We start from the raw sequence: 57,671 nt of genomic DNA, 5'->3' as shown, positions 1-57,671 counted from the left end.
TGGATGAGCCCGTCGTAACCATCCTCGGCCACCACCAGACGGACCGGCAATCCCCAGTTGGCCACGACGGCCTTGGTGATTTCGCGCAGGTTCTCGTCGTCCTCGACCAGCAGCAGGGTCAGCTCGGGCAATTCGGGATCCTGGAGCTGTTCGCGGCGTTTGGCCAACAGGAGATTGATGGAACTCATGGGGATGCGGCAATGGCCCCCCGCGGTTTTCCAGGATTTGATGATCCCCCTTTCCATCCAGTAATGGATGGTGCGCTGGGATACACCCAGGATCTGCGCCGCCTTGGAGGTGGTTACCACGGGATCGGTGGTTTCCGGAATGCGTGACACGGGCATGGCGATTCCAAACGCATGATTCTGAGGGATGAAACGACAGACTGCAAGATTTGCCTGGTTTTCCTTTAAGATGGAAAAATTTCAGCATTGAATATGGATCATACCCGAATCACCCCTCCCAGGCAAGGAAAAAGTTCTCCATAAGACGGATCAATACATACTCACGGACAGCCCCTGAGCAAGGTGACACCCGTAAAAACAATACGAAAAAAACGCAAAACGGGAAAGAATTAATCTTGCAATGCAAGAAAAACAGGAAAATAATACATACGAACGCTTATCAGAACCGCTTGAAAGCCGAGCACGACCACACCGGCGCGCCGGCCAAAGGGGAAACGACCATGCTTGACGACTCCTTTCGACAGATGGGGCGCACCTATCAGCCCGGTGAAATCATCTATCGGCAGGGGGATCCGGCGGAACACTTCCATGTGATCCAGCGCGGCAGCGTGATCATCACCCGGGAGACCGCCACGGGGCAGACCCTGCTGGTCGAATCCGGCGACGGGGAGGTGTTCGGCATCGTCTCGTTGTTTCTGGCCGGACGCCGGCGCTTCTCCACCGCCCGCGCCGCGGTCGAATCGGTGATCATGAGCGTGGACGCGAAGATCTTCATGGCCCGGCTCCATCAGGATCCGTCGATCGCCTTTCGCGTCATCCGTCACCTCTCCCAACGGATCCACGATCTCGATCTCGCCCTGCCCGCCACCCAACGCGGACGCCTGAACGTCCACGACTTCTCGGTGGGGCACCATTTCCTGGTGGTGGAGGACGAAATCGAGTTCTTCAGCCTGATCACCGCCTGGCTGAAACACGATGACAAAACCCACGACTCCCCCTGTCAACTGGGATCCTGCAAACTCACCCACGCCTGGAACCGGCACGAGGCCGAAACGCTGCTCGGCTTGGAAAAATTCGACCTGATCCTGCTCGATCTCAATCTGCCGGACAGTCACGGATACGCGGAAACATTCGTCCAGATTCATGAAAGAGCGCTGGACACCCCCATCATCGTCTTCACCGGCATGGATGACGACCAACAGGCGGTTCAGGCCGTGAACGCGGGCGCCCAGGACTATCTGATCAAGGGCGAGGTGAGCCGTCGGGCGTTCCATCGCGCCATACTCCACGCCCTGTCCCGACACGACCAGTACCGGAAAACCTTGACCGAAGCGGAGGTAAAGACCGAAAATCATGTGGAAAGATTTTCTTTCAACCTCTTCGACTGGTCGGTGAAGGCCGAACATCGATTACGGGCCTGACAATCACATCCATCGGACCCTTGAACGCGGAGAACCCAACCAAATGGAAACCAACACCGGAATCGGCAGTGTCGTCAAGTCAGGGCTTTTCACGGAGTCCGAGAAAGAGGATGAGGTCGTCACCCGGCATCCGATCGTCGTGAGCGTATCGCGCAACTTCGGATCCAACGGCGGAAAAATCTCGGAACTCCTCGCCGAACGGCTCGGCGTGACCTGCTACGGTCACTCGATGATCGACGAGATGATGAACAAAACCCATACCACCAAGAAACTGATGACGCTCATGGACGAAAAACTCCCGCGCGCCATCGACAGTTTCCTCTACTCGCTGTTCGTCAAGCCGGACAACTCGGTGGCCGGGTACTACAAAAACCTCATCAAGACCGTGCTCAACATCTCCAAACTCGGCGGCGTGATCGTCGGACGCGGCGCGCGACTGATCCTCGCCCACGATCCGCTGGTCTTCCGGGTGAGCATCGAAGGATCGCGGGATGTCTGCATCAAGCGGGTCGCCGAACGGGAGGGGATCAGCGACGAGGCGGCCAAACGCAAGATCATCAGCACCGAAAAGGATCGCTCGGCCTTCATGAAAGGGCTGTTCAAACGCTATCCGAACACCCGCACCTACTACGATCTGGTGATCAACTCCGACCGCATCGACCCGATGCATGCCGTGGACATCATCGTCCACGCCATGGAACGGATGGGCTACATCACCGCCGAACAGGCCAATGCCCCGCAACATCGCGCCGCGCCCATCGAGGTCCGTCCTCTGCCGCCGGTCCATCTCGGTCTGCACTTCCTGATCGTCGAGGACGAAACCGAGTTCTACTCCCTGATCAAAGGGTGGCTCGAAACCTGGCCAGGCACCGGCGACAAGGGCGACAAGGGCGACAAGGAGACCACCCGCCTGACCACCCCGTCGGTGAATCTGACCAACGCCAAGAGCTTCCAGGATGCCGAAACGTACCTGGAGAACAACCACTACGACCTGATCCTGCTCGATCTGAACCTCTCCGACAGCCGCGGGCTGGAAGAGACCTTCGGACGCATCAACCAGAAGATCCGCGACACCCCGATCATCGTTTTCACGGGCATCGACGATGAACAAAAAGCCGACCAGGCGGTCGCCCAGGGGGCCCAGGACTATCTGGTGAAAGGGCAAGTGAACAAAAAAATCCTGGTGCGTTCGATCAAGCATGCCCTATCCCGTTACCGGATCATGCGCTCTGGAAAGAAGTAAGCATGAGACGTATGCTCGAAGGAGTGAGCTGAAAATGGCCAGAATCCTGATCATCGACGACGACGAACCCTTTCGTGTCCATCTGGGCACCCTGTTGCGCAACGCGGGACATGTGGTTCTGGAGGTCGAGTGCGCCCTGAACGCCCTGGACAAAATCGCCCTCGACCCCTTCGACCTGTTGATCACGGACATTTTCATGCCACGGATGGATGGATTCGAACTGCTCTCCGCCCTGCTCCGGCATCACCCGCGCATCCGGGTGATCGCCATGAGCGGTGGCGGGATGACCATGAGCCCGAACCTGGCCTTGAGCGTGGCCAAAAAACTGGGGGCCACGGAGTTGATCAGCAAACCGTTTCAGCCCGGAGATGTGCTCCGGGCCGTTGATCATGCCCTGGCCTCACTGACGTGAAGCGTGGCTGGATGATGGGGATCGGGTTTCAATGCTAAGGAAACGACATGGCAAACATTCTGGTGGTTGATGACGACGAGATATTCCGGATCTACCTCGTCACGGTATTGCAGAAGGCCGGATACACCGTGCTGGAAGCAGAGAACGGGCAGGCGGCCCTCGATCTGGTGGGCACGATGAAGATCGATCTGATCATCACCGATATCTTCATGCCCAAGATGGATGGGATCGATCTGCTGGCCGCAGTGCTCGCCGAGCACCCGAATGCCAGAATGATCGCCATTTCCGGCGGGTACAAGGCGATGAACTCCAAACTCACCCTGGAGATGGCGCAATCCTTCGGGGCCTTGGAGATCATCACCAAACCATTCCACGCCGAAACCGTGTTGCAGAAAGTCCAGTCGGCACTGGCCACGCTTACTTAGGAAAAAAGGCGACGATCATGAACACCGGGCATGAGAACCACGAACTTCTGGATATTTACAAACTCAACGAGATGCGCGAAGAGTTGGAAGAGGGATTCCCCACCGTGATCCGCCACTATCAGGCGGGGATCCTGCACCGTCCGGAACGGATCCGTCAGGCCATCCGCGACCGCGACGCCGAACAGGTCGCCCTGGAGAGCCACTCCTTGAAAAGCGTCTGCCGTCAGGTGGGGCTCGTGCGCATGGGCGAGATGTCCGCCCAGCTCGAGGTCATGGGCGCCTCCAACGAACTGGATGCCGCAGAGTCCCTGGTAGAACAACTGATCGCCGCGAGCATCGTCGCCAACCAGGAACTCATCCGCTATTGCCAGGGCACGGAACCACCCAAACCGTTCTTTGCCAAGGAGGACGCATAGACCAGAGAGACGCCTGACCCGATTCGAACCATGACGGCAATCTCTCATGAGGTGACGATGCAAGCCGCGGAGCGTGACAAGCAGAGTCTGATTCTCGTCGCCGAGGATGATGCGGCGATGCGTGCAGCGTTGCAACAGTTCCTCATCCGGCAGGGCTACGCGGTGGTGCTGGCCGGTGACGGCCAGGAGGCCATCGACATGTGCGCCTCGGCCATGCCGGATCTGATCCTGCTGGATGTGCGCATGCCCAACGTCGATGGGTTGGCCGCCTGCCGGACCTTGCGCAAGGATACCATCGGACCTCGCATCCCGATCATCATGCTCACCGCGCTCTTCGACGCCGGTTCGGTGGATCGGGCCTTCGAAGCCGGGGCCGACGATTACGTCACCAAACCGGTCCATTGGGCGATCCTGCGTCAGCGGATCCGCGTGCTGCTGGAACGGCACGGGACCGAGGCGCGCATCCACCATCAGGCCACCTTCGACGCGCTCACCGATCTGCCCAACCGCACCCTGTTCCTCGACCGACTCAACCACGCCATGCAACTGGCCACCCGCAACCAATCGCGTCTGGCCCTGCTGTTCATCGATCTGGACGGCTTCAAGCAGATCAACGACACCTTCGGTCACGCCGCCGGCGACGCCCTGCTGCGCCAACTCGGCCAGCGGCTCAAGGATCTCATCCGCCACTCCGACACCCTGGCCCGTCTCGGCGGAGACGAATTCACCGCCATCATCGCCCCGATCGGCACCCCCCACGATCCCCAGGTGGTCGCGGACAAAATCCTTGTCACCGTCGCCGAACCGTTCGATCTGGATGGTCAACAGGCCACCATCTCGGCGAGCATCGGCATCACCCTCTTTCCGGATGACGCGAACACCACCGCCGATCTGCTGCAAAACGCGGATCAGGCCATGTACCAGGCCAAGAAGTTCGGCAAGAATCGTTATCACTTCTATCGTCCCGAATCAACGCCATGACCCCTTCCCGCACCCAAAATCACGGGAAGGGTGAAGATCAAAGATTGCATTTGTACACCAGAACAAACGATAATAAAATTTCAGAATGAATCCGGATCCCCAAAAACAAGCATCCACGGGGATCCCGCCACGCCAACACCATGGATGCACAAACCCTGGACGCATTTCGGGGGAGATGCGATGAAAACGATCTTTCGAGGAGTCTGGGAAGAGCACATCACGCCGATACGTTTCGTGCTCGGCCTGGTGTTGCTCACCTTGGGAGAAATCGTGGTCTTCTCCCCGTCAGGCACGGATCCGTCCGGCAACGGATTCCTCGGGGTTCCCCCGTCCCACATGGCCGGGATCCTGTTCTGGAATCTTCTCATCATTCTGATCTTCTTTCATCTGCCGCTGCGCCATGAGCTGAGTTACCGGGTGTGGATCCATGCCACGCATTTCTCCTTAAGCAACCGCATGCGGCATGTCACCACCCTGAACTCCCTGGGCGCGATCACCCTGCAATTCTTGACCGAACGGCTCGACGCCCTGAACGGCGTCCTCTACCTGCTCGACGAAGAACAACGTCTGCAATGGCTCTCCAGCCTCGGCGCCCCGCCGCACAAGGAGATCGCCAAAACCCTCGAACCCGGCGAGGGGATCCTCGGACAGGTGGCCATCACCCGCAAACCGGCGCATGTGACGGGTCAGGCCTGCGCGCCGTTGCATGTGCGCGCGGTGCTCGTCGAGAGCTGTCCCAGCGAGGTGATCGTCATTCCCTTGCTCCACGACGATCAACTCCAGGGAGTGCTGGCCCTGGGCACGAAATCCCCGTTCCAGCCGCGTCAGCTCGATTTCCTCAACCGCGCCGGCGAAACCATCGCCCGCGCCATCACCGGCGTGCGCGACTCCTCGGCCCGCCAGAAACTGTTGGAGGAGAGCCGCCGCAAAACCGAGGAGCTGGCCATCAACCAGCAGGTGCTGCGCGACACCATCCAGCTGCTGGAACAGAGCAGCGGCTTCAAGTCGCGCTTTCTGGCCAACATGTCCCACGAGTTGCGCTCGCCGCTCAACAGCCTGCTGATCCTGGCGCAACTGCTCAAGGAGAACCGGTCCGGCAACCTCACCCCCAAGCAGGTGGAGTTCGCCTCGACCATCCACGCCGCCGGATCGGATCTGCTGACCCTCATCGACGAGATCCTCGATCTGGCGCGCATTGAGGCCGGTCGAATCCGCATCTTCAAGGATCCGGTCAAACTCTCGGAGCTGGCCACCAGTCTGGAACGGCTCTTCACCCAGACCGCCCGTCAAAAGGGGCTGGAGTTCCATGTGCTCATGAAGGGACAGCTCCCCCTGGCGATCCGCGCCGACCGGATCCGGGTGGAACAGATCCTGAAAAACCTCATCACCAACGCCATCAAGTTCACCCACGCCGGTTCGGTGACCGTGACCTTCCGCATGGTGAACGAGGCGGGCAAGGATTGCGTCTGCATGTCCGTGGCCGACACCGGAGTGGGGATTCCCCGCGACCAGCACGCGCTGGTCTTCGAGCCGTTCCGGCAACTCGACGACGGGGCCAATCGCAAATACGGCGGCACCGGCCTGGGTCTGGCGATCTGCAAGGAGCTGGCCCAACTCCTGAACGGTCGCATCGAGCTGATCAGCGAAGAGGGCAAGGGGAGTCTGTTTTCGCTCATTCTGCCGTTCGAGGCCGTGGAGAGCATCCCGCTCATCCTTCCCGACGCCCAGATCGACATGCGCAACCGTCAGGTGGATGCCATTCCGGACGACCGGCGCCATCTGACCCCCGAGGATCGGGCCATTCTGCTCGTGGGCATGGATTACCACCGCATCCGCGCCCTGGGAGATACGGCACGCGCCCTGGGATTGGGGGTGATCGTGGCCGGGGATCAGAGCGCCGCGCTCTTTCTGGCCAACTTCCTGCGTCCCACCGGTCTGGTGATGGTGGGGGATCTGCCGGGCGTGGCCACGGTGCCGTTGATCCGCCGCCTGCGCACCACCGCCGATCACGATGCCATGCCGGCCCTCTATCTCCATCCGGCCAATGCCCCACCCCTCGAGGATCTCTCCACCGAGCGCATCGTCGTCACCCCCCTGCTGCGCGAGAACGAACTCACCGACACGGAGAGCCTGCAATTCTTGAAGTCGATCTACGCCTCCCCTCTGGCGCCCAGCGAACCGTCGCCGCCGCCCACCCTGCAAGAACCCCACACCGCGACGGACGACACCGGAGTCGCCCCCACCGCCACCCGCGCCGCGATGCGCGACCTGGCCGGACGCCGCATCCTTCTGGTGGACGACGACATCCGCAACGTCTTCGCCCTCACCAGCCTGCTCGAGGATCAAGGCGCCCAGGTGATCATGGCCGAAAACGGTCGCGTCGCCCTGGAATTGCTGCGCGAGCATCTGCGCATCGACATGCTGCTCCTGGACATCATGATGCCGGACATGAACGGCTATGACCTGCTCGGCGAGATCCGCCGTCAGCCGGAGTGGCGCGAACTGCCCATGCTGGTGCTCACCGCCAAGGCCATGCAAGGCGAACGACAACGGTGTCTGGAGGCCGGCGCCTCGGATTATCTCTCCAAACCCGTGGATACCCAAAAACTTCTGTCGATGATGCAACCCTGGCTCGCCACGAACCGGTGACACCATGAAACCCCATATCCTCATCGTCGATGATCTCGACAACAACCTCACCGCCACCGCCGGTCTGCTCGCCGACCTGGACGCGGAGATGGTCCTGGCGCGCAACGGTCGCGAAGCGCTGTTGCAGATGACCAAGCAGGAGTTCGCCGTGGTGCTGCTCGATGCCCACATGCCGGACATGGACGGCTTCGAGGTGGTCAAGCTGATGTCGAGCGTCAACCGCACCAAAACCATCCCGATCATCTTCATGTCCGCGGTCTTCAAGGACGACCAACACGCCCTGACCGGCTATGATCTGGGCGCCGTGGACTATCTGGTCAAACCCTTTCCGCCGGAGTTCCTGCGCGCCAAGGTCAAGGTCTTTCTGGAAATATACCGGCAGAAGGAGCAGATCCGCTCCCAGGAACGGGCCATCCGGCTGTTTCACAACCTGCTCGACGAATCCAGCGACGAGATCCTGATCTTCGATACCCGCACCGGACTTCTGATCGAGGCGAATGCCACCGCCTTCCAACGTCTTGGTCTGCCCAGGGATGATCTGATCGGGGAGTTCCACCTGGAGGATTGTCATCTGCTCATCGGCGAGGACCGGGATCTGGAATTTTTTCTCGACCGGTTGCGCTCCGTCGGTCATCTGGTCGTCGAAGGCTCCTACCTCGATTCCCAACGGCGGCTGCACCATACCGAAACCAATGTGCAACTGCTGAATCAGGGGGATCAACCGCTGATTCTGGCCATGCTGCGCGACGTGACGGAGCGCAAGCAGACCGAACTGGCCTTGGGTCGCGCCCAGGCCGAAGCCAACCAGGCCAACCAGGCCAAGAGCGATTTTCTGGCCGCCATGAGCCACGAGATCCGCACGCCGATGAACATCATCATCGGCATGGGGGACGTACTCATGGAGACCTCCCTGACCACCCAGCAACGCTACTATCTTTCGATGCTGCGCAACGCGGGATCGAATCTGCTGATGCTCATCAACGACATCCTCGATTTGAGCAAGGTGGAGGCAAACATGTTGCGCATCCACGAGGAGCCGGTTCGGTTGCGGGAGCTGGCCCGCGAGGTGGTGGAAATGTCTCGGGTGCTGGCCAACACCAAGGGACTCGCCCTGGAGGCGCGCATCGACTCTTCCTTGCCGGAGTGGATCGTCGCCGATGCGCTGCGGTTGCGGCAGTGTTTCTACAACCTGTTGAGCAACGGAGTGAAATTCACCGACACGGGTTGGGTGGTGCTGGATATCGGACTGAATCCGGAGAACGCCGGTGAGTTGCTGGTCGTGGTTTCGGACAGCGGCATCGGCATCCAGTCGAATCAGCTGGAGCTGATCTTCGAGAGTTTCACCCAATCCGACTCCGGCATTTCGCGCCGTTACGGCGGCACCGGACTCGGTCTCTCCCTGACCCGGCGGCTCCTGGAACGCATGGGGGGACGGATCTGGGTGGAGAGTCAGGTCGGCAAGGGGAGTCAATTCCATTTTGTGATTCCCCTCGTGGTCGCCACTCAGCCGCTCCAGTCGGACGATTGCGGGGCTCTCCCCTGTCCGCCCGCGGAGACGGTGCGACCGTTGAAGATCCTGCTGGTCGAGGATGTGGAGGAGAACTGCGAGTTGATCCGCATCTATCTGGAGGAGACCCCGCACCAACTGCAAGTGGTCGGCAACGGCGCCGAGGCGGTGGAGCGGGTGAAGCGCGAGCCGTTCGACATCGTGCTCATGGACATCGAGATGCCGGTGATGAACGGTCTGATCGCCACCTCCCGCATCCGCGCCTGGGAGGCCAAACACAAAAACCAACCCCCGTTGATCATCCTGGCGCTCTCCGCCCACTCCATGGAGGGCGAGGCCAGACAGTGCCGCGACGCCGGATGTGACGACCATCTGGGCAAGCCGATCAGCAAAAAGATCCTCCTGGCCGCGTTGAAACGGCATGCCCAGGGCGACGCCGCCCCACGCCCATGACCGATACGCCGGAACGGGTCACGGTCCGGGTCGGTGCAACGACCTGGCAGCTCACCCCCACGCCGGGACAATCGGTACGGGCGTGGCTGGACACCACCCGGCTGCGGGTACGCGCCTCATGTGGCGGGACTGGCGGTTGCGGGGCCTGCGTGATCCGTCTGGTTTCCGGCTCCGCCAACCCCCTGACCCGCGCGGAGCGGGAGAAGCTCACCTCCGAGCAGCAGCGACAGGGATACCGCCTGGCCTGTCAGGTGCGACCGGTCGGATCGTGCCTGCTGGAACTCGACGATCCCGCCCCCCTCTCCCCCTGGCGGAGCCTCCCAGCCGACGAACTGCATCCGCTCGATCCCCATCCCTCCGGAGGAATCCCCCCCCAGCCGTTGGGCGTGGCGCCAGACTCCGAAGGGGGCGGGCGCGGCGGTCGGCCAGACCCCCACCCGTTGGGCGTGGCCGTGGATCTGGGCACCACCCACCTGCGCGTCTCGCTGTGGAATCGCCGCCACCGTCTGGCCAGCCGCCGGGGGCTCAATCCCCAGTCGATCCACGGGGCGGACATCCTCAACCGGCTGCACGAAGCCAGTCGCGATCCCGTCCGTGCCGAAGAGTTGTCCGATCTGGCCCGCCAGGCAATCCTGGGCGCGATCACCGACATGATCGCCCGGGATCTGGGCGAGGGAACCTCCATGCTCAACAGGATCGGTCGCATGCGGATCGTGGGCAACACCGCCATGTTGATCCTTCTGGCAGGCGCTGGAGCCGCCACCCTTTTGGATCCGGATGGCTGGGATACCTCTCTCCCCTGTCAACCCGATGATCCGGAGCGCTGGCAGACCCTCTGGGGACTGCCCAACGCCCGGATCCGCCTGGTCGCGCCGGTGGCGGGTTTCATCGGCTCGGATTTACTGGCCTGTCTGCTGGCCACCCGCCTGATCGAACAGCCCCCCGGCTCCCTGCTGTTGGATCTGGGCACCAACATCGAGATGGCTTTGTGGGATGGTCGATCCCTGCACGTCGCCTCGACCCCCGGCGGACCCGCCTTCGAGATGAGCGGCATCCGCCACGGTCTGCCAGGCGACGCGGCAGGGGCCGTGACCCATATTGACGAGGTGGACGGAGGCCCGGTTTTCTCGACCATCGGCCATGGCCCACCCCAGGGGTATTGTGGGACCGGTCTGCTGGACGCCGTGGCCCTGCTCTGCCGGCGGCAGTGGGTCAAACCCTCGGGACGCTTCGCCATGCCGGTGACCGAAACCGGCCTCCCCCTGGACCCGGACCAACCGGCCACCGCCATCACCAGCCGGGATATCGATCAGTTCCAGCGCGGCAAGGCCGCCTGCGCGGCGGCCATCGAAACCCTGCTCGGGCGGGCGGGATTCGATTGGCACCACACCACCGGCCTGTGGCTGTGCGGAGCCTTTGGCGCGGGGTTGAACATCGCCAACGCCCAACGGCTCGGCCTGCTCCCTCCATTGGAGGGGGAGCGCATCCACAAGATGGCCGGAGCGGCCCTGGCCGGATGTGAAACCGCGCTCCTGACCCCCGAGGAGTCCGACCCCTTTTCCGCAACCCGCGCCGCCATTCTTCCGGTCTCCCTGGCCACGGACGAAGGCTTCGCGGATACATTTTTCCGGCATTTAAGGTTGACAAGCTCTCCCGACGGATCTATAAGATAGCATAATGATTATATTCTTATATTTTCAGTAAAAAAACCATCATGAACAGCGCCTTGACCCCTTTCGTCGCCGCCTACCAGGATGCGGTCTTCGACACCGATCGCGATGCTGCCTTCGCGGTGGTGCATGACGCCCTCAACCACGGCGTTGCCCCCGAGGAGATCGTGTTCCGGGTGGTGGTCCCGGCCAGCGAAGAGATGATGTCGCGCATCTCCAGGGATCCGGACGCCAACCTGGCCCAGCACTTCATGACCGCCCAGATCTCGGCGGAGATCACCGAGGAGATGCTCAAACGGTTCAGCCGTTCCCCCAAGGCGATCGGACGGGTGGTGATCGGCACGGCGCGCGGGGATCTGCACTCCCTGGGAAAACGGATCGTCTCCGGATGCCTGAAGGCGTTGATGGTCGAGGTGATCGATCTGGGGGTGAATGTCCCGGCGGAACGGTTCGTCGAGGAGGCGGTGCGGCTTGATGCCCAGATCATCGCCATCTCCGCGATGATGGTCCACACCGCCACCGGACCGGAGGGGGCGCGCAAGGTGCGCGAACTGCTTCGGGAACGGGGACTGGACCAACAAATCAAACTCGTGGTGGGGGGCGCCCCCTACCGCTTCGACGACCACCTGTTCGCCCATGTGGGCGCGGACGGTTGGGCCCCGGACGGGGTTTCCGCCGGCAAGGTCATCATCGATCTGCTGCCCAGGCCCGAATCCACGCCGCTCCCGCCCCTCGAGACCTCCCCTCCCGTCGCTCCACCATCCGAACCCAAAACGCCCACCAACTCCCCGGCATCGCGCGCCACGCCGGAGGTCTCCCCCATGGAGATCCTGGTGGCGGCCATCTCGGGACGTCCCGCCCCACGCATCCCGATCTTCTGCAACCTCCTGGATCAGGGCGCCGGAGCGCTGGGACTCTCCTTGCGGGAGTACTATGCCAGCGGCGAGAACGTGGCCCTGGGACAGCTGGCCATGCGCGAACGCTATGGCCACGACAACCTCTGGAGCCTCTTCTACGTCGGCAAGGAGGCGGAACTGCTCGGCTGCGAAGAGATCATCTTTGCCGAGGATGGTCCGCCGAACGTGGGTGATTTCGTCATTAAGCGTCCGGACGACATCCACAAGCTGACCGTGCCCGACGACATCACCGCCCATCCGGCCTGGAGGGAGACCGCCACCTGCCTCAAGATCCTCACCCGCGAATCCGCGGGACGCTTCCCGATCTGCGCCTATCTGACCGCCTCCACCACCCTGCCCGCCCTGCTCATGGGGATGGACCAATGGATGGAGCTGCTGACCTCCGGTCCGGTCGAGCTGCGTGACGAACTGCTGGCCAAATGTTCCGAGCTGTTTCAAAAACAGGTGGCCGCCTATCGGGCCGCCGGGGCCCAGGTGTTGATCTACTCCACCCCGTTCGGTTCCCCCTCCTTCGTGGGCATGAAACGGTTCGAGCAGTTTTCACTCCCCTGGATGCAGCGGGATCTGGAACCGGGAGGGGTGGGAGGCATCGTCTACTATTGCGGCATGGCCCCTTTCATCCGGGCGATCCGTCCGGTGATGGAAACCTTGAAAATCAACATCCATTACATCAGCCCACTCGACAACCTGGAGGAGGCCAAAGCCCTCGTCGGCACCCAGGGGCTCACCTGCGGCGTGATCGACGACATCAAGATGATCTCCTGGAGCCCGGAAGAGACACGGGAGGAGGTGCGTCGTCTGTGCGCCATCGGCATGCCGGGGGAACATTTTCTGCTCGGAACCGGCGTGATGCCCCTGGCGGTGCCCGAAGCCAACATCCGCGCCTTCATCGAGGCGGGTCTGGAGTGGGGCCGGTACGCATGAACACCCCCTCTCGATCCGCTCCCCCGCCCCTGCAATTGGTCGGCTGCGGCATCCTGCACAAGGAGGTCGATCACCTGATCCGCAAGAACGGCTGGAATCTGGAGTCCCGGTTTCTCGACTCCAGCCTCCACAACCATCTGGCCCGGCTCTCCAACCGGTTGAACCTGGCCCTGGACCGGGAAGATGAAAAAGGACGCGACACGATCGTCTTTTACGGCTGCTGTCACCCCGAGATGGAGAAAATCCTGACCACCCACCACACCCTGCGCACCCAGGGACAAAACTGCATCGTCATGCTGCTCGGCCACGAATGGTTCATGGATGAACTGGAACTGGGGAGCTATTTCCTGCTCGAGGATTGGGCCATGGGTTGGCGTCCGATGTTCGCTGAGGTGTTTGGTGCGAACCGTTCCGTGGTTCGCGAGATCTTTCATGCCAGCCACCAGGGGATCGTCGCGATCCGCACCCCCTGTTCCGAGGATTTCACCCGCGAGGCCCGCGAAATGGCCGACTATCTCGATCTCCCCCTGCGCTGGCTGGATGTCACCCTCGATCATCTGGAAGGGGTTCTGGCCGAGGCTCTGACGCGCAAGAGCACCCCCGGAGCCGAATGATGGCGGCAACCGATCCGCAAGTTCACCATCTGCGCGAGCGCCTGCAAAAACTGGCCGAGGAGAAATCCAACCTTCAGTTGATCCTGAGCCTGATCGAACGCCTGACCACCGGTTTCAATCCCCGTGACATGGTGCAACAGATGCTCACCTCGGTGATCGAAATCATCGGCGGCACCGATATGACCATCCACTACTGGATCGGCAACGAACTGCATTTGGCCTCCTTTCTGGGCGAAGAGCGGGTGGTCGGGTCGATCGACGACCCCTTGTCCGCCCAGGTCGCCATGCGTCGGGAGTTCATCGAGCACGCCTGTGGCCAGGTCGATCCCATGCTGCATGACGGCATCACCCCCGGTCCCTGGCATTGGGCCTTTCCCCTGCTGGTGGGCACGGAACTGATCGGGGTGGTCAAGATCGAGAACATCCAAATCAACAGTTCCACCCTGCGCCGTCATCTGCCGATCTTCTTCACCCATCTGGCCCTGACACTCGGCAACTGCATCCGCGAGCACATCCGCCGCGACGCCGAAGCGGCGTTGCGCAAGAAAACCGAGGAGTTGGACCGCTATTTCATCAACTCGCTGGATCTGCTGTGCATCGCGGATATGCAAGGCACCTTCCGCAAGCTCAATCCAGCCTGGCGCGAGACCCTCGGTTACCCCCTCATCGAGCTGGAAGGACGCCGGGTGCTCGATTTTGTCCATCCCGACGACATGGCCGCCACCCTGGAGGCGATCGGCACCCTGACGCTGCGTCTGCCGGTGATCAATTTCGTCAACCGTTTCCTGCATAAAAATGGCGGTTCCCGCTGGATCGAATGGCATGCCCGTGCCGTGGATGATCTGATCTACGCCGTGGCCAGGGACATTACCGCGCGCAAGGAGCTGGAGCAATCCTTGCTGGCCCAACAGCGGCAATACGAAGAGTTGACCAGCCGCATTCCGGTGGGCGTGTACAAATTCCGCATCCACGCGGATGGCTCGATGGGCTTCGATTATGTCAGCGACCGTTTCTGTCAACTGACCTCCCAGAGCCGCGAGGCGATCCTGAACAACTTCAACGCCGCCTTCGACCCGATTCATCCCGAAGATATCACCGACTTCATCGCCGCCAATCGCGAGGCCGGTCGCGCCTTGAAGCCATTCCGCTGGGAGGGACGCTTTCTCATCCACGGCCAGGTCCGCTGGGTGCTGATCGAATCCACAGGACAGCGCGAAAGCAACGGAGACAGCATCTGGGATGGCGTGATCGCCGATGTCACCGAACGTCATCTGTTCGAGGCCGAGTTGCGGCATGCCAAGGAGGCCGCCGAGGCGGGCAATCGCGCCAAGGGTGAATTCCTGGCCGCGATGAGTCACGAAATCCGCACCCCGATGAACGTGGTGCTGGGCATGGCCGAACTGCTGCTCGATACCGAACTCACCGACAAACAACACCATTATGCCCAGACCATGCACCATTCGGGTCGGGCTCTGCTGGGGGTGATCAACGACATTCTCGACTTCTCGCGCATCGAAGCCGGGCGGTTGCAGTTGGTGGACGAGATCTTCTCGCCGGCCCTGTTGGTGGAGGAGACGGTGCAGTTGATGCGCCTGTCCGCCGAGGAGAAGGGGTTGACCATGCATGCCAGCATCTCGCCGGCCATCCCGGAGGCGATGCTCGGGGATGATGGTCGCTTGCGTCAGGTCTTGATCAATCTGTTGGGCAATGCCATCAAGTTCACCGCACGCGGGCGGGTCGAGGTGAATCTGACCGTCCATCCGGAAGAGCGGGACATGCTGCTCTTTTCGGTCAGCGATACCGGCATCGGCGTGCCGACCGAACAGCTCGAGCACATCTTCGAGCAGTTCACCCAGGCCGATTTCGGCATCACCCGTCGTTACGGGGGGACCGGGCTCGGGTTGGCGATCTCCCGTCACCTGGTTGGCATGATGGGGGGATGGATTCGCGTGCAGAGTCAACCCGGCGTAGGCAGCACCTTTCATTTCACCATGCCGATGCGGCTCGCCCAGACTTCCCTTCATCCCACCGTTCCCCCTTCGGATCCCTGTCCGATCGTCACCCCGGTGGCGGGTCTCGACATCTTGTTGGCCGAGGATGTGGAGGAGAACCGGATGTTGTTCGAGGCCTATCTGCTCGGCACCCCGCACCGGCTGGTGCAGGCGGTGGATGGTATCGAGGCGGTGGACCGTTTTGTCGGCGGTCGATTCGACGTGGTGGTGATGGATGTGCAGATGCCGCGCATGGACGGGTACACCGCGACCCGTCGGATCCGGCAGTGGGAGAAGGAGCACGACCGTGTGCCCGTGCCGATCATCACGTTATCCGCCCATGCTCTGGAGGGGGAGCTGGAGCGATGTCGCGTGGCTGGAGCGAACGTGTATCTGACCAAGCCGATCAGCAAGAAGAAACTGTTGTCGGAGCTTCAAAAACTTTGCGAACGCAAACAGACGCAGGATGCGAATACCGGGGAGGGATGAATAAAGAGGGACCAATCCGCCCTGAATCTGCGCATACCGGGGAGGAATGAAAAAGGCTCCTCGCTGTTTCACATGGGTAGGGTGTGATAACATGTGCGCTTTAGCAACCATCCGAGGAGGCGCATATGGACCCATCCACCCTTGTTCACACTGGCTTTGGGATTAACTTCACCCTGGGAAGTCTGGAACATTCGCTTCTCTCCAGAGGCACGCAGATTGGACATCTCCATCGGTTTTTCTCTTGGAAGCAGCGCTGTCCAAGACCCGCTACATCTGGCTCAAGAATCCGGGTACCCTGACTGCCAAACAACAAGCCACGCTGGCGACATTGAAGGAGCGCAACCTCAAGACCGCCAGGACCTATCAGATCCGTCTGACACTCCAGGAACTTTTCCAAACCCGTTCCCGCCAGGAAGGCGAAGCGTTCCTGAAAAAATGGTACTTCTGGGCAACCCATAGCCGTCTGCCGCCCATTGTGGCTGCTGCCAAAACCATCAAGAATCACTGGGATGGTGTGCTCAACTGGTTCCATAGCGGCCTGCCCACCGGCTTGGTTGAGGGCTTCAACAGCCTCCTCCAGGCCGCCAAGGCGCGGGCCAGAGGCTACCGCTCGGATGCCAACTTCATCACCATAGCCTACCTCATCGGAGGCAAGTTAAACTTCACCCTACCCACGTGAAACAGCAAGGAGCCATCTTAAGAAAGAGCAGCAAGGTGATCTGCTCCACATAATCGCCGTAAGAGATTCCTTGATCCCGGAGAATATGGGCATAGTTCCAGACTTTGGATACCAGTGAAGAGGAGTCGCTCATTTTTCCCTTGATCTGAATTTCTACATTTTGCTATATTGATTCCCGGAGGCTTTGTCGCCCTTAAGGCGCATTGCCTTTTTTTATGCCCTGGGAGCAGGGATCAACGACTGAATCAATGTGAATCCCCATGTGTCGTAACCTCCAAGCGTTCGGTGGCGATAACGCAGATGGAGAACCTTTTCCGCCAACGAAGCAAGCTCCTCCCGTCTAGGTTCTATCATTTTTGGCAATTTTACCCCCCAAGAAATGATATAGGCCACCAAATCAGCTACCTGAATCATGGTTGTCAGGTCGCTGTGCACGAACATCGGTTCAGGGATCACCAACCTGGCCCGCTTGCGACCCTTCATAGTGCGCAGAGAATACCCTTCCATCTGACGGATCAGTAAATGGCTTTTGCTCTTTTCCAACTCATCAAAGATGACAAGCCCCATCAAACCATGCTGCCGCACATTCAAGAAGTGGTGAAACCGTTCAAAAAGATAGGAGTAATCCTTGCGCAAAACGCGCATGGCCTCGTCCGGGTCGGTCAGCATGGCAGGCCGTTGGGCCGATTTGGGGATAATGCTGGCAAAGGCCTGACAAGAAAAATCTTGACAAAGTTCTAGCACTCTCTCCACATAGGCGATCTTGGCTTGGCCCATTGCGGTCAACTGTCTCCTTGTGGCATGGGCACCATCGGTCAAGGCTTGCAGTGCCAACAATCGGCGTTCAACTGCCGATATTGGCGCCTCTTGGTTTGCCAGACGAAATGTTTTGCTCTTCAAGATTTTTTTGGCCTTGGCCTCTTCATCTCGCTGTTGATAGCGCCGAATCCCAAAAAAATACTCCTGCGCCTTGCCGATTTCCTGGATAAGTGGCCAAAGTTGACGATCTTCAACCGCCACACCCGCCAAAACCTCGTAAGGCGATGCGCCCTGGTCTTGACCGCTCTCGTCGATGAAAAGCAACCAACTCATGCCGTCCCCCTCCCACGACCACTGGGCGTGTTGACATTCAACAAAACCATCTTATCTATTCAAGCCAGATCATTGTGCAAGCCAAAAACCAATCATGGCTCCGAAACATTTGTCCAGCTTCTCATAGCGAGTAGCAACACGTCTAAACTGCTTGATACGGTTAAAAAACCTCTCTACAAGATTGCGATCCTTGTACCAGTATTTGTCATACTCTCGCGGGGTGAGACGATTGCTTCGGGGAGGGATGACAGGTTCAGCTCCCCTTGCCTCAATCGTTTCCACGAAGTGATTCGCGTCATACCCCTTATCGGCAATCACCAGTTCCGGATCCAATCCTTCAATCAAGGCGTGCGCCTGGGTGATATCCGCCTCTTGACCACCTGTTAAAAGATACTTCAAGGGATTGCCCAAAGCATCCACCGCAGCATGAATTTTTGTCGTTAGACCACCTCTGGAACGTCCGATAGCCTGGGGACCATTTTTTTTGAGCCCCAGCAGCATACTGATGAACGCGCACAATAGTACTGTCAATCAGCAGCGCTTCAAGGTCGGGATCATCAGAAACGGCTTGCCGGACTCGCTCCCAGGTTCCGTTCTTTATCCAACGAAAAAATCGTTTACAAACATTATTCCATCGCCCATAGGATAGAGGAAGATCACGCCATGGCGCACCAGTACGGGTAATCCAGAGGACCGCTTCGATGAATAATCTATGATCCTCTTTCCTCTTTTTTCTGGATAGCCTCTTCTTCTGGGCAGAAGGTTTACAATCCGTTCCCATTGGTCATCACGCAATAAAAATCGATCCATGTCCTACCTCCTGCAAAACAGGATATAGATCAGATTATTAAATATCAATACGCCCTAAGATTAATTGAAAAATGAAAACGGAGAATTTTATCACTCAGAAGCAAATCTTTGCTAATTTGACAGACTGATTAGATAAGCCTTATACGAACTCTTTGGTGTTCGCGCGACCAAATAAGAAAATATTAAGAATATATTTTATTATTTATATCAATTATTGAATAGTCCGTCACGATCTTACTTTCAAGTTCGTTAAAAATCCTAAAGGTTAATGAAATCACCTTTACAATACCTATTTCATCTGTCGTCGGAGGATGCTCATCGCATCATATATTCTTCCCAGATTCAATGGCTATCAGAATTTGATCCATCGAAACCCATGCCCACCCCTCCGGCAGTTCATGCAGGTCGGCAGTATCGTTCCAGGCTGAGAGGTGTTTTGGCAAGGCGGCCAACCTGACTGCCAAACAACAAGCCACGCTGGCGACATTGAAGGAGCGCAACCTCAAGACCGCCAGGGCCTATCAGATCCGTCTGACACTCCAGGAACTTTTCCAAACCCATTCCCGCCAGAAAGGCGAAGCGTTCCTGAAAAAATGGTACTTCTGGGCAACCCATAGCCGTCTGCCGCCTATGGTGGCTGCCGCCAAAACCATCAAGAATCACTGGGATGGTGTACTCAACTGGTTCCTGACCACCGGCTTGGTTGAGGGCTTCAACAGCCCCCTCCAGGCTGCCAAGGCGCGCGCCAGAGGCTACCGCTCGGATGCCAACTTCATCACCATGGCCTACCTCATCGGAGGCAAGTTAAACTTTACCCTACCCACGTGAAACAGCGAGGAGCCTGAAAAAAGGGAGGCCAATCCGCCCCGAATCTGCGAATACCGGGGAGGGATGAATAAAGAGGGACCAATCCGCCCTGAATCGTTGCCAATCCTGGTGAAAGCGTGTTGGAGACCGACACAAACGCCCCCCTGATCTTTCATCGTTGGGGATGTTGCGACGCCACAACACCGTTATCGTGAAGAAGATGGCCCCTCACCCCCATCCTCCACCGAATCACGTTCTTCCTTCTTCACCCTCTCCGGGATCAACGCCTGATCATCCTCAAAAAGAATCCGGTGCGCCGGCCCCTCCAGATCGTCAAACTGCCCCTTGCGCACCGACCAGATCAACATGCCCAGCCCGACCAGACTCAACAACACCGCGATCGGCAACAAAATAAAGATCGCATTCATCGCACCCCCCTAACCGGATTCACTTTTTCTTTTCCAAATCCCGCAACCGCAAGGCATTGCCCACCACCACCAGACTGGAAAGCGGCATGGCGATCGCCGCCACGATCGGCGAAACCCAGCCAGCCATGGCCAACGGGATGGCCAGAAGATTGTAGAACAACGAAAAACGATAATTCTGACGAATGATCTGCAAGGTGCGACGCGCCAGGGTGAACACCATGGGCACGGTGGACAACTCACGATTGAGCAGAATCACGTCTGCGGAGGCCACAGCCAGATCGGTGGCATTGGCCACCACCATGGCCACGTCGGCACGCGCCAGGGCCGGGGCATCGTTCACCCCGTCGCCCACCATGGCGACCACCGCGCCGGATTGTTGCATCTCGGCGATGCGTTGCTCCTTCCCCTCGGGCAGCAACGCACTTTCGGCCTGCTCCACGCCGGTTTCCGCGCCCACCTGTTCCACCACCGCGCGCCGGTCCCCGGAAAGCATGGTCACCGGCAAACCCGCCTCGCGCAACGCCGTCACCGCCTCGCGGGCGTGAGGCTTGATGGCGTCGGCCAGGCCGATCCAACCCCACAACCGCCCATCCACGCCACAGGCGCTCCAGGTGCAGGCCTCCTTGAGATCATCCGGAGCCTGGCCCAGATCTTCCCCACCCTCGACCACGAACTCCAGACGCCCGACCCTCGCGAGATGGCCATCCACCACCCCCTCCATGCCCAGACCGGGCACGTTGCGGGCATCGACGACCTGGTGGGGCATGGGCCAGCCGTGTGTCTGGAACGCCCGATGAATGGCCCGTCCCACCGGATGCTCCGAGTGTTGTTCGACCGCTGCCGCCAGGGTCAGAACCTCCCGTTCGTCCCGGTCGCCGAGCGGAACGATCCGCTCCACCCGAGGCAGACCCAGGGTCAAGACGCCGGTCTTGTCCATCACCACCCGCGTGACCCGTTCGAGCCGTTCGACCGTTTCGCCGTTCTTCAACAGAATGCCCAGACGCGCGCCGGCTCCCATGGCCACCAGCATGGCCGCCGGGGCTCCGAGTCCCAACGCGCACGGACAGGTGATGATCAACACCGCGACGCTGTTTTCCAGAGCCCGCGACGGATCGCGCCACAACCAATACCCCAGGGTCACGCCGGCCAGAACCAGCACGATGGCAATGAACCGGGCCGCCACCCGATCCGCCACCCCCTGGATCGCCGGTCGTTCGGCCTGGGCGGTCTCGACCAGACGCAGGATGCGCGCCAGGGCGGTCTCCTCGCCGATGCGCTCCACCATCAGAATCACGGAGCCTTCCAGGTTCTGCGTGCCAGCCACCAGCATCGCGCCCGGTCCCCGCGTCACGGGCAGGGATTCACCGGTCAGCATCGATTCGTCCACGCTGGTGACCCCGGACTCGATGCTGCCGTCCACCGGCACCCGTTCACCGGGCTTGATCACCACCCGGTCGCCGACCCGGACATCCCGCACCGGCACCGTGACCGACTCCCCGTCGCGCAGCACCACCGCCTGACGCGGCTCGAGATTGATCAATCGTTCCATGGAGCCGGCGGCCTTGCCGCGCGCGATCGACTCCAGGAAACGCCCGGTAAGCAGCACGAACATGAACATGGTCACCGAGTCAAAATAGACCTCGCCCACGCCGCGCAGCGTGACCACGACGCTGTACAGATAGGTCACCCACGCCCCAAGGGCGACGGGCAGATCCATGGTCAGCCGTCCCAGTTTCAGGCCGTTCCAGGCCCCGCGGGTGAACACGCTGCCGCTGTAGAAAATCACCGGCGTGGCCAGGATCAGGGAGACCCAGTGAAAGAAGTTCTTGGCCTCGCGATCCATGCCCTGGAAATAGCCGGCATAGAGGGCCACAGCGATGAACATCACGTTGGCGGCCCCGAAGGCGGCCACCCCCAACCGCAACAGCAACGCCCGGTCACGACGCGCCCGCCCCTTTTCGCCGAGGGTCGGATCATACGGTTCGGCGCGGTAGCCGATGCCGCGCACGGTTCCGATGATCTCCGACAGTCGGGTTTGATCCGGATTCCAGCGCACTCGGGCGCGATGCGTGGCAAAATTGATCCAGACATCGGAAACGCCGGGCAGACGCCGCAACATCTGTTCGTTCAACCAGACGCAGGCCGCGCAGTGAATGCCGTCGATCAACAGACACACCTCCCGGCCTCCGTCCACCTCGGCGACCAGACTGTTCTGATAGGTCGAATCGTCAAACGGAGCCAGGGCCGCGCGATCGTTCTCCTCGGGACGGGTTCCGGCCACCCCCTCGCGGCGGAGGTAATATTCGTCCAGACCCAGACCGTGAATCAGACGCCAGGCGCCCAGGCATCCGGTGCAACAAAATGCCCGCTCTTCGTCCTGAATGGAAACGTTGGACGGGATTTCCAGTCCACAGTGAAAGCAACCCTTCGACATCGATTGACCGGTCCTTGCCAATTGTCTCGAATCCTGACCCAACGCCCAGGGAGCCTGTCCGCGCGGACGCCCATCCGTCGTCGCTCCCCGATCTCCCTCGCCCGCCGCCCGACCGGGCCGCGCACAGGCCTCCCGCATGCGCGGCACAGTCGCCGTCTCCACGCAACCCGGAAGGGAGATCGCGGCGAAGCTGTGCGGCTGACGCCGGAAGCGGTTGCGACTTCCGTTCCTTTATACCCTGGGAAGGGGGGAACATACATGGTTCTTGAAGCCGTGAGCGGTTGGTTTGGTTCCAGGGGCGATCGCATGCTTTGACTTTGCATGCGCGCGCGGTCATGCTATTTGAAAAGGGTGGCGTTCGAAAAACATCACCCGAACGGTCACACCGTCGTCCCCGCTCCCAGGTGCCGCCTGGAACCCCGTCACGGAGGTTCACGGTCCGGGGCAAGGGATTCTCCCTCCATCATGCCCATTGATCAAATTCGTCAGGAGTCGAGCATGTTGAAACAGACCATCTCCGATCTGGATGTCGCTGGCAAGCGGGTGTTCATCCGCGTGGATTTCAATGTCCCGATGGCCGCCGATGGTTCCATCGGTTCGGATGCGCGCATCCGCAAATCCCTTCCCACCATCCTGAATGCGATGGAGCGCGGCGGACGGGTGATTCTGGCCTCCCATCTGGGCCGTCCCAAGAATGGGGTCGGTCCCTCCCTCAAACCGGTCGCGACGCGGCTTTCCGAACTGCTCGGCAAACCGGTCCCCTTGGCCCCGGACTGCATCGGACCCGAGGTCGAGGCGATGGTGAACGCCTTGACGCCGGGCGATGTGATGTTGTTGGAAAATGTGCGTCTGCGTCCGGGCGAGGAGAAGAACGATCCGGAACTCTCCGCCGGGTTCGCCCGTCTGGCCGATGTGGTGGTCAACGACGCCTTCGGCACCGCCCATCGTGCCCACGCCTCGAACGTCGGCGTAGCCAGGCTGGTTCCACCAGCGGTCTCGGGTCTGCTGATGGCCGATGAACTGGCCTTTTTCCACCGCGCCATGATCGCGCCCGAGCGTCCGGTGCTCTCTTTGCTGGGGGGCTCCAAGGTCTCCACCAAGATCCAGTTGATCGAATCGTTGCTGGGCAAGATGGATGCGATTCTCATCGGTGGGGCCATGGCCTTCACCTTCATCCTGGCCCGTGGCGGACAGGTGGGGGCGTCACTCGTGGAGCCGGAAATGTTGGAGATCGCCCGGCAGGCCGAAACCAAGGCGCGTGAGGCGGGGGTGGCCCTGGTGTTGCCGGTGGATGCGGTGGTCTCCGAATCGACCGATGGTTCGGGCGCAACCCGCGTGGTGCCGGCGGATCGGATTCCCGACGGCTGGAAAGGGTTGGACATCGGACCGGAGACGGTCAAGTTGTTTGCCGACCATCTCGCCAAGGCTGCCTGCGTGGTCTGGAACGGTCCGGTGGGGATGTTCGAGGTGCCGGCCTTCTCGAACGGAACCATGGCGTTGGCCCATGCGATCGCGCAGGGGTCGGCGCTGTCGGTGACCGGAGGCGGGGATACCGAGGCGGCCATCGCCCAGGCCGGCGTGGCGGAAAAAATCTCCCACATCTCGACAGGTGGCGGGGCCTTTCTGGAGTTGCTGGAAGGCAAGGATCTGCCCGGCGTTTCCGTGCTGGCGGATGCCTGAACGAAAAAGCGGGACCGCTGGTCACGTTTGCCGGGGGCCGTGAGGTCCCCGGCTGTTCAACCCTGCCTCCCCACACGCGGACCCGCATGCCGGAACGGCGGGCCGCGTCGAACCCGCGCCACCCCTCCCCCTGGCCGACGGGCATTCCAGCAACTGTCGCACACCGGGTGTTTGTAGCCCGGCGGCAGGGGATCGGCACAGATCGAACAGTGACGATCCAGCTTGCGCTCGCGTTTCAACAACGTCCCGATCTCGCGATTGATCTCCCGCCGCCGCGCCTCGGCCAACTCCAGATCCGGAAAGTGGTTCGGAAACCGGAAATGGAGCCAGCAGTAAAGGCTGACGATGCGCATCGACCCTTCCAGAAAGGCCAATCGACCCCCACGCCCACCGTAATCCTCGGGAAGCACCTTGGCGAGTGACAGACTCTTGTCCCGCGCCACGGCGGCGGTCATGCTCTCGAAGGCGGATACGGCCATGGCCTCCCGCAACGGCACCGGAGCCGCCGAAAGCGTGAAGCGGGTCTCCAGATCCAGATTCTTGTGACGATCCACGATGCGCGCCAGCACGGTTTGATCTTCCAGATCGGCCAGTTCGTAAACCGCCGGATCGGGTTTCACGGTCTGGGTGAAGATCGAGAACAGCCGTGCCAGGGAGGGGTTGCGCTCGCCCCGCAGCGAGGCGATGGCCAGCAGATGCTCCAGATTGGGAGCCAGATGGGCACGTCGCACCGGGTGCGGATCGGTGCGAAAGCCGGCGGCGATGCGACCCATCGAAATCAGGTAGGTGCCGATGAACCCCACCTCGTTCTTGCCGTAGCGACCGGCGCGACCGGCGATCTGACGCACCTCCATGGGGGTCAGGGGCACCTCCACCCGGTCGATGAACTTGGCGTCCTGGGCAAAGAGGATGGTGCGGATCGGCAGGTTCAACCCCATGCCGATGGCATCGGTGGCCACCAGCAGCGACGCCTCGCCGCTGGCGAACCGGTGGGCCTGGATCCGGCGCACCTCGGGCGGCAGCGCCCCATACAGCACGGCGGTCGGCTGACCGGTGCGCTGTTCGATTTCGGCCTTCAAACCCAACACCGCCGAACGGGAAAAGACGATGATGGCCGTGCCCGGTTCCAGATCCTTGAGGTTCTTGATCGGCTTTTGCAGAAGTTGCAGCGGCGCCAGCCGTTCCAGGTATGTCACCTCGGAGGGATCGTTGGTCAGGGCCAGGAGTTTTTCCACGGCAGGACGGGCCTCCGGCGCGCCGATGATCAGCAACTCCTCGGCGCGCGCGCCCAGAATCGCCTGGGTCCAGGCCCAGCCGCGATCGACATCGCCCAGCATCTGCGCCTCGTCGATCACGCACACCTCGTAGCGTTTGGCCAGTGGCAGCATCTCGATGGTGCAGGCGGTATGCCGCGCCCCCTCGACCAGCACCCGCTCCTCGCCGGTGATCATGTTGCAGGGGACGCCCCATTCGTTGAGGGTTTCCGCCACCTCAAGCGCCAGAAGACGCAACGGCGCCAGATAGATGCCGTTTTCCGCCTCGATCAGACGTTGCAGGGCCTGGAAGGTCTTGCCGGAGTTGGTCGGACCCAGATACATGGTAACCCGACGCAACCGTTCGCGGGCGGGAAACAGGGCGTGGAACTCATGGATGCGGGTGACCGCCGCGGTCTCCCGTTGCAGGCGCAACTGGTCGAGAGCCTTGTTGAGTTTGCCGAAGTAGTTCCAATAGGGCAGCAAAAAGAGCGACTGGGGATCGAGGGTCTCTTCGTGGACCAGTTGCCGGTCGATGGCGCGGGTTTCGGCGGTGGGTTCCTCGCCGGCCTCGGCGATCAGCGCCTCGAAGCGATGCCAGCGGTAGGCGTTGATCGCCGAGCGCCATGGGGAGACATCCGGAATCGGAAGGTCGCGACCTTCAGCCCTGGCGATGCGTCGCACCTCGCGGCGGGCGTCGAGCAGTTCCGCGCGGGCGTCGAGCAGTTCGCGCAGCCGTTCCTCGGCAGGCAGGGGTTGGGTTTGGCCCAGAGCGGCGCGCCATTCGGACAGGCGTTCGAGCAGGGCGCGCCAGGAGGTGATCCAGGCGGAGAGCGACGTATAGGGGGTTTCGAGGGGGTGGGAGTCATCCGACCCGATGGGAAGTTCTGGATCCACGGTCACCTGCGAGCGGCTCGGAGCGTATCTGAGTGGTCATCCCGGATCCGTCCGTTGCGGACAAAAACCGGTGACGACCTGTTGATCCATCTGGCACATCGGGGAAGGCCCCATGACCGGCAAGGTCGCCCGACGCCATGACCTCTTCCCCGGCCCCTACCCCTCGTGATCCTGAAAGATCAACGCCGACTGCCCGCCAAGCTTCCACTGATTCATCATGCGATTCGCCTCGGCCTGGGTTGGGAACGGTCCCAAACGCACCCGGTACAACGTCCCTTCCTTGCTCTTGACCACCTTGGCCGGCACCCCGCGCCGCTGCAAATCCGCGACCATGGCCGAGGCGCGCTGCGAATCGTTGAACACCGCCAACTGCACGACATACGCACCGGGACGCCCGTTGTTCTTCTCCGTCTGGGAGGGTTTGGCCTCGGCGGTGGTCGCGACGGGCTTGCCGGCCTGGTCCAGCGGCTCTTCCAGCGGCACCACCACCTTGCGCTTCGGCAACTCCCGATAAAAGGTCATGTCCAGATCCGGCGGCTTGGACTTGGGCGGCAGATCCGCAGGGGCCGATGGCATGCCGCCCTCCTCCTTGGGATGGGACTCCTTCTTGACCTCGTGAACGACAACCGGCTCCCTGGCCGCGTCACCCGATTTGCCATCCCCGGACTTCCCATCGCCGGTTTTGGCCGCATCCTTGGATTTGGACCTGGACTCCTCGGCGGATTTCCTGGCGGGAGCGGCGGCCAGATTTTTCAACGCGGCCACGCGCGCGGGATCCTTGATGATCGGATCGACGACCGGAAGAGTCTCCGGGGCATCCAGACGACCGGTCGGATCGGTCAGGGAGGGGGAATCGATCACCGCCGCGCGGCGATTTTCCGGATTGTCGGGCAAGGCCTCCTTGCGTCCCGTCTCGCTGGCCGGCGCGGCGGTGGTTGGGGCGGTCTGGGTGGTTTTCAGGTGAGCGGCGATCTCCTCTTCCAAGGCGCGGGTCTCGGCCACGGATGCCATCTCCGGCTGACGCTTGGGCGTGGAAGGGCCGGAAAAGATCCAATAAAGCCCCACGCCCGCCAACAACCCCAGCGCCAGCAGGGGGCGACCCAGTTTGCGTTCGTTCCGATGCCGCCGGAACTGCCGGGTGGTTGGATAACGTGGGTTCACATCGATTCCGGAGCGTTGACACCCAATACGTTCAACCCGTTGGCGATCACCTGTCCGGTCGCCCGGAGCAACGCCAAACGAGCACCTCGCAATGCCGGATCCTCGTCGAGGATGCGGTATTGATTGTAATAACCATGAAAGATCGCCGCCAGTTCCGACAGATAATAGGTGACCCGATGCGGCTCGAGACTCAACGCCGCCCCCTCGATCACCTCCGGGAACTGCCCGAGCATACGGATGAGATTCAGCTCCTCCGGAGCGGTCAGACGATCCAGATCGCCCGGCTCATCCGACAACGCACGCTCCTTGAGCTTGACCTGCACGGCATGCACCCTGGCATGGGCGTATTGCACGTAATAGACCGGGTTGTCGTTGCTTTTGGACTTGGCCAGATCGAGGTCGAAATCGACTCCCGCACCCGAGGAGCGGCCCAGAAACCAGAAACGCACCGCGTCCGAACCGGTTTCGTCGATCACCTCGCGCAGGGTGACGAAGGTGCCGGCCCGCTTGGACATGCGCACCTGTCTGCCCCCCTGGGTCAGATTGACCATCTGGGTGAGCACCACGTCCAGAAGATCCTTCTGGCCGGTCATGGCCTCGATGGCGGCCTGAACCCGCTTGACATAGCCGCCATGATCCGCGCCCCACACGTCGATCAGACGGGTATAACCGCGTTGGGCCTTGTGGTAATGATAGGCAATGTCGGCGGCGAAATAGGTGGGCGAGCCGTCGGACTTGAGCAGCGGGCGGTCGGAATCGTCCCCCGCCCGCGTGGCGCGAAACAGCAGATGAACCCGCCCGTCCATCTCCTCCGGGGCGACCTCGCGACCCTTGGGGGGCTCGAGCACCCCTTCGTAAAGCCAGTCGTTGACGGCCAGATGGTCCAGGGCGCGCTGGATGCCGCCGCCGGCATGCAACGTGCGCTCGGAGAACCAGGTGTCGAAGTGGATGTCCATGGACTCCAGATCGGTCTTGATCTCACGCATCACCCACGCGATGGCGAAATCGATGACCTCGACGGGCGGCCTGACCACATCCACCGGCACCTCGACCCAGCGATCCCCGTCCCGCGCGACCAGATCGCGGGCGATGTCGATGACATACTCGCCCGGATAGTGATCCGCCGGCGGGGTCACCGCCCGACCCAGACACTCCTGGTAGCGGTAGAGCACCGAACGACCAAGCACGTCGATCTGGGCGCCGGCGTCGTTGATGTAGTATTCGCGTTCCACCTGGCAGCCGATCGCCTCCAAAAGGCGGGCGATGGCATCGCCGGTGACCGCGCCGCGACCATGACCGACATGCATCGGCCCGGTCGGGTTGGCGGAAACGAACTCCACCAGCACCCGCTCCCCCGCGCCGCGCTTGGAACGACCATACGCGCGACCGCGCGTGAGGATTTCCGGGATCAGTTCGCGCAGCCGCTCCGGAGCGATGTGGAAGTTGATGAATCCTGGTCCCGCGATCTCGCAACGCACGCCGTGAAGCCCTTCCACGGGCATGGCCGCGAGCAGACGCTGAGCCAGATCACGGGGTTTCATGCCCGCCGGACGGGCCAGGATCAACGCGGCATTGGTGGAGAAATCCCCATGCAGTCGCTCCCGCGGACGCTCCACCTTGAAACCGGCGTTACGCTGCAAAAAGGTCTCGTTGAGTTCTTCGGAAAGCACCCCCTCGCCGCGCAACCGCTCCAGGGCTTGGGTCACCAGTCCGATCACGATCTCCCGCATGACGACTCCTTCGAAAGCGGATGTTACGATAATACGAACGTTTCAGTTTACCCGCCACGCCCGCCAACCGCAACCGGGCCGATGGTCTGATCAAGAAATTTTTCCCCGCGCCCCTTTGGTCTTTCGAAAAAAACGCTTCTGCGCTATTCTCTCCAAAGAGAGTCTTGTCGTATCGACCCAAGTTACAACCCTGGAGATCCCCGTTGACTTCCGCCTGGCATCAACACCCCATCCAACCCGTCTCCAACGCCAGAACCCAGGCCGCGCGGGACCAGTTCGCCCGTCTGGCCGGCCCTCCCGGCTCCTTCGGCGTCCTGGAGGAGTTGGCCACGCGCATGGCCGGCATGCAAAACCGTCTCGATCCCAGGGCGGATCCCTGCCAGATCACCCTCTTTGCCGCCGATCATGGCGTCTGCGCCGCCGGCGTGGCCGGCATGCCCCCGGAAGTCTCGCCAAGCCTGGTCCGCAACGCCATCCAGGGCGGCAGTCCGAGCGCGGTGCTGGCCCGCGCCCTGGACACGCGACTCGAGGTGGTCGATGTGGGCCTGATGCACGATCCGGGCGACATCCCCGGCCTGATCCGCCGACGCATCGCCCCCGGCAGCACCGATTTTCGCGCCACGCCGGCCATGAGCGATCAACAACTCCACACCGCCCTGACCGCCGGTCGCGAGGCGGTGGAACGGGCCGCGGCCCAAGGGTGCGTTCTGTTCGGCGGCGGCGAGATCGGCGCCGGCAAAAGCACCGCGGCGGGAGCCATCGCCTGCGCCCTGCTCGGCCTGCCTCCCGAAAGCATCGCCGGTCCCGGCTCCGGCCACGGCACGCCGGAACTGTTGGTCCGCAAGGCCGCCGTGATCCAACAGGCCGTCGATCACCACCAACGGTTCTTCTCCACCCCCCTCGACGTGCTGCGCCGCCTCGGCGGTTTCGATACCGCCGCCCTGTGTGGCGCCTACATCGCCTGCGGCCAACTCGGCATCACCGCCGTCGTCGATGGCTTCTGCTCGTCGGTCGCGGCCCTGGTGGCGGTCACCCTCCATCCACCGCTCAAATCCTGGATGATCTTCGGCCATCGCGCCGCCGAACCGGGTCAATTCGCCATCTTCCACACCCTGGACAAACGCCCGATCCTCAACCTCGACATGCGCCACGGCGAGGGAACCGGCGCCCTGGCCGCCATTCCCCTGATCCGCGCCGCCTGCGCCCTGTTGCACGAATCGACGCCTCCCACGCCATGATCCCTCCCGATTTCAAGAACCGTTCCGGTGAAAGCAGCCTGGTCATCGATTTGTTGCGGCATGGCGCGCCGGTGGGCGGCGTCAAGTATCGCGGCAAGCTCGACGATCCCCTCGCCCCGGAAGGGTGGGAGGCGATGTGGGCCACCACCCGCGATCACGGCCCCTGGGATCACCTCTTCTCCTCGCCGCTGATCCGCTGCGCCGCCTTTGCCCATGCCCTGGGCGAACGGGTGAAGCTTACTCCGCGCATCGATCCGCGACTGCGCGAGATGAGCTTCGGCGACTGGGAGGGACGCACCTCCGCCGAACTCCTGGCCGCCGACGGCGACCGTCTGACCCGTTTCTGGAAAAACCCCCTGGAAAATCCGCCGCCCGGCGGCGACAACCTGCGCGACGTACATACCCGACTGCAAGGGTTCTGGCACGACACCCTGAACAGCCATCGACCCGGCGAACGGGTGCTGATCATCGCCCACGGCGGAGTGATCCGCGTGCTGCTCTCGCTGGTGCTGCTCACCCCGCTGGAACATCTCTCCCGCATCACCGTCCCTTACGCGGCCCTGGCGCGCATCCGCGTGGACCGCATCGGCGACACCTGGATGCCGCGTCTGGTCTTCTGCGGCTTCACCGGCGCCTGACAGCGTGTTTTGGTTTCAGGATGCAACTCCCGAGCGCGTTGCAGAATGATCTCGACCTCCTGCTCGACCATGGAGGCCCGAATCTCCCAATGGATGATGAATCGGCTACAGCCGTCCAACACGCTGCACAGGTAGTAAAACGTCCCGGCGACGTTGAGGTACGAGACGTCTACAGGCCAGTGATCATGCGGTTCCAAAGGTTGGACAAAGCCTGTGCCCTTCTTGCCTGGCTTGCCGTTTCAACGCGCCAACAGACCGACTCCGCGCAGCACACCCGCCGCATCGATGAAAGGCTGACCGCGTGTCGCAAAAGTCGCGTGCATCATCAGGCAGTCAATAACTGATGGATGATGTTGGACAATATAGGCGCGTAGGGGAGCAGACAGCCATCTACATCCACTTGCTTTAGCTCATTTGCAAGGATGCCCAACAAATCGTCGTCCAGGAGACTCAAGCCTGTCGGTGACTCACCCGCACCATAAATCAGGGCGTCCACCATACTCTTGCGCACTCCGCACGGACTGCGACCATTCAGATTGAGAACGCGGATGGTTTCTGTGGCATTTGTGGTCATTCCCTGAACGGCACCGGAAATAAAAAACCTAAGCTCTGTTTCACAGGCCGGATCGAGCGGTGTCAGAGGCAACATCTGGTTGCCATGAGCGTCGCCGCACTGGTTTCTTGAATTGCACGAAGCCACGATATTGGTAAAATCAACGGTATGATTCGGTGCCATGGACTGCGCTGCAATGTGTTCGTTATGACTGGTACTCCCATCTATTCGGGTACAGCAATAGGCGCACAAACAGTGCTGCTCGACAATGGCCGCGCACCGGATGGCGCGGCGCACCTCCCGTCCTTCAGAAGTCTTGTCAAGGTCAGAATAGACCCCATGGGGATGGTTGCGAATCCATGTCAAAAACTCTTGTGGCGGATTGCCTTTATGAATTGTTCTCACACCCAGTCTCCAACCGCTTCAAGAGAGCTCCAGCAACGGTCTCTCTTTGTTGTACTTTTTTGGCATGCAGCCTTTGCAACAACAGGCGGGCCTTGGCGACCTCCATATGATTGGCAGGCAGTTGCTCTTCCAGTTCAATCAACAGGGATTGGGCTTGTTCCGCTTCGCCGCTTTGAATGGCATTCAGAAGTTCGTCGATTTTTTTCTGAATTGCGGGCGCACGAACATCCGTATCCATCTCCTGAAGTAGAACCTGATTGACATCAAGACCATAGACAGACCCAATACGTTGCATGTCGCCATCGGTCAAAACGAAACCACAAACATTTCGCTCCTGGCTGATGATAATGGGAGAATGGGTGGTCAGAATGAATTGCACATTGGGAAACGTGTTGGCCAGATTGCCAAGTATGGTCCGTTGCCACTTGGGGTGCAGGTGCAAATCCACTTCATCAATCAGCACAATTCCCTCGCCGTGCAATGGATTGGTCAGGGCCGGGTTCATCATGGCCAGACGTCGGGCAACATCCCCAACCAAAGCCATCAGAGACTTCTCTCCCTGAGAGAGTTGACCAACATCCAAGGTTTGATCATCCTTTTCGAGCACCATCTGCAGGCGGGGGCGGCGTTGGATGCGCAGGTTGGTGAAACCAGGCATGAAGGTCATGATGGCACTGCGCACGGCTGTCAGTTGCCGGTCTTTGGTGGAAGTGCGCAGACGCACGAGTTCCTGCCATAATTGTTCTTGATCGGCTTCCTTCAAGAATTTAAGTATATGGTCCGTAAAGTTGGTCGTCGATTCGTTTTCACTGTCTTCCCGATCTCTGAACCACTCAAAGAAACGCCGGAAATCCACCCCTTGCTGCAAGGCGTTATCGTATCCGTCCAACTGGCCGAACTTGTGTTTGATCTTGATCTTTAGAGGAACATCCAGAACCACCCTTTCCACCGGGTAGTAGGCCATGAGAGGCAGCGAGGTTTCGGCGTCGTCCTGGCCCAAAGCCGTGCGGAACTGATCTGCCAGCCGGGTGGCGTCGGTCAGTTGGCTCTCTCTGGTTTTTTTGCGCCCTGTCCGGGTTTTGACCAGGGACCACCGGAACGACTCCTGTCTATGTTCCACTTCAAGCGTGATGGCCGCTTCGGCTTTGCCGTTCAGGATCTCGCCATCATTCAAGCTACTGCCACTCCCCTTGTCTCGGTGGATGCGGGCCACCAGCCAACTGAGTCCATCAGCAGTCGCTTCCAGGATGGAACTCTTTCCAGCACCGTTATTGCCGACAAAAAGAACCTGTGAACACCCTTCCAGCGGAATTTCGAGGGTCTCGAAGCGGCGAAAATTCTGCAAGGTGACCTTGGTCAGTTTCATGGCGTCTGTTCCGACGGAGGGCTAAAAAAAAGCCACCGTGGTAACGCATGCCGCAGCAGAGGCGTCGTGGCTGTATTGAAAACAATATAGGCAAGACAGCGATAGTAGGCCAGCCAATTTTTAGGTTATCGAGGTGTTTGCCCTGTGGACGCTCCCGCTTGGTCTGGAGTTGACGCGTCCTCGTTCCGTAGGCGTGGAACACCCGAGTCTCTGAGCCAGGGAGCAGATGAGGTTTGTCGAATGGCTGGAAAAATTGGGCTTTACGGGTCCACAACAGTCAACACGCCCTACCCCCTTCCGACCAGCTCCTCCAACACTGCTCCCAAGGCCGCCGGCACCGCCGGATCCTCGTAGAGCCGTGCGTTCTGCGCCAGAATCGCGGCGCGCACGTGCTGGCGCCATGCGACATCCTCACCGAGACGCACCGCCAGGGCCACATAATCATCCAGATCCCTGGCCACGGTCTCCATGAGCCCCAGACGTCGGAAAATGCCGAAGGTGTGTCGCGACCGGAAGAACGAACCGGCCAGGGTGACGATCGGCGTGCCGAAGGCCAACGCCTCCAGGGAGCTGTTGTTGCCCGACCAGTCGATGCCGTCCAGGATCACGTCTGCGGCGCGGGCCAGGCCGAAGAAGGACTCCTGGGGCATGCGCGGCAGGATGGTGCAAAACGCGCCGGCATCCAGACCATGGCGGGCAAAAGCCTCCCGAAGTCTGACACGGAACCGTTCGGTGATGGTGGGTGTCCAGCCGATGAAGAAAAACCGGCTTCCCGGCACCTCCCGCGCGATGCGTGGATAGAGATCGTCGTGGCGCGGAAGGAGCTTGAAGAGGCTTTGCAGATTCACGTAGTTCACCCGACCGGGTTCGAACCCCTCCGGCGGGCGGGCCAGCCCGACGCGCGGAGTCAGATAGCTGCTGGCCAGATTCGGCAGACGGATCAACCGTTCGCTGTAGTGCCCCTCCGCATCTTCCGGTTCCATCAGGTCGCTGCTCAAGAACACATCGATGGCCTCGAGCCCGGAGGTGATCGGATGTCCGCCGCCGTTGCACTGGAGCGGGGCGAGGCGCAGCGCGGAGATCGGATGCAGACGCGGCTCCATGCCCAGATCGGTGTAGATCAGGATATCGAGCCTGGCCTGAACGATGGTCTCGATGATCCGCTCTGCCGGGAGCGAAGGCGGCAACGGTTGAAAAAGATCCACCCGTTCCTGAAGATACCGACTGGAGAGATCGACCCGCGCGCCGGTATGGAACACCAGTCGTTCGAAGCGGTCGGGATGAAGTCCGGTGAGCCAGCGGCCATGGGTCTTGAAGATCGAGTGGCCATAAAAGAAACTCGACACGAATCCCACGCGGATCTTTTCGCCCGTTTTCCTTTCCCTCGCCTCCGGACGGTCCGCATGAGCCGGAAAGGCGGCCCTGGCCACGCGGGTCAGGAGTTTTCCATACAGAATCTGCTCGTCACGGTCGTTGAGACCATGATAATTGAGATAAAAGTTGCTGACCGCCTCGGCAGCCTCCCAGGCCTCCCGGATGCGCGCCGGGGTGTCGAGCCGGATCGACGCCGACAACGCCTCCACCCCCGCCCGCCAGCGGGCCCGCAACGGCGCGATCTCCTCCTCGGCGCGAATCAGCACCGGCAGATCGAGCAGACTCTTCCAACGCGCCCGTTCGTACTCCGGACGCAGCCGCGACGCCGTTCCGAACGCGCCGCGGGCCTCCTCGTCGTTGCCCTCGTTCTGGGCCAGCACCCCCAGATTGTACCAGGCGCGGGCATGCTCGGGACGCAACGCCAGGGTGGCGCGGTAGTGGGCGGCGGCCTCGTCGGGCTTTTCGAGTTCCTGGAGGGCGGTCGCCAGATTGCAATGGGCCTCGGCAAGGGTCGGATCCAGCTCCAGGGCCTGCCGATAGGAGCCGATCGCCTCCTCGACCCGCCCCAGTTGCTGCATCAGCGCACCACGGTTGACGTGGATGCCCGCATCCCGAGGATCCAGCCGCAACGCCTCGGCAAAGCGCTCGACCGCCGGCTCCAACCGGCCCAGGGAGACCAGCGCCCGCGCCAGTTCATGATGATAGCGCGCCTCGTCGGGCGCGGTCGCAAGGGCCATCCCCAACCGACGCGCCGCCTTGGCCGGATCCCCCAACGCGTGGATCACGGTGGCCGAAAGATAGAGGATCTCCGGTTCGCGGGGCGCGAAGGCCAACGCCTTCTCGAACGATGCGGCGGCCTCGACCAACTGCCCCGCCGCGCGCTGCTCCACCCCGGCGCGCAACGCCGCGCGCACGGTCTGGATGATCTCTTCCTGGTTCATGACACGTCGATGACCTCCGTGGGTGGCTGGATCCAGAGCCTCGATACGCCAGGACATTCGAACTCCTGGCCGGATTCGGATAGGTCTGCAAGCATGAATCGCTCCAACCTCACCGCCGTGACCAGGATCGATGCGACGCATCAGACCTCCAGGCGGTCAATGCGGCGACACAAATGATTCCCCGGTTGTCCCGATGGGACAGATGCGTTAGCATTCCTTTCGCACACCATCCCCCCGCGACCAGGAGTTCCTTTATGCGCATCTCATCCGGTCTGATCCATAAACTCGTGATCCTGCTCCTTCTGGCGCGGATGGCGCCCGCTTCGGCGGTCCCGGACGACAAGGATGAGTGTCCGCCCAATGTCAACCCCGAGGCGTGCAAGCAGGAACAGCAGCGCCGTCAACAACAGCGGCAGGAGCAGCCGCAACGCCACCAACAGGAGCAGCGCCAGCAGCAGGAGCAACAGCGCCAGCAGCAGGAGCAACAGCGCCAGCAGCAGGAGCAACAGCGACGTCAGCAGGCCGACGAGCAGCGCCGACAACAGCAACGCCAGCAGCAGGAGCAGCAGCAACGCCAGCAGCAGGAGCAGCAGCAACGCCAGCAGCAGGAGCAGCAGCAACGCCAGCAGCAGGAGCAGCAGCGCCAGCAACAGATGGAGCAGCAGCGCCAGCAACAACGTCAGCAGCAGGAGCAGCAGCAACGCCAGCAGCAGGAGCAGCAACAGCGTCAGCAGCAGGAGCAGCAACGCCAGCAGCAGCAGGAGCAGCAGCGCCAGCAACAGCGTCAGCAGCAGATGGAGCAACAGCGTCAGCAGCAGGAGCAGCAAGAGCAGCAGCGCCGCCAGCAAGCTGACGAGCAGCGCCAGCAGCAAGCTGACGAACAGCGCCGCCAGCGCCAACAACTCGAGCAGCAAAAACGCCAACAGACCGAGGAGCAACGTCAGCAGCTCGAACCACAACGTCGCCAGCCGGAGCCATCCCCCGTCAGGGAGCCCAGGCAAGAGAAGCTCCATCAACCGGAACCGGCGCGGGGTCAACCCTCGGCCAGCGGGACGCCGGAGCCCTCGGGACGGGATCGCCCCATGCCCGGCGCGCGCGAACCGAGGGAGTCGCCCACGGGGATCGCCTTGCCGGGGATCGGAAAAAGCGAGCCCGAGGCGCGTCCTCCCGAAGGACGGAGGCCCCAACCGCCCGAAGGGACGCGCGGATCGGAAGGCAAATCGCTCCCCTTGCCGGGGATCGGGAAAGGCGAGCCCGAGGCGCGTCCTCCCGAAGGACGGAGACACCAACCGCCCGAAGGGACGCGCGGATCGGAAGGCAAATCGCTCCAACCGTCCGAAGGGGAGCGCGGGTCGGAAGGCAAATCGCTCCAACCGTCCTCAGGGGAGCGGCCCGGCGGCAAGATCCCGCGCGGGCCCGAAGGGGGGCGCGGACCGGAGGGAAAAGGAGCCGGAGATCGTCCGAACCGGGATGGACATCAACCCGAAGCCACAGGAACGGCCATTCCCGGCATCGGCAAGCCGGAAGCGGAGAGCCGTCCTGGCGAAGGCAAAAGGCTGCGCCAGCCCGAAACGGGACGGATGCCGGATGGCGCCACCCCGCGCTCCCACGCCACCCCAGGCGGCGCGGAGTTCAAAGGGACCGGCGTTCCGGAATCGCGCGGCCACGAACCGGTCAGGGAGCGGCGCGGCGATCGGGACCGTGCCGCCCCGACTCCCGCCTCATCCCTGCAAGTGACGCCCCAAACCGCGGTGATACCCCAAAAGGATCACGCCGGCTGGACCCTCAAGCATCATCGCGACGATGGCGCCGAGGTACGGGTACGGGCGCACGCCCTTCCGGACGGACGCCGGCAGGTGACCGCCTATCAGAATTTCAAGGATCCGGAAACCGGCAGACGCACGCGCGTCTATCAGGATGGACGCCGGGTGATCCATGGCGCGGATTTCGTCACCCGCTCCGCGCCGGGTCGCCCCACCCTGACCATCCACGACAACGGCTTGCGCGAGGCCTATCTGCCCAACAAAAAGCGGTTCTTCGAGGAGAAGTTCGCCACGCGCCGCGACCAGCGCGGTCACGAACACCGCATCATTCATCGCACCGTGCATGCCCGTTTCACCTCCGGTCGGATCGTGATGCTGCCCCAACCGGTGATCTGGACCTACGCGGTCGTGCCGGTGCGGCAGGTCGAGGTCTACCTGTACGATCCCCAGCCGTTCCAACCCACGGTCTATACCCTGTTCACCGACCCCTTGCCCAGCCCCATCGAGGTCACCCCCAGTTGCATCATCTGTCCGCCGCCGCTGGTGAGTTATCACGACACGATCGAAGTCTATCGGAATCCTCTGGAGCTGTTGATCGACTGGCTGCTCGCCGGCGCGGTGGATGACGGTTACACATCCATCGCCCCCGTCTCTGCCTCCTACGACGACCCGCAGGTCAATCAACTCAACGCCACCGTGGCCTCGTTGCGCCAGGAACTGACCGATGTGAGCGCCAGCAATCAGGCGTTGCGTCACGAACTGGAGGATCAGCGAATCCGCCTGGACCTGCTGGAAGAGTCGCCCGACCCGGCACGGGAGATGGAACGGGCGCCGTTGCCGGTTCCGGAACCGGTACGCAAGCAGTTCTCCAAGCAGGTCAAGCAGGATCTGCTCGACCACCAGGAGAAACGACCTCTCTCCCTGGCCCAGATCCTCGACTCCAGGGAGCCGGAAGCTTACATCTTCCAGGTCTCCGAAACCCTGGAGGCCACCGAGATCGGTTCGAACGAGGAGTGCGCCCTCTCCACCGGGGATCTGGTCCGTTTCGACCAGGTGCCGGAGGAGGGGCAACCCGCCGCGCGGGTGCGGGTCATCACCTCCAAGGCGAGCAGTTGTCCGGCCAACAGCGTGGTCAACGTCAGTCTGTGGGATCTTCAGGAGATGTTGAACAGCTATCGGCAACGGCTGGAAGCCACCATGGAAAAGGTGCAACAGGAGGTTCAGCCCAGCCAGACACGGTGACGCTTCCAAACCCGCCCGGAAGGTGAGATGGCGGCCTCCGCGCACACCCGCCCGGAAGGTGAGATGGCGGCCTCCGCGCACACCCGCCCGGCAGGTGGCGCGGCATCGTCACCCCAGACGTGCCAGCACCTTGCGATGCAGAGTGGCCAGGGGCGTGTGGCGATCCAGCCGCCAGTCGATCCAGCGACCGCCGCTCGCCTCCGGGGGCTCTCCCGCCTGCCAGGAACACAGAAACGGAAAGACGGTCAGGTGGAAATGGGTAAAGGTGTGGGTCACCGCTTCCAAGGGGAGCGGTGTCGCGACGTCGATGCCAAACGCCTCGGCCAGATGACGCCGCACGATTTGCGCCTCGGGAGGCGTTGGGGATCCACCAGGCTCATCCCCCGGCGGATGCCAGAGACCTCCCAGCAGGGTGGCGTCACGATTGGGCAACAACAGCACCCGGCCATCCGGTCGGGTTACCAACGCCTGAAACTGGTACTTGCGCGGCTTGGGCATCCGGGCCAGCCGGACCGGGTAGAGGTCGGGACGCCCAAGCCGGCAGGCGGCGCAATCCCCCTGCCACGGACAGGAGGGGCATGCGGGCCGGCGCGGCGAACAGACCGTCGCCCCCAGATCCATGATCGCCTGCGCGTAATCGCCGGGCCGCTCGCGGGGGGTGAGTCGTCGGGCCTGCTCCCACAGAATCCGCTTGCCGGCGGGGGCATCCGGTGGCGTCTCCAGCGCCAGCAGTCGCGCCAGAACCCGTTTGACATTCCCATCCAGAATCGCCTGATGCTGCCCGAAGGCAATGGCGAGGATCGCGCCGGCGGTGCTCGGTCCGATGCCGGGCAGACGCCCCATGGCCTCGCACGTCTCGGGAAACCGCCCGCCCAGCTCGTCCGACACCTGACGCGCCGTGGCATGCAGATGACGCGCGCGCCGGTAATACCCCAACCCCTGCCAGATGCTCAACACCGCTTCCAACTCGGCGGCGGCCAGGGACTGAATCGTCGGGAAACGCTCCAGAAAACGCGCATAATAGGCCAATACCGTCTTGACCCCGGTCTGTTGCAGCATGATCTCCGCCAACCAGATCCGATACGGATCGCGGGTGCGCCGCCAGGGCAGATCACGCCCCTCCCGGTCATACCGCGCCAGCAGCGAGCCGGCCAGTTGGCGACACTTCGCCTCGTCGAACCCGCGCTCCATGCTTATTATCGATCCATGCGGAAACCGCCGCGAATGTATTCGAACACGCTCTGAACGTGCAGCCGTTCCAGATCCCAATCCTCCGGCAACGGCAGAAACGGATGGAGTTGACGCACCGCCCGCAGGGCCGCCTCGTCGAGCATCGCCTCCCCGGAAGGGCGTTCGATGCGAATGTTGGTGATGGCGCCGGAACGCTCGATGGTAAAACGCATCACCAGGGTGCCGGAGAGCCGATCGCGTTTGGCTGCGGCGGGATAGCTCCATCCCTGCTCGATCCGCTCCTTCAGACGGGTAAAATAGGTGGTGAATCTTGGTTCCGGGTTGTCGAGATTGACCGTCGCCTCGCGTGATTTGACCCCATGCTCCCGTGCCCGGCGTTGCCGCTCCCGATCCCAGCGAGAGATGTCGGAGAGCGACGGGTTGAGATTCAACGGTCGGGCCAGGGGCTCTTCCGCGCTCCTGGCCGTCACCGGGGGCGCGGTGTTTTCGGGTTTGGCGTCAACCGCCCTCTCGGCGGATCTGGAACGCTCCTCGTTCTTGGGTTTGGGTCTCTCCCTGGATTTGGCGGGCGGTTTGTCCCCTTCCCGTGGCGACGGACTCCTGGCCTGCTCCGGCAGAGGCGCGGGAGCCGGTTTCGGCAGCGGCGCGGGGTCGAGCGGTGGCGCTTCCGGCGGAAGCGGCGCGGGTGCGGGTGGCTCGGATGCCGGTTCGGGAAGAGGGCTCTTGACGGGCGGCGTGGGGATCATCTCCACGGTAAAGGCCGGCGGATCGATTTTTTGAGGGATTTTCGGGACGAGCAGGTCGATGCGCGCCAAAAACAGCGCATGCACGAACAGGGAAAACAACAGGGCCAACCACGGCGAACGGTATCGGGGGGATGGCAACACCCGGTGTCCGGAGTTGGAACCCGTTTCCTGGAGGGCGTTCATGGGTCGGTCAGCAGATACCGGTGACGGTCGAGTTGTTCCAACAGCAAGAATGTCAACAAACCGTTGAGGATCCCGGTGATCCAGGAGCCGGCCAGCAGCCACGGCACGGCGACGAGGATCCCCGCATGACCGATGAGCAAGATCCAGGCCGCCACACCTTGCGCCGCCATGTGGGCCATGGCCGCCAGCAACGACACCCCCACCGGTCCCAGCCCGATATCGGGGAGCAGACGGACCACACCGAGCAGCGCGAGCGCCCCGCACCCTCCGGCCAGACTCAGGAAGAATCCGGGGGTGAACAGAACCCCCAATGCCAGCGAGGAGGCGAGAATGCGCAACAGGGTCACGGCCACCGCAGCCCGCCAGCCAAGCAGAAAAAAGGCGACCAGGGTGAAGATGTTGGCCAGGCCGGGTTTGAACCAGGGGCCGGGACCGGGCAGGGCCGCCTCCAACAGATGCGCGGTCACGGCGGCGGCGGTCAGGTAGGCGATGAGCAGATCCTGGCGCAAGCGCGGCATGGGTTCAGGTTCTCGTGGGGTGACCAGAAACGGCCTGGACTATCTCTTTTTCTTCTTTTTGGCAGGCAGAGCCTTCGTGTTCACCCCAACGGGACTCTCGACGCCGCGCGGCTCCGCCACCTGCGGAACGTCCACCACCACCCCGGATCCGAGCAGTCCGGCGCGCAACGTCTCGGAGAGCTGCCGCTCCCGATCCAAAGTCGCGGAGAGCTGCTGACGCAACATCGCAGCCTGGTTCTCCTTGCGCCCCAACAAGGTAAAGGCGGCGCGGATCAACACCCCCAGCCGGATGCGCCCGTCGCCGGGCACGCTGTTGGCCTCCTCCAGATAACGCAACAAAGCCTCGTCGGCCACCCCGGCCACCCGCGCGGCATCCGCCAGGGGACAGTCGGGCAACTCGCCGCAACGGGTCAGGTCAATGGGTTGGATCACGGGTTCAGTGGATATGCGTCGCATGCGGATGCCTGACAAGAAAAGTTTGGACAGCGGAATTTCGACACGTCCGGCCCTATTCCCGAACGCGACCGATCATGACAGATCCGCGCCCGTTTCGGCAAGGAAGTCGCGCATCCTCCCCCATGAACACCCGGAACAGACGACAGACCTGCCACTTGTCCGAACCTCACGAATGCGGATACACTTTGACGGTCTCCGGTTCCTTCACGCAAGCCAGGATGTCGAAGGTGATCACGGCGGTGGTCTGGTGTTTTCCGAATGCCGTCAAACACGTCAGGACGTGTTGATATCTTGCGTCAGCGGCCTTGATACGGCGTTGCGACGCCCCTTCGCTGATCCCATGCCGCCTTTACCGTGGAGCTCCCGAAGGGAGGTCCATGGTAAGGGGGGGTGAGGGGGTTCTCCCCCCATCATGCAAGTTAGCGCTGCTCGGGTCGTCGCGCCTTGTCTGAAGGCTCGCAGCCTTCATATGTCAACACGCCCTGAGGCCTTGAAAGGGTTTGATCGCAATTCCAAGGCTGCGTCCACAAGGATTCACACCACCGCGAGGCAGGTTCAGGTTCGGGACAGAATGCGGGAAGCCGCGTCCAGGGTGTCGATGGACATCTTGGTGTTGGCCTTGCGGGTTTCGCGTTTGATCTTGTCGTAGATCTCCTCGCGATGGACTTCGACATCGCGTGGGGCGTCAATGCCGATGCGCACCTGGTTGCCCTTGATGCCCAACAGGGTGATCTTGATCTCGTCACCGATGTTCAGGCTCTCACCGATTCTGCGCGTCAGTATCAACATGGAACCATCCCCTCCCTGGGCGCGAGGACCGATCGACAACGCCAGGGTCTCCCCACCCCGACGCCCAATCCACCCCTCGCCATTGGGTTGCTAGAATTGCTTGGATAAAAAGTGGTAACCCGGTCCATTCTGCCGGAATCCCCGCCGGTCATACGCGGTCGTCTGACCTTGCGTACTCCCCTTGAGTGCCCGCAGCATGGTCTCGGTAGCCACCAAAACCCCCTTGAAAATCGCCTGGTTCTCGCGATTGGATCGCTCGGCCCGTTCGATCGAGTCACGCAGGCGCTGACGATAGGACAACAGCCCGGTATTGCCACCCATGGCTTTGTCCAACTCCTTAAGATTCACCTCGTCGTCCTTCAATCCCAACGCCTGGGCCATGCGCAACGCCTGGCCCTGTCGGGAGAGATCGAGCCGCTTGATCTCGACCAACACCTCCTCCACCCGACGGGTGGCGATCTCCAATTGCTCGGGATTGCGCTCCTTCAACGCCAGACGTTCCTGCTCCAGGAGAGGCAACAGTCGCTCGAAGAGTCCGATCATCGGATCGAGCAGGGACGTCAGACGTTGCGTTTCGGCAACCGCGTCGAAGGAAGAGGATGACATGAGTCGATCTATCCCAAGCAAATCAAATGGATTTCTTACGTTCCATCAGGACCTGACGCAAAATCTTGTCCGCCACCTCCAGGCTGGAGACCTGATAGCGTCCGCCGGCCACGGCCTCGCGGATCGGTTCCACCAGCTCCACCCGCACTTCGGGAGCGTTTTCGATCGCCTCGTTCGCCAGCCCCATGATCCGGGCGCCCGACGAGAACTGGGCATCGTCCGAACGCGCCGCAGCTGACGCCCCCCCCGCCCCGGCACTCGACTTGCCCCCGGTGCGCTTGCGGGAGATACGACCGAGTTGTCCAACATTGACGCTCTTGATTCTCGTGACCATGCTAAAGATCTCTTCCTTCAATCCCGATCCAAGGCCGGAGGGATTCCATGGTGTCAAGAATCCCGATCGTTCACCGGATCCGCGGGGCCGACGCGTGTTGGATTGCCCGCCGCTGGTAAATGAGTGTCGCGGATAGCATACGGATTATATCCGGGTTTTGCCACCCCTCCCTTACCTATCGGCGATTGCGCGACGGCGTTTAAGGAATTCTCGGTCCCTTTCGCACGATTGAGCGCGTTTTGTGCCTCTGCCACCTGTCCGAGCTGGCGGTTGACCGCCTGTTTGAAGATCGCCTCCTTCAAGCCCAGGCCACTGTTGCCGCGACTCAAATTCTTGGAGTACTCGCCATCCAGCATCTCCTGAAAGATCTTCTCGCCCGAACTTTTGGCGAACAATCGTCCGTTGGGATCCTCGGGCACGGTGCGGCGCATGGACTTGAAAAGCTGCTGAACGAACATCGCCTCAAAATCCGAGGTGGCGTCGTTCAGGCGCTTCTGGTCGGCTTTCGAGATCGACGGCACCGCCGGTTTGGCGACCGGCGTCGGCGCCGGCGGTACCGGCGGCATGTTCACGCCGTCGCTCACAGGATCTCCAGATCGGCCTGCAAGGCGCCCGCCGCCTTGATCGATTGCAGAATGGCGATCAGATCGCGCGGGGTCACGCCCACGCCGTTCAATCCGCGCACCAGATCGCCCAGGGTCACCCCCTCGGGCATCTCCAGCACCCGCGCGTCCTTCTCTTCGGCACTTACCGCGCCACCCGGCGTCACCACGGTGGCGCCCTGGGAACGGGCGTTGGGCTGGCTGACTCTCGGCTCCTCGCGAATCTTGATGCTCAGGCCGCCGTGCGCCAAGGCGACGGTGGAGACACGCACGTTCTCGCCCATGACGATGGTGCCGGTACGTTCGTTGAGCACCACCCGCGCACGCTGATCCGGATCGATCTGCACGGACTCGAGACGCGACACGAAATTGACCACCTTGCCCTGATAATCCGGCGGGATCACCAAGGCGATCGTGCCCGAGTCCCTGGCCGAGGCCAAGGGCTTGCCGAACACGTCGTTGATCGACTGCACGATGCGGTTGGCGGTGGTGAAGTCCGGATTGCGCAGGGAGAGCTGCAACTGCTGCTCCTTGTTCAACTCGAACTCGATCTCCTTTTCCACCGTGGCGCCCGCCGAAATGCGGCCCACCGTGGGATGGTTCTTCTGCTGGGATGCCCCGCCCCCGCCCGCCGAGAAACCGCCGACGATCAACGGACCCTGGGCCACCGCATAGATGCGGCCATCCGCGCCTTTCAAGGGGGTGAGGATCAGCGTGCCGCCCTGGAGGGTCTTGGCATCGCCCAGACTGGAGATCATCACATCGAGCTTGCTGCCCTGACGGGCGAACGGCGGCAGGGTGGCGGTGACCATCACCGAGGCGACGTTCTTCACCTTCACCTGCTGATCCGCGGAGATGCCCATGCGTTCGAGCATCATCTTCAACGACTGATTGGTGAAGGCGGCGCTCGAGTCACCCGAACCGTTCAGACCGACCACCAGGCCAAAACCGGTCAAGGGGTTGTCGCGCACCCCCTCGATCTCCACCACGTCCTTCAACCGTGCGGCTTCGACCTCGGGTACGGTCACCAACCCCGGCGCGACCATCAACAAGGCCAGGATCCAATGCGGACAACGGCGAAAGGTTTTCATGCCGATCACAGAATGTTGATGGTGGTGAGGAAGCGACCGATCCAGCTCGGACGCTGTTGATCATCCAGATCCCCGTCGCCGGAGAACTCGATGCGCGCGTCGGCGATCTGATCCGAGGTCACGGAGTTGTCCGCGCTGATATCCTCCGGACGGATCACGCCGGAGAGGATGATGTATTCGTTTTCGTTGTTCAGGGTGATGTCACGCCGCCCCTCGATGCGCAGGTTGCCGTTGGCCAGAACCTGGGTGACCAGACAGGAGATCTTGGCTTCGAGCTTGCTCTGGCGGGCGATGTCGCCCTTGCCCTCGAAGTTGTTGGTGCTGCTGGCCGTGGCCTCGCCGGCCAGAGCCGGATTGTTCAGTTTCAACAATTTGCGCACATCGAGCGCGTTGGACATGCTCAAGGTGTTGTCGTTGGTGCGCTCGAGCTTGGTTTTGGCGTTCTTGGTGGCGATCGGGTTCTCCGACACCTTCACCATCACGACATCGCCGATGTTGCGCGCCTTGTTGTCCAGAAACAGGGTGTTGCGATCCGTGGTCTGCCAGATCGACCCTTTCTTGGGGGCGAGGGTCTCCGGAGGCGTCGGCTGCACGATGGCAATCGGCGCCGCCGGACGCTCGGAAGCGCGCGTCATCCCGCAACCGGCAACCACCATGGGCAGCAACGGCACGAGGAGGATCATCTTGGCCATTCCGTTCATCTTGAACACCTCTCCATTCACTCGCAAGACTACCAAATCACTTCCGCCTGACCCGGACCGGTGATGCGGGCATCGAACCGTCTGTGACTGTCCGGATTCTCCATCGACACGATCTCCCCCACCCGGCCCCCGTTCTTGGCCACCGCCGTGGATTCGATGCGCAACGCACCCGAAACCGCCACCACCCGCACCCGCTCCCCGCGCGCCACCACCTGGGGGGAGGCAAACCAATCGGTCTGCAACGGACGGTCCGAGGTGATGCTCCGGGTGGCGCTCATGCCGAGAATCTCCTTGGGATCCTCGATCATGCCGGCGGGCGGATTCTTGAGATCGCCCTCCATCCACTTGATATCGCCCTCGCGCACCACATCGCCGCGCTTGATGGCCCGCTTGAGCACCGGATAGCGCAACGACTGCTTGAAGATCGCCGCGACCTGAATCACCATCTCCGGCTTGCCGTTGACCAGCACCTCGACCGGGATGGTCTGGCGTCCGGATCCCCAGTCGTTCACATCTGCCTTGATCTTCCAGTTCACCGGACCATCCGGCAGTCGCAGTTCATCGCGGTAAAAGACCTTTTCAAGCCGCAATCCTTGCGCGTCACCCTCCAGCAGGGCGCGCACCTGTTGTTCGCTGGCGCGCGCCACGTCCCGGGCGTGGATCAACTGGGCATGCGCATGGTTGGGCATCCACCCCGCCACCAGGAGCGACGCCACCGCGATCCGTTGGCCGAACCTGTTCATCCCCATGCCCCTCTCACACCCTCATCACCGTTTCAACTGCGCCACCTGGCTCAACATGTTGTCCGCGGTCTGGATCGCCTTGGTGCCGATTTCGTAGGCCCGTTGCGTGGCGATCATGTCAACCATTTCCGTCACCATATTGACGTTCGACTGCTCCAACACATGCTGACGCACGCTACCCATGCCATCGGAGTTCGGTTTGGCCGTCTGCGGGGTGCCGGAAGCGACACTTTCCACGAACAGGTTGTTGCCGATGGCCGTCAATCCGGATGGATTCACAAAACGGGCCAGTTCGATCTGACCCTGATTGGCCATGAAGCCGGGGTTGGTGTTGGTGGTGAATCCGATCGATCCGCCGCTCTCGATGGTCACCCCGGTATGCAACTGCGGATTCACGCCGATGTTGCCGCCGCGCAACGGATACCCGTCTGCGGTGACGATGTTGCCATCCTTGTTGATCTCGAAGTGACCATCGCGGGTGTAGGCGATGTCGCCGTTGGGCAGTTCGATCTGGAAAAACCCCTGACCGCTGACCATCATGTCCACGTTGAACGGGGCCTCGCTGGTCGGCACGGCACTCCCCTGGGTGAACTCCTTGGAGACCGACACCACCTTCACGCCGTGTCCCAACTGGATGCCCACCGGCACCTGGGTACCGGTCTCCGAGGTTTCGCTGCCCGCCGGACGCATGTTGGCGTAGAGCAGATCCTGGAAATGGGTGCGGGAGTGCTTGAATCCCGACGTGTTGACGTTGGCCAGGTTGTTGGCGATCACATCGATACTGCGCTCCTGGGCGGACATTCCGGTGGCCGCGGTCCACATGGCTCGCATCATGGCTTGGTGCTCCTCGTTCTCGTTTCGTAATTTATATGTGCGTCATCGACTGTTGAAAATCGCATCAATTGCTCAGATGGCCGATCTGGTTGGCCTGACCGTCAATCCCATCCAGGGTCTGGATGATTTTCAGATAGTTCTCGAAATTGCGGTTGGCCTCGATCATCTGGGTCATGCCGCGCACCGTGTTGGTGTTGGATGCCTCCAGGAATCCCTGCTTGAAGCCACCACGCGCACCCACCAGCGATGTCTCGCTTCCCTCGGGCGCGGCGTAGAGATTCTGTCCGACCCGTTTGAGTCCTTCCTTGGGCAGTCCGACCCGCAACAACTGTCCCGCCTGTCCCGACGGGCTGGCCACGGTGCCATCCTGGCTGATCTCCACCCCTTCCATGCCGATGGTCAACGGACCGCCGCCGCTGCTCATCACCGGATGGCCATCCTTGGTGACCATCTCGCCACGATCGTTGACCTGGAACGAACCATCACGGGTATAGCGTCTTCCTTCCGGTGTATCGATCACGAAATAACCCTCCCCGTCGATGGCCACGTCCAATGGATTGCCCGTACCCTTGAGCGCGCCCTGCGTGGTATCGGTGGTGGTGCTCGGCGCCGCCGGATAGGTCATGCTGTAAGCGCTTGACCTGGGATTGATAAAAGGATATGGCAATTCCATCGGCCCCTTGTGACCCATGAACGCGTCACCCGGCAGCGGATGGTGCTCATCACCCGGTTTGGTCAGGTAGGAATCAAAGGTGATGTTGCCCTCCTTGAACCCGTTGGTGTTGACGTTGGCCAGGTTGTTCGCCAGCACGTCGAGGCGCATTTCGGTACGCATTGCCCCGTTTACGGCAGCATAAATGCCACTATCCATGGATACCAAGACTCCCGATGGTCAGCAAATGCAATTGACATGAGACTTCTTTGCTCGTAGCTTCCACTAAGCAACCATTATGCCATTCTGCGGATTTTTGTGCGATTCATGACATTTTCCTCGTTGATTCGCATGGTTAAGCAGAGCATCGAAAAAAACGTCCCTCCGGAACCGGCGTCGGAACCGTGGCAGTGGGCAAATAACAACCCGTAACCTTGACCAATCATTCAAAAAAAGAGACCAGGCATGCAAAAAGAGTCCCCAACCTCCGGCCCGATGATCGAAGCCCTGGAATCCCTGATGGCCCGTCTGCGCGGCGAGGACGGCTGTCCCTGGGATCGGAAACAGACCTTGAAATCCCTGCTCCCCTACACCATCGAGGAGGCCTACGAGGTGGTGGAGGCGGTCGAGACCCACGATTTGAAAGCGCTGAAGGACGAGTTGGGTGATTTGCTGTTTCACATCGTCTTTCACAGCCGCATCGCCGCGGAGGAGGGGCACTTCACCCTGGCCGAGGTGATCGAGGGGATCGTCACCAAGATGACCCGGCGTCATCCGCATGTGTTCGGCAGCGAGGCGGAGCGTCAGGCCGATCCGGACCGGGTGGTGGCCCGCTGGGAGGAGATCAAGCGCGAAGAGAAGGCCGCCAAGGGTGGCGGAGAGCCCGCATCGGTGTTCGACGACCTCAACAGCCATCTGCCGGCGTTGCTGTGGGCCTCGAAGGTGCAGCGCAAGATGTCGCAGGTGGGTTTCGACTGGAAGGATCCTTCCGGGGTGATCGAAAAGATCCACGAGGAGTTGGAGGAGTTCCGGGTCGCCCCAAACGCGGACAATCGCGAGGAGGAGCTGGGGGATATTCTGCTCACCCTGGTCAATCTGGCCCGGCACTACCGCATCAATCCGGAAACCGCGTTGCGGCGTGCCACCCACAAGGTTCAGGATCGGTTCCGCTTCATGGAACGGGCTCTGCACGCGAGCAACCGCACCCCCAAGGATGCGTCGCTGGATGAGTTGGAGGAGCTGTGGTTGGCGAGCAAAAGATAACGCGCCATTCAATGGAATGCAGGGGGCAAGCCCGGCGGTTTGTCGTGGATTTTGCCTTTGACTCTTTGTTCAAGGGGCATCATATTGACCCGAAAAGCAGTGCGGAACAACGATGACCCGACAATTTTTTGCCTTGAGGTGACGCATGATCGGCAGCCAGATCAACGCAAGTGAAAAGCAGTTCGGTTACAAGGAAGAAACCAAGTCGAGTCAGGCGCAGTTGGCCCATCGCGAAAAGCTCTACCGTTTGTTCCGCGAGACACCGTTGCCGGTCGATCAACTCCTGACCTGCCTGGGTTTGTACATGCGCAGTTCAGCCTTGACCAAGATCCTGTTCATCAATGAACTGTACGAACTGATTTTGCATCAGCCTGGCGTCATCATGGAGTTCGGAACCTGGTGGGGGCAGAACATCGTGTTGTTCGAAAATCTGCGAGCCATTTACGAACCGTTCAATCAAAGCCGAAGGGTGATCGGTTTCGACACCTTCAAGGGGTATCCATCCATTTCCGATCAGGACCGGATCAGTGAAACCATCACCATCGGCGGCTACAAGGTGTCGGAAGGATACCGGAAATATCTGGAGGAGTTGATCGCCTTTCATGAAGAGAACAACGTATTGGGCAATATCAAGAAACACCAGCTGGTCGAAGGCGACGTAACGGAAACGATCCAGGAGTTTTTCGTCAAACACCCTGAAACCATCGTGGCCCTGGCCTATTTCGACATGGCGCTTTATGAACCGAGCAAGGCCTGCCTCCAGGCCATTCGCCCGCATTTGATGCCCGGCAGCGTCATCATGTTCGACGAACTGAATTCGCGGGAATATCCTGGTGAAACGGTGGCCTTCAAGGAGTTGTTCCGAGGGGAGCGTTTCACGCTCCACCGCAGCAAATTCATGACGGATCGTGCGTATATCATCCTGCAATGAACGCACCGGAACCAGGTTCCGCCTGTTCCATGCCCCCTTGACCGAAGCTGGAACAGGCCGTATCCAATCTGTTCCCACCACCCCCGGTTCCCGGTGACGACTGGGGGGCCGGGCATGATTTCCACCACCCCCGGTTCCCGGTGACGCCCCCGGGGGGCCGGGCACGATTTCCACCGCCCCCGGTCCCCGGTAACGACCAGGGGGCCGGGCACGGTTTCCACCGCCCCCGGTCCCCCGTGATGACGGGTGCGTCACATCGACGCACCACGCCTTTTCACCTCATCTCACGTCAGTGCCGATGCTCCACCGCATCGCGAATCACCTCCAACATCTTGCCATCCTCGATGGTCGGCAATTCGCCCGGATCACGACCCTCGGCAATCGCCAGAATCGCCCGCCGGATCACCTTGCCGGAACGGGTCTTGGGCAATCCTTGCACCACATGCATGAACTTGGGACGGGCAATCGCGCCGATCTGCCGCGCCACCACCGCCTTCAACTCATCCTCGCTTGGCACCGCGACATTGGCCATCAACACCACGAACGCCTCGATCTCCTGCCCCTTCAGCTCGTCATGAATACCCACCGCCGCCGCCTCGGCCACGGCGGGATGGGTGCAAAGCGCCTCCTCCACCTCACGGGTGCCCAAACGGTGACCCGCCACGTTGATCACGTCGTCGTTGCGACCCATGATGAAATAATAGCCGTCATCGTCATAGATCGCATAGTCGAAGGTGGCGTACAACAACTCCTTGGCGGTCGAGAAGTAGGTCTTGACGAACCGGTCATCATCCCCCCAAACCGTGGTCATGCAGCCCGGCGGCAGCGGCGGACGGACCATCAACGACCCCTTGGTGTTGACGCCGATCTCAACGCCATGCTCATCCAGCAGCACGGTCTCGTAACCGAACGCAGGCTTGCTCGGCGAGCCGAACTTGTTCTCCATCAATCCCAGACCGGCGAAGTTGGTCAAGATCGGCCAGCCGGTCTCGGTCTGCCAGTAGTTGTCCACCACCGGAACCCCCTGCAACGCCTCCGTGACCCAGCGATGGGTCTCCTTGTCCAAGGGCTCGCCGGCCAGGAACAGGGTGCGCAACGAAGAGAGATCGTGGGCGTGGATCCAGTCGGCGCCGGTTTTTTTCAACAGTCGGATCGCGGTCGGCGAGGTGAACAGACAGTTGATGCGATACTCGGCCACCAGCGACCACCAGATGCCCGGATCCGGACGGATCGGCAGTCCCTCGTAAAGAATGGTGGTGGCACCGGTCAAAAGCGGGGCATAAACGATGTAGGAGTGACCCACCACCCAGCCGATGTCCGAACCGGCGAACATCACCTCGCCCGGCCCCACGTTGTAAATGTATTTCATCGACTGCCGCATGGCCACCATGTGACCGCCGGTATCGCGCTGCACCCCCTTCGGACGCCCGGTGGTGCCGGAGGTATACAGGATGTAGGAGGGATGGGAGGATTCCACCCACTCCGGATCCACGATCTTGCCCCGATGCGGACCCATGGCGGTGGCAAAGTCGATCTCACCGGCAATCGGGCAGGGATTGGAATCCAGGCCACGATTGATCACCAGCACTTTCGGTCGCTCCACGGTGACCGCGTTGAGTCCTTCCAGAAGCAGCGGCTTGTAAGGGGTCACCTTGCCACCGCGCATGCCGGCGTCGGCGGTGATCACCAGCTTCGGACTGGCGTCGTCGATGCGCGAGGCCAGGGCCAGTGAGGCGAAGCCGCCGAACACCACCGAATGGACCGCGCCGATGCGCACGCAGGCCATCATGGCCACGATCGCTTCCGGGATCATCGGCAGATAGATCAACACCCGATCCCCGCTCTCGATGCCCAGCTCTTTCAACAGCGAGGCCATCTCGTTGACCTGCGTGTACAGATCGCGATAGGTGATGTTGCGCCGCTCGTTCACCTCGGTCGAAACCCAGGCGATGGCGATCTGATCGCCCCGCTCCGCCACATGCCGGTCCACCGCGTTGTAGCAGATGTTGGTCAGACCGCCCTCGAACCAGCGCACGAAGGGCGGCTTGTCGTAGTTGAGCACCCGTTCGAACGGTTTGTGCCAATAAATCAACTCCGCCTGTTCGCCCCAGAACGCCTCGCGGTCGTCGATGGAGCGGCGATACATCTTCTCGTAGTTTTCGGCAGGGGTCATGTTTCTTTTCTCCAGTTGGGGTGAAACCAATCACATCAGTGTAGACAGGGCTGGTCACGCATCCAAAAACGGATCGACCAGCACCCGACCACGCACCCGTCCCTCCAGCAACTCCCGGCAGGCTTGGGGGATTCCGCTCAAGCCCACCGTGCGTTCCTGGAACGTTGCGAACAGCGCGGATGGAATCCCTTCGGCCAGGCGCTTCCAGGCCGTGGCACGGGTTTCGCGGTCGATATGCACCGAATCGACCCCCTGCAAGCGGACATTGCGCAGGATGAAGGGAAAAACCGTGGCCGGCAGGCCCGGCTCGTCGGCCAGGCCGCAAGCGGCCACCGTGCCGTTGTAGTGAATGAACTTGAGCAGCCCGGCCAGGGTCTTGCCGCCGGCCACGTCGATGGCGCCCAACCAACGCTGGGTATCCAGGGGTTTGTTGGAAGCGGTCAACTCCTGGCGGTGGATGATCGAGTCGGCGCCGAGTCGGCGCAGATAGCTCTCGTGTTCCAGACGCCCCGTGGCCGCGCACACCTGGTATCCGAGCTGTTTGAGCAGCACCACCGCCCAGCCTCCCACGCCCCCGGTCGGGCCGGTCACCAGAATTTCGGTGCCCCCATCCGGTTTCAGACCGCCGGCCTCCAGGGCCATCACGCACAGCATGGCGGTCAGGCCGGCGGTGCCGAGCAGCATGGCGCCGTCCGGGGTGAGCGACACGGGACAGGGGACCAGCCAGGCGCCAGGCAGGCGGGTGTATTGCGCGAAGGCGCCGTGTCGGGTTTCGCCGACCCCGTGTCCGGTCAGGATCACGGCATCGCCGGGAGACCAGTCCGGGTTTTCGGACGCCACCACCTCGCCGACCAGATCAATGCCGGGAATCATCGGAAAGCGGCGCAGGATCGGGCTTTTGCCGGTGACCGCCAGGGCATCCTTGTAGTTGATGCCCGAGCGAAGGATCCGCACCAGCACATCCCCTTCCGGCAGGGATTCCGGCGGGAAAAGGGTGGTTTCGGAACGATGGGCGCCCTCCGTGTCGCGGTGGACCAGCAGCACCAGGTTGGATGGGGTGTCCGGCATGGTTGGGCTCCGTCGAGCGGGGATGGAGGTGGTGGGATGATGATTCAGGTTCAAACGGTCACGGGGGTCCGAGGACGGTTACCGTCCCCGGCGGGGGCGGGGCAGAGCCCGGCGATTGCGAACGTTGTTCTTTCGGGGGCCTGCGCCCCCATTCCCCGCAAAACATTTCCGGGGGCTTCAAGCCCCCGGACTTCAACAACACTCACACCCGCTCAACACACAGCGCGATCCCCATGCCACCACCGATACACAACGTGGCCAACGCCTTTTTGGCCTGACGACGCTTCATCTCATAAAGCAACGTCACCAGAATACGCGCACCCGAAGCACCCACCGGATGACCCATCGCAATCGCGCCACCGTTGACGTTCACCTTGGCCAGATCCCAACCCATGTCCCGGTTCACCGCCATGGCCTGGGCCGCGAACGCCTCGTTGGCCTCGATCAGATCCAGATCATCGATGGTCCAACCCGCCTTGGAAAGAGCCAGACGGCTGGACGGAATCGGACCCGTGCCCATGATCGACGGATCCACGCCGCACGAAGCCCAGGAGACGATCCGCGCCAACGGCTGCAAACCACGCTTGGCCGCATTCGCCGCACTCATCAACACCGCCACCGCCGCACCGTCGTTGATGCCCGAAGCGTTGCCTGCGGTCACCGTACCCTCCTTGTCGAAGGCGGCACGCAGCTTGGCCAACGTCTCCACCGTGGTGCCATGCTTGGGATGCTCGTCGGTGTCGATGATCAGGTCACCCTTCTTGCTCGGAATCACCACCGGCACGATCTCTTCACGGAACAGACCCGCCTTCTGGGCAGCCTCGGCCTTCTGCTGCGAAGCGGCGGCAAAAGCATCCTGCTCGGCACGGGTCAAACCCCACTTCTTGGCCACGTTCTCGGCGGTGTTGCCCATGTGGTAGTTGTGGAAAGCGTCGGTCAGGGCGTCGCGAATCATGCTGTCCTGCATCTCGGCACTGCCCATCTTGGTGCCGTTGCGCAGATGGATCAAGTGCGGGGCCAGACTCATGTTCTCCTGCCCGCCAGCCACCACGATCTCGGCATCCCCCATGGAGATGGACTGATAGCCGTTCACCACGGCACGCAGCCCCGAACCGCACAGCTGGTTCAAGCCATACGCGGTACGCTCCACCGGAATCCCGGCGTTCACCGCCGCCTGACGGGCCGGATTCTGCCCGGCCCCCGCGGCCAGAATCTGTCCCATCACCACCTCGGAAACCTCAGCCGGGGCCACGCCCGCCCGCTTCAACGCTTCCACGATGGCGATCTCGCCCAGTTTGTGCGCCGGAACCGAACTCAGCCCCCCGCCAAAGGTTCCAACCGCCGTGCGCGCCGCCGATACGATGACAATCTCGCTCATTTTAACCCCTCTCCATAGTGTATGTTTCACGAATAACGGCTGGCTTGCTCCAGCTCGACCAAAACCCCACCCACTCCCTTCGGATGGAGAAAAACCACCGGTTGCCCGTGCGCTCCGATCTTGGGCTCCGGATCCAGAACCTCCAGGCCCTGCTCCCGCAGTCGCCCGACGGCATCCTGAATATCTTCCACCTCGTAGCAGACATGATGCATGCCGCCTGAGGGGTTGCGTTGCAGAAACCGGGTCAACGGCGAGGCATCCCCGAACGGATGCAACAACTCGACGTTGGTATTCGGCAGACGCACAAACACCACCGTCACCCCGAACTCCGGCATGTCGCACGGCTCGTCCACCCGCGCGCCCAGCACATCCCGATAGGTGGCCACGGCCTTGGCCAGATCCGGCACCGCGATGGCCACATGATTCAATCGACCGATCAAATCACCCTCCCCTTCTCATTCGAACACAAACAGCACGGCATCCGCTTCCACCGTATCCCCGGCCTTCACATGCACCTCGGCCACCACCCCGTCCTTTTCCGCCCGCAGGGTATTTTCCATTTTCATGGCCTCCAGCACGCACAACGGATCCCCCTGCGCCACCTTGTGACCCACCACGGTCATCACCTCGCGCACCAGGCCGGGCATGGGGGTGGTCATCTTCTTGGAACTGGCGGTCTGACGCTTCTCCGGCATGCGGCGCGCCATCTCGTAAAGCCGCAACGGGGTCACCGACACCTGCACGCGCCGCCCGCCATGGGAGAACTGATACCCCATTTCGATGCGCCGGATGCGCACCGTCCGCTTCACACCCTCCACCTCGAAGGTGGCCATGCGGTTGCCCGGATGGTAGTTCCCGGAAATCTCATGCACGCAGCCATCCTCCAGGGTGATGCGGTTGTCGCTCTTGCGATGCTCCACCGTCAGCCGGATCGCGTCGCCGGCCATCATCACCACCCACTCCTCGACCGGCGGCGGCGGCATGAGCATCGCCTCCTGGGTATGCTCCACGCTCACCGCCACCATGGCGAAGAAGCGCTTGAGATCCTCGGTCAAGGGGGCGCCCTCGAACCCGCCCGGATACTCCTCGGCAATGAAAGCCGTGGTCAGATCCCCGGCCTGAAAGCGGGGATGCCCCATCACCGCGTTGACGAAATCGATGTTGTGGGCCACCCCGTCGATCAGATACTTGTCCAAGGCGCGTCGCATGGTGACGATCGCCTTGGCGCGGTTCGCCCCCCAGGTGACCAGCTTGGCGATCATCGGATCATAATGGATCGACACCTCGCCGCCCGCATACACCCCGGTATCCACCCGCACCCGATCGCTCTCCGGCGGCGGCTGATGACGTACCAGACGACCGGTGGAGGGCAGAAAACCGGCATAGGGGTTCTCGGCGTAGATGCGACACTCCATGGCCCAACCGTGCAGCGGAACCTGTTCCTGGGTCATTTCCAGCGGTTGACCGCGGGCGATGCGGATCATCTGTTCCACCAGATCCAGCCCGGTGATCATCTCCGTGACCGGATGCTCCACCTGGAGACGGGTGTTCATCTCCAGGAAGTAGAACTGCCGGTCCTCGCCCACCACGAACTCCACGGTGCCCGCCGAAACATACCCCACCGCCTTGGCCAGGGCCAACGCCTGTTCGCCCATGGCGCGGCGCATTTCCGGCGTCACGAACGGCGACGGGGCCTCCTCGATCACCTTCTGGTTGCGACGCTGGACCGAACACTCGCGCTCGTTCAGCCACAAGCCGTTGCCGTGGGCATCGCACAGGATCTGCATCTCGATGTGACGCGGCTTTTCGATGAACTTCTCGATGAAAACCCGATCGTCCTTGAAGTAGTTGCGCCCCTCGCTGGAGGCCGACGTCCACCCTTCGGCCACCTCGCGATCGTTGCGCGCCAGACGCATCCCCTTGCCGCCGCCGCCCGCCGAGGCCTTGATCATCACCGGATAGCCGATGGAACGGGCCACGGTCACCGCCTCCTCGGCGGAGCCGATCACATCGTCATGACCGGGAATGGTGTTCACCCCCGCCGCCCTGGCCAGCCGCTTGGAGGCGATCTTGTCCCCCATGGCGCGGATCGCCCCCGGACCGGGACCGATGAAGATCACCCCGCGCTCTTGCAGAGTTTCGCAAAAATCGGCGTTCTCGGACAAAAATCCGTAGCCCGGATGAACCGCGTCCGCGCCGCTCTTCTCGATGGCCTCCAGGATGTTCTCCACCGACAGATAGGAGGCGGAACTGGCCGCCGGTCCCACCCGACAGGCCTGATCGGCCTTGCGCACATGCAAGGCATCGCGATCGGCATCCGAATGGATGGCCACGGTGGCAATCCCCATGCGACGCGCCGTGCGGATGATCCGGCAGGCGATCTCACCACGATTGGCAATCAGTATCGTGCGCATGCCAAAACCCCTTACAAAGGCAGATTGTCGTGTTTTTTCCAGGGATTGGTCAACTGCTTGCCCGCCAGGGTCCGCAATCCGCGAATCACGCGATACCGGGTGTCGCGCGGCATGATCACATCGTCGATGAACCCTTTGCGCGCCGCGATGAACGGCGTGGCGAAGTTGGCGGCATAGGCGGCGGTGACCTCCTTGAGCTTGGCTTCCGGA

General features: G+C 61.7%; 51 protein-coding genes and 2 pseudogenes (2 of these 53 cut by a window edge). 20 read left to right on the top strand and 33 right to left on the bottom strand.

The genetic code is table 11. The features are described 5' to 3' along the window. Positions 1-344 carry the 5' portion of a response regulator gene (locus ACOY6C_RS06170; RefSeq protein ID WP_420904615.1) on the bottom strand. Its footprint begins 286 nt before the window's first position, so 344 of the gene's 630 nt are visible here — the first part of the coding sequence; it begins with the start codon at positions 342-344; its stop codon lies off the left edge, out of view. Between the two features lie 341 nt (positions 345-685). Between ACOY6C_RS06170 and ACOY6C_RS06165 the strand changes: the two genes are divergently transcribed. The 13 genes from ACOY6C_RS06165 to ACOY6C_RS06105 all read left to right on the top strand — a co-directional run bounded on the left by ACOY6C_RS06165 (position 686) and on the right by ACOY6C_RS06105 (position 16,976). After that, on the top strand, positions 686-1,606 hold the full coding sequence (locus tag ACOY6C_RS06165; protein ID WP_420904614.1) for a cyclic nucleotide-binding domain-containing protein: 921 nt from the start codon (positions 686-688) through the stop codon (positions 1,604-1,606). 43 nt (positions 1,607-1,649) lie between these two features. Beyond that, entirely contained in the window at positions 1,650-2,849 is a 1,200-nt protein-coding gene (locus tag ACOY6C_RS06160; protein WP_420904613.1) for a cytidylate kinase family protein, read from the top strand. Between the two features lie 34 nt (positions 2,850-2,883). Further along, a complete protein-coding gene (locus ACOY6C_RS06155; protein ID WP_420904612.1) occupies positions 2,884-3,261 on the top strand; it encodes a response regulator in 378 nt (125 codons plus the stop codon). A gap of 47 nt (positions 3,262-3,308) precedes the next feature. After that, complete coding sequence (locus ACOY6C_RS06150; RefSeq protein WP_420904611.1) at positions 3,309-3,686, top strand: response regulator; 378 nt, start codon at positions 3,309-3,311, stop codon at positions 3,684-3,686. Positions 3,687-3,703: 17 nt separating this feature from the next. Continuing rightward, positions 3,704-4,102 (top strand): Hpt domain-containing protein, encoded by a 399-nt coding sequence (locus ACOY6C_RS06145; protein WP_420904610.1) that lies wholly within the window; start codon positions 3,704-3,706, stop codon positions 4,100-4,102. Positions 4,103-4,132: 30 nt separating this feature from the next. Then, positions 4,133-5,083 (top strand): diguanylate cyclase domain-containing protein, encoded by a 951-nt coding sequence (locus tag ACOY6C_RS06140; RefSeq protein WP_420904609.1) that lies wholly within the window; start codon positions 4,133-4,135, stop codon positions 5,081-5,083. A 180-nt stretch (positions 5,084-5,263) separates the two neighbouring features. Further along, on the top strand, positions 5,264-7,732 hold the full coding sequence (locus ACOY6C_RS06135) for a hybrid sensor histidine kinase/response regulator (RefSeq protein WP_420904608.1): 2,469 nt from the start codon (positions 5,264-5,266) through the stop codon (positions 7,730-7,732). Between the two features lie 4 nt (positions 7,733-7,736). Then, positions 7,737-9,692, top strand: coding sequence for a response regulator (locus tag ACOY6C_RS06130; RefSeq protein ID WP_420904607.1), 1,956 nt, complete (start codon positions 7,737-7,739; stop codon positions 9,690-9,692). Then, entirely contained in the window at positions 9,689-11,365 is a 1,677-nt protein-coding gene (locus tag ACOY6C_RS06125) for an ASKHA domain-containing protein (protein ID WP_420904606.1), read from the top strand. Before ACOY6C_RS06130 ends, ACOY6C_RS06125 begins: the two co-directional genes overlap by 4 nt. 41 nt (positions 11,366-11,406) lie before the next feature. Beyond that, on the top strand, positions 11,407-13,203 hold the full coding sequence (locus ACOY6C_RS06120; RefSeq protein WP_420904605.1) for a uroporphyrinogen decarboxylase family protein: 1,797 nt from the start codon (positions 11,407-11,409) through the stop codon (positions 13,201-13,203). Next, positions 13,200-13,817, top strand: coding sequence for a DUF1638 domain-containing protein (locus ACOY6C_RS06115; RefSeq protein WP_420904604.1), 618 nt, complete (start codon positions 13,200-13,202; stop codon positions 13,815-13,817). The genes ACOY6C_RS06120 and ACOY6C_RS06115 overlap by 4 nt, the downstream gene beginning before the upstream one ends. Then, positions 13,817-16,297 (top strand): ATP-binding protein, encoded by a 2,481-nt coding sequence (locus tag ACOY6C_RS06110; RefSeq protein WP_420904603.1) that lies wholly within the window; start codon positions 13,817-13,819, stop codon positions 16,295-16,297. Before ACOY6C_RS06115 ends, ACOY6C_RS06110 begins: the two co-directional genes overlap by 1 nt. Before the next feature lie 241 nt (positions 16,298-16,538). Beyond that, on the top strand, positions 16,539-16,976 hold the full coding sequence (locus tag ACOY6C_RS06105) for a transposase (RefSeq protein WP_420904602.1): 438 nt from the start codon (positions 16,539-16,541) through the stop codon (positions 16,974-16,976). Between the two features lie 13 nt (positions 16,977-16,989). Here the strand turns inward: ACOY6C_RS06105 and ACOY6C_RS06100 are convergent. The 3 genes and pseudogenes from ACOY6C_RS06100 to ACOY6C_RS06090 all read right to left on the bottom strand — a co-directional run. Then, positions 16,990-17,109 (bottom strand): annotated as a pseudogene (locus tag ACOY6C_RS06100) (type I restriction-modification system subunit M N-terminal domain-containing protein); the annotation flags it as partial. 80 nt (positions 17,110-17,189) lie between these two features. Further along, positions 17,190-18,068, bottom strand: coding sequence for a DUF3800 domain-containing protein (locus ACOY6C_RS06095; protein WP_420904601.1), 879 nt, complete (start codon positions 18,066-18,068; stop codon positions 17,190-17,192). Between the two features lie 55 nt (positions 18,069-18,123). Continuing rightward, a pseudogene (locus ACOY6C_RS06090) lies at positions 18,124-18,878 on the bottom strand (IS5 family transposase). Positions 18,879-19,244: 366 nt separating this feature from the next. On the opposite strand from ACOY6C_RS06090, the gene ACOY6C_RS06085 reads away from it, so the two are divergent. Continuing rightward, positions 19,245-19,706 carry a transposase gene (locus ACOY6C_RS06085; protein WP_420906090.1) on the top strand — a complete coding sequence of 154 codons (462 nt, stop codon included), beginning with the start codon at positions 19,245-19,247 and terminating at the stop codon, positions 19,704-19,706. A gap of 185 nt (positions 19,707-19,891) precedes the next feature. Here the strand turns inward: ACOY6C_RS06085 and ccoS are convergent, their stop codons facing one another. Both ccoS and ACOY6C_RS06075 read right to left on the bottom strand, forming a co-directional pair. After that, positions 19,892-20,113, bottom strand: coding sequence for a cbb3-type cytochrome oxidase assembly protein CcoS (gene ccoS, locus ACOY6C_RS06080; protein ID WP_420904600.1), 222 nt, complete (start codon positions 20,111-20,113; stop codon positions 19,892-19,894). 19 nt (positions 20,114-20,132) lie between these two features. After that, positions 20,133-22,547, bottom strand: coding sequence for a heavy metal translocating P-type ATPase (locus ACOY6C_RS06075; RefSeq protein ID WP_420904599.1), 2,415 nt, complete (start codon positions 22,545-22,547; stop codon positions 20,133-20,135). Between the two features lie 498 nt (positions 22,548-23,045). Here ACOY6C_RS06075 and ACOY6C_RS06070 point away from each other — a divergent pair, with 498 nt between their 5' ends. Further along, a complete protein-coding gene (locus tag ACOY6C_RS06070; protein ID WP_420906089.1) occupies positions 23,046-24,227 on the top strand; it encodes a phosphoglycerate kinase in 1,182 nt (393 codons plus the stop codon). 56 nt (positions 24,228-24,283) lie between these two features. Here ACOY6C_RS06070 and ACOY6C_RS06065 read toward each other — a convergent pair whose 3' ends face one another. The 3 genes from ACOY6C_RS06065 to argS all read right to left on the bottom strand — a co-directional run bounded on the left by ACOY6C_RS06065 (position 24,284) and on the right by argS (position 29,268). Beyond that, positions 24,284-26,383, bottom strand: a complete 2,100-nt coding sequence (locus ACOY6C_RS06065) for a helicase-related protein (protein ID WP_420904598.1) — start codon at positions 26,381-26,383, stop codon at positions 24,284-24,286. 150 nt (positions 26,384-26,533) lie between these two features. Then, on the bottom strand, positions 26,534-27,538 hold the full coding sequence (locus ACOY6C_RS06060; protein ID WP_420904597.1) for an SPOR domain-containing protein: 1,005 nt from the start codon (positions 27,536-27,538) through the stop codon (positions 26,534-26,536). Beyond that, positions 27,535-29,268, bottom strand: a complete 1,734-nt coding sequence (argS, locus tag ACOY6C_RS06055; protein ID WP_420904596.1) for an arginine--tRNA ligase — start codon at positions 29,266-29,268, stop codon at positions 27,535-27,537. Before argS ends, ACOY6C_RS06060 begins: the two co-directional genes overlap by 4 nt. Before the next feature lie 203 nt (positions 29,269-29,471). Between argS and cobT the strand changes: the two genes are divergently transcribed. Together cobT and ACOY6C_RS06045 are read left to right on the top strand one after the other, a co-directional pair. Next, on the top strand, positions 29,472-30,506 hold the full coding sequence (gene cobT, locus ACOY6C_RS06050) for a nicotinate-nucleotide--dimethylbenzimidazole phosphoribosyltransferase (RefSeq protein ID WP_420904595.1): 1,035 nt from the start codon (positions 29,472-29,474) through the stop codon (positions 30,504-30,506). Beyond that, positions 30,503-31,144: a histidine phosphatase family protein gene (locus ACOY6C_RS06045; protein WP_420904594.1), complete on the top strand. Its 642-nt coding sequence runs from the start codon at positions 30,503-30,505 to the stop codon at positions 31,142-31,144. The genes cobT and ACOY6C_RS06045 overlap by 4 nt, the downstream gene beginning before the upstream one ends. Here ACOY6C_RS06045 and ACOY6C_RS06040 read toward each other — a convergent pair. From ACOY6C_RS06040 to ACOY6C_RS06020, 5 genes are all read right to left on the bottom strand, one after another. After that, positions 31,057-31,341, bottom strand: coding sequence for a DDE-type integrase/transposase/recombinase (locus ACOY6C_RS06040; RefSeq protein ID WP_420904593.1), 285 nt, complete (start codon positions 31,339-31,341; stop codon positions 31,057-31,059). The genes ACOY6C_RS06045 and ACOY6C_RS06040 overlap by 88 nt on opposite strands. Positions 31,342-31,469: 128 nt before the next feature. Next, positions 31,470-32,102, bottom strand: a complete 633-nt coding sequence (locus tag ACOY6C_RS06035) for an HNH endonuclease family protein (protein WP_420904592.1) — start codon at positions 32,100-32,102, stop codon at positions 31,470-31,472. After that, a complete protein-coding gene (locus ACOY6C_RS06030; protein WP_420904591.1) occupies positions 32,086-33,468 on the bottom strand; it encodes an AAA family ATPase in 1,383 nt (460 codons plus the stop codon). Before ACOY6C_RS06030 ends, ACOY6C_RS06035 begins: the two co-directional genes overlap by 17 nt. A gap of 287 nt (positions 33,469-33,755) precedes the next feature. Then, positions 33,756-35,840 carry an O-linked N-acetylglucosamine transferase, SPINDLY family protein gene (locus ACOY6C_RS06025; RefSeq protein WP_420904590.1) on the bottom strand — a complete coding sequence of 695 codons (2,085 nt, stop codon included), beginning with the start codon at positions 35,838-35,840 and terminating at the stop codon, positions 33,756-33,758. 206 nt (positions 35,841-36,046) lie between these two features. Then, positions 36,047-36,784 carry a hypothetical protein gene (locus ACOY6C_RS06020; RefSeq protein WP_420904589.1) on the bottom strand — a complete coding sequence of 246 codons (738 nt, stop codon included), beginning with the start codon at positions 36,782-36,784 and terminating at the stop codon, positions 36,047-36,049. 81 nt (positions 36,785-36,865) lie between these two features. On the opposite strand from ACOY6C_RS06020, the gene ACOY6C_RS06015 reads away from it, so the two are divergent. Then, positions 36,866-38,788, top strand: coding sequence for a hypothetical protein (locus ACOY6C_RS06015; RefSeq protein ID WP_420904588.1), 1,923 nt, complete (start codon positions 36,866-36,868; stop codon positions 38,786-38,788). Between the two features lie 108 nt (positions 38,789-38,896). On the opposite strand, the gene mutY is transcribed toward ACOY6C_RS06015, so the two are convergent. From mutY to flgF, 13 genes are all read right to left on the bottom strand, one after another. Continuing rightward, positions 38,897-39,979: an A/G-specific adenine glycosylase gene (mutY, locus tag ACOY6C_RS06010; RefSeq protein WP_420904587.1), complete on the bottom strand. Its 1,083-nt coding sequence runs from the start codon at positions 39,977-39,979 to the stop codon at positions 38,897-38,899. A 5-nt stretch (positions 39,980-39,984) separates the two neighbouring features. Next, a complete protein-coding gene (locus ACOY6C_RS06005; RefSeq protein WP_420904586.1) occupies positions 39,985-40,908 on the bottom strand; it encodes a cell envelope integrity TolA family protein in 924 nt (307 codons plus the stop codon). After that, positions 40,905-41,426: a Gx transporter family protein gene (locus ACOY6C_RS06000; protein WP_420904585.1), complete on the bottom strand. Its 522-nt coding sequence runs from the start codon at positions 41,424-41,426 to the stop codon at positions 40,905-40,907. The genes ACOY6C_RS06005 and ACOY6C_RS06000 overlap by 4 nt, the downstream gene beginning before the upstream one ends. Before the next feature lie 39 nt (positions 41,427-41,465). Further along, positions 41,466-41,858: a hypothetical protein gene (locus ACOY6C_RS05995; RefSeq protein WP_420904584.1), complete on the bottom strand. Its 393-nt coding sequence runs from the start codon at positions 41,856-41,858 to the stop codon at positions 41,466-41,468. 579 nt (positions 41,859-42,437) lie between these two features. Further along, the gene (gene csrA, locus ACOY6C_RS05990) at positions 42,438-42,671 is read right to left on the bottom strand and encodes a carbon storage regulator CsrA (RefSeq protein ID WP_420904583.1); all 234 of its coding nucleotides are present in this window, start codon (positions 42,669-42,671) and stop codon (positions 42,438-42,440) included. A 90-nt stretch (positions 42,672-42,761) separates the two neighbouring features. Continuing rightward, entirely contained in the window at positions 42,762-43,277 is a 516-nt protein-coding gene (locus ACOY6C_RS05985) for a flagellar protein FlgN (RefSeq protein ID WP_420904582.1), read from the bottom strand. 22 nt (positions 43,278-43,299) lie between these two features. Next, positions 43,300-43,611: a flagellar biosynthesis anti-sigma factor FlgM gene (gene flgM / locus ACOY6C_RS05980; RefSeq protein WP_420904581.1), complete on the bottom strand. Its 312-nt coding sequence runs from the start codon at positions 43,609-43,611 to the stop codon at positions 43,300-43,302. A gap of 53 nt (positions 43,612-43,664) precedes the next feature. Next, positions 43,665-44,195, bottom strand: a complete 531-nt coding sequence (locus ACOY6C_RS05975; RefSeq protein ID WP_420904580.1) for a rod-binding protein — start codon at positions 44,193-44,195, stop codon at positions 43,665-43,667. Next, complete coding sequence (locus ACOY6C_RS05970; RefSeq protein WP_420904579.1) at positions 44,192-45,304, bottom strand: flagellar basal body P-ring protein FlgI; 1,113 nt, start codon at positions 45,302-45,304, stop codon at positions 44,192-44,194. Before ACOY6C_RS05970 ends, ACOY6C_RS05975 begins: the two co-directional genes overlap by 4 nt. Positions 45,305-45,309: 5 nt before the next feature. Then, positions 45,310-46,005 carry a flagellar basal body L-ring protein FlgH gene (locus ACOY6C_RS05965; protein ID WP_420904578.1) on the bottom strand — a complete coding sequence of 232 codons (696 nt, stop codon included), beginning with the start codon at positions 46,003-46,005 and terminating at the stop codon, positions 45,310-45,312. Between the two features lie 29 nt (positions 46,006-46,034). Then, positions 46,035-46,748 carry a flagellar basal body P-ring formation chaperone FlgA gene (gene flgA, locus ACOY6C_RS05960; protein WP_420904577.1) on the bottom strand — a complete coding sequence of 238 codons (714 nt, stop codon included), beginning with the start codon at positions 46,746-46,748 and terminating at the stop codon, positions 46,035-46,037. A 24-nt stretch (positions 46,749-46,772) separates the two neighbouring features. Continuing rightward, entirely contained in the window at positions 46,773-47,582 is an 810-nt protein-coding gene (gene flgG, locus ACOY6C_RS05955; RefSeq protein ID WP_420904576.1) for a flagellar basal-body rod protein FlgG, read from the bottom strand. 64 nt (positions 47,583-47,646) lie between these two features. Further along, positions 47,647-48,453 carry a flagellar basal-body rod protein FlgF gene (gene flgF / locus ACOY6C_RS05950; RefSeq protein ID WP_420904575.1) on the bottom strand — a complete coding sequence of 269 codons (807 nt, stop codon included), beginning with the start codon at positions 48,451-48,453 and terminating at the stop codon, positions 47,647-47,649. Positions 48,454-48,699: 246 nt separating this feature from the next. Between flgF and mazG the strand changes: the two genes are divergently transcribed. Beyond that, entirely contained in the window at positions 48,700-49,497 is a 798-nt protein-coding gene (gene mazG, locus ACOY6C_RS05945; protein ID WP_420904574.1) for a nucleoside triphosphate pyrophosphohydrolase, read from the top strand. A gap of 145 nt (positions 49,498-49,642) precedes the next feature. Further along, a complete protein-coding gene (locus ACOY6C_RS05940) occupies positions 49,643-50,428 on the top strand; it encodes a dTDP-6-deoxy-L-hexose 3-O-methyltransferase (protein ID WP_420904573.1) in 786 nt (261 codons plus the stop codon). A 289-nt stretch (positions 50,429-50,717) separates the two neighbouring features. Here the strand turns inward: ACOY6C_RS05940 and ACOY6C_RS05935 are convergent, their stop codons facing one another. The 6 genes from ACOY6C_RS05935 to ACOY6C_RS05910 form a co-directional block, all read right to left on the bottom strand. Continuing rightward, complete coding sequence (locus tag ACOY6C_RS05935; protein ID WP_420906088.1) at positions 50,718-52,616, bottom strand: propionate--CoA ligase; 1,899 nt, start codon at positions 52,614-52,616, stop codon at positions 50,718-50,720. 39 nt (positions 52,617-52,655) lie between these two features. Beyond that, entirely contained in the window at positions 52,656-53,669 is a 1,014-nt protein-coding gene (locus tag ACOY6C_RS05930; protein ID WP_420904572.1) for an MDR family oxidoreductase, read from the bottom strand. Positions 53,670-53,871: 202 nt separating this feature from the next. Beyond that, positions 53,872-55,047 (bottom strand): acetyl-CoA C-acetyltransferase, encoded by a 1,176-nt coding sequence (locus ACOY6C_RS05925; protein WP_420904571.1) that lies wholly within the window; start codon positions 55,045-55,047, stop codon positions 53,872-53,874. Positions 55,048-55,073: 26 nt separating this feature from the next. Continuing rightward, complete coding sequence (gene mce / locus ACOY6C_RS05920; protein WP_420904570.1) at positions 55,074-55,487, bottom strand: methylmalonyl-CoA epimerase; 414 nt, start codon at positions 55,485-55,487, stop codon at positions 55,074-55,076. 15 nt (positions 55,488-55,502) lie between these two features. Continuing rightward, on the bottom strand, positions 55,503-57,461 hold the full coding sequence (locus ACOY6C_RS05915; RefSeq protein ID WP_420904569.1) for an acetyl/propionyl/methylcrotonyl-CoA carboxylase subunit alpha: 1,959 nt from the start codon (positions 57,459-57,461) through the stop codon (positions 55,503-55,505). 11 nt (positions 57,462-57,472) lie between these two features. Beyond that, positions 57,473-57,671 carry the final stretch of an acyl-CoA carboxylase subunit beta gene (locus tag ACOY6C_RS05910; protein WP_420904568.1) on the bottom strand. 1,346 nt of this gene lie beyond the right edge of the window, so the window shows 199 of its 1,545 coding nt (coding positions 1,347-1,545); the start codon falls outside the window, past its right edge — the gene reads right to left on this strand; its stop codon occupies positions 57,473-57,475.

Origin of the sequence: Candidatus Magnetaquiglobus chichijimensis (assembly GCF_045865675.1) — a bacterium.
GTDB lineage: Bacteria > Pseudomonadota > Magnetococcia > Magnetococcales > Magnetaquicoccaceae > Magnetaquiglobus > Magnetaquiglobus chichijimensis.
This window is presented reverse-complemented; position numbering and strand designations above follow the sequence as displayed.

Bases quoted from the DNA above. Each gene is read 5' to 3' on its own strand.
- ACOY6C_RS06165 (WP_420904614.1), top strand. From the start codon at position 686: ATGCTTGACGACTCCTTTCGACAGATGGGGCGCACCTATCAGCCCGGT.
- ACOY6C_RS06160 (WP_420904613.1), top strand. From the start codon at position 1,650: ATGGAAACCAACACCGGAATCGGCAGTGTCGTCAAGTCAGGGCTTTTC.
- ACOY6C_RS06155 (WP_420904612.1), top strand. From the start codon at position 2,884: ATGGCCAGAATCCTGATCATCGACGACGACGAACCCTTTCGTGTCCAT.
- ACOY6C_RS06150 (WP_420904611.1), top strand. From the start codon at position 3,309: ATGGCAAACATTCTGGTGGTTGATGACGACGAGATATTCCGGATCTAC.
- ACOY6C_RS06145 (WP_420904610.1), top strand. From the start codon at position 3,704: ATGAACACCGGGCATGAGAACCACGAACTTCTGGATATTTACAAACTC.
- ACOY6C_RS06140 (WP_420904609.1), top strand. From the start codon at position 4,133: ATGACGGCAATCTCTCATGAGGTGACGATGCAAGCCGCGGAGCGTGAC.
- ACOY6C_RS06135 (WP_420904608.1), top strand. From the start codon at position 5,264: ATGAAAACGATCTTTCGAGGAGTCTGGGAAGAGCACATCACGCCGATA.
- ACOY6C_RS06130 (WP_420904607.1), top strand. From the start codon at position 7,737: ATGAAACCCCATATCCTCATCGTCGATGATCTCGACAACAACCTCACC.
- ACOY6C_RS06125 (WP_420904606.1), top strand. From the start codon at position 9,689: ATGACCGATACGCCGGAACGGGTCACGGTCCGGGTCGGTGCAACGACC.
- ACOY6C_RS06120 (WP_420904605.1), top strand. From the start codon at position 11,407: ATGAACAGCGCCTTGACCCCTTTCGTCGCCGCCTACCAGGATGCGGTC.
- ACOY6C_RS06115 (WP_420904604.1), top strand. From the start codon at position 13,200: ATGAACACCCCCTCTCGATCCGCTCCCCCGCCCCTGCAATTGGTCGGC.
- ACOY6C_RS06110 (WP_420904603.1), top strand. From the start codon at position 13,817: ATGGCGGCAACCGATCCGCAAGTTCACCATCTGCGCGAGCGCCTGCAA.
- ACOY6C_RS06095 (WP_420904601.1), bottom strand. From the start codon at position 18,068: ATGAGTTGGTTGCTTTTCATCGACGAGAGCGGTCAAGACCAGGGCGCA.
- ccoS (WP_420904600.1), bottom strand. From the start codon at position 20,113: ATGAATGCGATCTTTATTTTGTTGCCGATCGCGGTGTTGTTGAGTCTG.
- ACOY6C_RS06075 (WP_420904599.1), bottom strand. From the start codon at position 22,547: ATGTCGAAGGGTTGCTTTCACTGTGGACTGGAAATCCCGTCCAACGTT.
- ACOY6C_RS06070 (WP_420906089.1), top strand. From the start codon at position 23,046: ATGTTGAAACAGACCATCTCCGATCTGGATGTCGCTGGCAAGCGGGTG.
- argS (WP_420904596.1), bottom strand. From the start codon at position 29,268: ATGCGGGAGATCGTGATCGGACTGGTGACCCAAGCCCTGGAGCGGTTG.
- ACOY6C_RS06045 (WP_420904594.1), top strand. From the start codon at position 30,503: ATGATCCCTCCCGATTTCAAGAACCGTTCCGGTGAAAGCAGCCTGGTC.
- ACOY6C_RS06030 (WP_420904591.1), bottom strand. From the start codon at position 33,468: ATGAAACTGACCAAGGTCACCTTGCAGAATTTTCGCCGCTTCGAGACC.
- ACOY6C_RS06025 (WP_420904590.1), bottom strand. From the start codon at position 35,840: ATGTCCTGGCGTATCGAGGCTCTGGATCCAGCCACCCACGGAGGTCAT.
- ACOY6C_RS06015 (WP_420904588.1), top strand. From the start codon at position 36,866: ATGCCCGGCGCGCGCGAACCGAGGGAGTCGCCCACGGGGATCGCCTTG.
- mutY (WP_420904587.1), bottom strand. From the start codon at position 39,979: ATGGAGCGCGGGTTCGACGAGGCGAAGTGTCGCCAACTGGCCGGCTCG.
- ACOY6C_RS06005 (WP_420904586.1), bottom strand. From the start codon at position 40,908: ATGAACGCCCTCCAGGAAACGGGTTCCAACTCCGGACACCGGGTGTTG.
- ACOY6C_RS06000 (WP_420904585.1), bottom strand. From the start codon at position 41,426: ATGCCGCGCTTGCGCCAGGATCTGCTCATCGCCTACCTGACCGCCGCC.
- csrA (WP_420904583.1), bottom strand. From the start codon at position 42,671: ATGTTGATACTGACGCGCAGAATCGGTGAGAGCCTGAACATCGGTGAC.
- ACOY6C_RS05985 (WP_420904582.1), bottom strand. From the start codon at position 43,277: ATGTCATCCTCTTCCTTCGACGCGGTTGCCGAAACGCAACGTCTGACG.
- flgM (WP_420904581.1), bottom strand. From the start codon at position 43,611: ATGGTCACGAGAATCAAGAGCGTCAATGTTGGACAACTCGGTCGTATC.
- ACOY6C_RS05970 (WP_420904579.1), bottom strand. From the start codon at position 45,304: ATGAAAACCTTTCGCCGTTGTCCGCATTGGATCCTGGCCTTGTTGATG.
- ACOY6C_RS05965 (WP_420904578.1), bottom strand. From the start codon at position 46,005: ATGAACGGAATGGCCAAGATGATCCTCCTCGTGCCGTTGCTGCCCATG.
- flgA (WP_420904577.1), bottom strand. From the start codon at position 46,748: ATGAACAGGTTCGGCCAACGGATCGCGGTGGCGTCGCTCCTGGTGGCG.
- flgG (WP_420904576.1), bottom strand. From the start codon at position 47,582: ATGATGCGAGCCATGTGGACCGCGGCCACCGGAATGTCCGCCCAGGAG.
- flgF (WP_420904575.1), bottom strand. From the start codon at position 48,453: ATGGATAGTGGCATTTATGCTGCCGTAAACGGGGCAATGCGTACCGAA.
- mazG (WP_420904574.1), top strand. From the start codon at position 48,700: ATGCAAAAAGAGTCCCCAACCTCCGGCCCGATGATCGAAGCCCTGGAA.
- ACOY6C_RS05940 (WP_420904573.1), top strand. From the start codon at position 49,643: ATGATCGGCAGCCAGATCAACGCAAGTGAAAAGCAGTTCGGTTACAAG.
- ACOY6C_RS05930 (WP_420904572.1), bottom strand. From the start codon at position 53,669: ATGCCGGACACCCCATCCAACCTGGTGCTGCTGGTCCACCGCGACACG.
- ACOY6C_RS05925 (WP_420904571.1), bottom strand. From the start codon at position 55,047: ATGAGCGAGATTGTCATCGTATCGGCGGCGCGCACGGCGGTTGGAACC.
- ACOY6C_RS05915 (WP_420904569.1), bottom strand. From the start codon at position 57,461: ATGCGCACGATACTGATTGCCAATCGTGGTGAGATCGCCTGCCGGATC.